The following is a 48138-nucleotide window of genomic DNA, read 5'->3' as shown; positions in this document are numbered from 1 at the left end:
CGCAGCTGCTGGCGGCGCACCCAGTGCCGGACTCCAGGGGTTTCCGGTGCTGCCTGCTCGGCCTGCCCCAGGGAAAGCACGACGGCGGTCAGGGCCGCCAGCTCTTCCGGCGTCGGATGGCCCTTGGCGACGGAGAACAGGACTGCGGGTGCGGTCTCCGGCGTGGTGGCCGCTTCGAGGGACGCGGCCTGAGCCTGCGAGGGCTGGGAGCCGGTGGGGACCTGCGAAGGTTGGGCGTCGGTGGGGATCACAGCGGGATGTTCCCGTGCTTCTTGGCGGGCAGCGCGGCGCGCTTGTCGCGGAGCGCGCGCAGGCCCTTGATGATCTGCACCCGGGTCTCGGACGGTGCCACCACGGCGTCCACGTAGCCCAGCTGGGCGGCCTGGTAGGGGTTGAGCAGCTCTTCCTCGTACTGGCGGATCACTTCGGCGCGCTTGGCCTCGACGTCGCCGCCGTCCTCGGCCACYGCGGCGAGTTCGCGGCGGTACAGGATGTTCACGGCTCCCTGRGCGCCCATGACRCCGATCTGGGCGGTGGGCCAGGCGAGGTTSAGGTCCGCGCCGAGCTTCTTGGAGCCCATCACGATGTAGGCCCCGCCGTAGGCCTTGCGGGTGATCACGGTCAGCTTGGGCACGGTGGCCTCGGCGTAGGCGTAGAGCAGCTTCGCGCCGCGGCGGATGATGCCCTGGAACTCCTGGTCCTTGCCRGGGAGGAAGCCGGGCACGTCCACGAGGGTGATGATCGGGATGTTGAAGGCGTCGCAGTGCCGGACAAAGCGGGCGGCCTTCTCCGACGCGGCGATGTCCAGGGTGCCGGCGAACTGCATGGGCTGGTTGGCCACGATGCCCACTGTATGGCCCTCCACCCGGCCGTARCCSATGATCACGTTCGGGGCGTAGAGGGACTGCATCTCCAGGAAGTGCGCGTCGTCGACAATCTGCTCGATGACCTTGCGCATGTCGTARGGCTGATTGGCCGAGTCCGGGATCAGYGTGTCGAGSGTGAGGTCGTCGTCGTCGATCTCCAGCTCCTGCTGGTGCTCGAGCACCGGCGCCTCGGCRAGGTTGTTGGAGGGCAGGAAGTCSAGCAGTTCGCGGACGAACTCGACAGCGTCGGCCTCGTCGGAGGCCAGGTACGTCGAGGTGCCGGTGTTGGCGTTGTGCTGGCGGGCGCCGCCGAGGGTTTCCATGTCCACGTCTTCGCCGGTGACRGTCTTGATGACATCCGGGCCGGTGATGAACATGTGGGAGGTCTTGTCCACCATGACCACGTAGTCGGTCAGGGCRGGGGAGTAGGCCGCGCCGCCGGCGGAGGGGCCCATGATGAGGGAGATCTGCGGGACGACGCCGGACGCGTGGACGTTGTTGCGGAAGATGTCCGCGAACATGGCCAGCGAGGCAACGCCTTCCTGGATGCGGGCGCCGCCGCCGTCGAGGATGCCCACCACGGGGCAGCCGTTGCGCAGCGCGAACTCCTGGACCTTGACGATCTTCTCGCCGTTGACCTGGCTCARCGAGCCGCCGTAGACAGAGAAATCCTGGCTGTAGACGGCGACGGGGCGGCCGTCCACCGTGCCGTAGCCGGACACCAGCCCGTCGCCGAGCGGCTTCTTCTTCTCCATGCCGAAGGCGGTGGAGCGGTGCACGGCCAGCGCATCGAATTCGACGAAGGAATCGGCGTCCAGCAACAGGTCGATGCGCTCGCGGGCGGTGTTCTTGCCGCGCGCGTGCTGCTTCTCGATCGCTTCCGGGCCGGAAGGCTGCTCGGCACGGGCCTGGCGGTCGCGGAAATCTGCAATCTTTCCCGCAGTCGTGGTCAGATCGTGGCTCATCAAGTGTCTCCGGCTCTGTCGCTAGCTTATTCGGTGCCCGTCYTGCGGGGTCCTTTGGTTGGAATCCACAAAAGCAGGGCTCTGCTGGCAAGTCTAGTGACGGTATTGGCGGGTGCCGCTGTAGGGAACCTACAATTTTCCCGCGATGAAGCTCCCGCACCGCTTTGTTACCCGCCAGTAACATACGTCCGCTAGAGTGTGCTCATGACTTCAAGCAATGATGCTTCGGGCGCCGCCCCGCAATCCCAGCAGCCGGTGCCGTACCAGGCCGCCGGTTCCCTCCAGGGCCGCACTSTCCTCATCTCCGGGGGAAGCCGCGGCATCGGCCTCGCCATCGCGCTCCGCGCAGCCCGGGACGGCGCCAACATCGTCCTCATGGCCAAGACCGGCCAGCCCCACGCCCGGCTCGAAGGCACCGTGTACACCGCCGCCGAACAGATCGRGGCCGCCGGCGGCCAGGCGTTGCCGCTGGTTGGCGACGTCCGGAACGACGCCGACGTCGCCGGCGCAGTCGGCGCCGCCGTGGACCGCTTTGGCGGGATCGACGTCGTSATCAACAATGCGTCGGCGATCGACCTCTCCAGCACCGATGACGTGGACATGAARCGCTACGACCTCATGCAGGACATCAACGTCCGCGGCACCTTCCTGCTCTCGAAGATGGCACTGCCTGCGCTGCGGGCATCCGGGGCCGGCCACATCCTGACGCTCTCCCCGCCCCTGAACCTGGACCCCAAGTGGGCCGGGATGCACCTGGCCTACACCATGGCCAAATACGGCATGAGCCTGACCACGCTGGGGCTGGCCGAGGAACTCAAGGCCGACGGCGTCAGCGTGAACTCGCTCTGGCCCTGCACYTTGATCGACACYGCGGCGATCCGCAAYATGCCCGGCGGCGAGAAGATCGTCCAGGGTGCCCGCAGCCCCGAGATCATGGCCGACGCCGCCCACGCCGTGCTGACCGGTGCCAACGCGGTCCCGGCCGGCGGCAGCCGGAGCGGCAACTTCTATACCGATGAACWGGTCCTCGCCGGGGCCGGGGTGACGGACTTCAGCCCGTACAGCCTCGGTGCGCCGGAGGGCCAGCTGGTCCCGGACATCTTCCTCTGAACATGCTGAGTGTTTTCGGCGGCGTGCCCGGCGGAATTTCCCCATGTTTGAGGACCGGACGCCGAAAAATCCCGGCATGTCCGGCCGACACGCCGGGCATGGCAGCCAAACGTGGGGAGTTTCCGCGGAGTCATTGACCCGGCAGGTGCGCGAGCCGGGCCGGGCTTTCCTCGGTAGGATTCAAACATGGAAGCCGTGCAGGAAACCCCGGACCGTCCGCCCCTGGACCTCAGCGCCCTTAGCGATGAGGCGTTCCTGTCAGCCAACGGAATTCCGCACCTGACGGTGGTGGAATCCACCGGTTCCACGAATGCMGATCTCCTGCGCGGCGTGACCGAGGACCCGGGTGCGTGGCCGGACCTGTCGGTGCTGACCGCKGAATACCAGASCGCCGCGCGCGGCCGGCTCGACCGCCGGTGGGAAGCCCCGGCCCGCAGTTCCGTCTCCGTCTCGCTCGTGCTCCGCCCGGTCAACGCTGCCGGCCGACCGCTGCCGACCCACAGCTACTCCTGGCTCTCCCTCCTGGCCGCCCTCGCCCTGCGTGAGGCGCTCGCGGAGACGGCGGGGCTTCCGGCGGAACTCAAATGGCCCAACGATGTCCTGGTGCGGGGCCGGAAAATCGCCGGCATCCTGGCCCAGCTCGGCCCGCTCGGCGGCGCCGGCACGCCTCCGGTCATCCTGGGCACCGGCCTGAACGTCACGCTCACCGAACCCGAACTGCCGGTGCCCACCGCCACGTCCGTGCTGCTGGAGAACCCGGACACCGTGGACCGGACGGAACTSCTGAAGAGCTACCTGTCCCGCTTCGCCGCCCTCTACCGGAGTTTCTGCAACGCCGACGGCGACCCCGCCGCCGGCATGGCCGGCGGCCCCTCGCTGCACAAGCGGCTGGAACACTTGCTGACRACCCTCGGCAAGCAGGTCCGGGCCCAGCTCCCCGGCGACCACGAGATCATTGGCCACGCCACGCGCCTGGACGAATATGGTTCGCTCCTGGTGACTGATGCGGCGGGCCACGAACACGTSGTGACCGCAGGCGACGTCGTGCACCTCAGGCCGTGGAACCCGGCCGGGRCCGGCSGGCAGGGCGAAGGCCGCASYGGGGCAGAAAGCGGCTATGCGTAAAGTGCTYGTGCCGGGAGAGCAAGTRATTGTTGTGACCCGGCCCCAGCCCAGGATGCTCATTGTCCCGGCGCTGTTTTTTGTYGTTGTTCCGGCGCTGGCCGCGTAYGCCTGTGCCTGGGTGGTCAAGGGCGGCCCYGCGAGGCTGGTGCCCTTCATCCCCAAGGATTGGACGCCGTGGCTGGTRGCTATTTGCCTKGGCCTGGCGGCGTGGGTGCTGCTGGGCTATTGCCTCCCGCGGGTCGTTGCCTGGCACGCCACGCGCTACATCCTGACCAGCCAGCGATTAGTTACCCGCTACGGCATGTTACGGCGGCGCGATGAACAGGTTCCCCTCGCGAGCGTCCGCAATGTGGCCATTGAGCAATCGTTGTTGCAGCGCCTATTGCGCTCCGGGAATATATCCTTGGAGACCGGGTACCCCGATGGAATGGTSGTTCCGGATGTCCCGGAGGCCGCGACATTCCGAAATTTCATGCTCGASGCCATCRGCGASCTCCCCAAAGGCGGGATGTCCGGGGCCGATGGCATGAACTACAACCCGGACGAAGCCCCACCGTGGGAGACGAAAGAAGGTGGAAGAGATGAACGCTGAGAACGTCCACCAGGACATCGACCTCGCCGCCCCGGATTTACCCCGGGAGCCCGAGCACGCTGCCGACCCGGCTGCGGCCGACAGCGACGCCGCGACCACCTTCGACACTGGGACTTCCTTCGATAGTGGCACTTCCTTCGACGCYGAKGCCGGAGAGCCCATCGAACCCGCCCAACACRATCCTGCYCCTGCCGGACACGAACCGGCCGACGGCGGRCMCGACGTCGCCGCTGAGGACTTCGAACCTGGGCCCGACCCCGAACCTGTAGCCCCGCCCACCGGAACCATGTCCGCCGACCGGCTCGCCGCCAAGGCCCTGGAAGCCCGGCTGCTGGGCGGCGAACGCAAGCTCCGGCGCCGGGAAGTCGCCGCCGGTGCCGGCCTGTCCCTGCTTTCGGCCCGGAAACTTTGGCGCGCCCTGGGCTTTCCCAACCTCGGGGATGAGGATGTCGCTTTCACCGAGCGCGACCAGTCCGCCCTGTCCACCATCGTGGACCTGGTGCGTGACGGCAAGCTCACCGAGGAAGCCGCMATCTCGATCACCCGGGCCATCGGCCAGATGACCGACCGGATGGTCGTGTGGCAGATCGAGGCCCTGGTGGAGGACATGGTCCAGGAGCAGGGCGTGCCGGACGCCGTCGCGCGGAAGCGGCTCGTCAGCGAACTGCCCAACCTGATCGACGCCCTCGAGGAAATGCTCGTCTATTCCTGGCGCCGGCAGCTCAACGCCGGTGTGCAGCGCCTCGCCGTCCGGGCCGAGGCCGGGCTGCAGTCCAGCGAAGAGGGCCGCGAAGGCGACGAGGACGATTCCCCGCTGCCGCTGGCCCGGGCGGTCGGCTTCGCCGACCTCGTGTCCTACACCAGCCTGTCKCGCCGGATGAACGAGAAAACCCTCGCCCAGCTGGTGCAGCGCTTCGAAAACAARTGCGCCGAAATCATCTCTGTCGGCGGCGGCCGGCTGGTCAAGACCGTCGGCGACGAAGTCCTCTACATCGCCGAAACCCCCGCGGCCGGCGCCGAGATCTCCCTGGCCCTCTCCCGCGCCTTCACCGAGGACGAGATCCTGCCGCAGGCCCGCGTGGCCATGGTCTGGGGCCGCATCCTCTCCCGCCTGGGCGACATCTACGGACCCACMGTCAACCTCGCCGCACGCCTGACCGCCCTCGCGGACCCCGGCACCGTGCTGGTGGATTCGATGACAGCGGCCGCGCTGGAACAGGACGAACGCTTYATCCTGGTGCCCCGCACRGCCGAGGACGTCCGCGGGTTCGGCGAAATCCACCCGGTGCTGCTGCAGCCCGGCGAGGGCCGGGGCCTCATCCTGGACTGAGCCGGATCAGCCGGCTGCAGCGCGTGGCGGGCTTCTCAGTTGTACGGCCATATGCAATAGTCGGACCGGCAGTTGCGCTCGGCCCGGGTTTGTGACCGCCGTCGACCCACGCGCACACTTTCTTGAGGACCACGATGAACCCAACGCCAGACTCCACCTTCCCGCCGTCGGACGGGCGGGGACCGCGCCTGCGCTGCGGGTACGGCACCGACCGGGGGCTGCGCCGCGAGATGAACGAGGACTCCTTCATCGCCACCGATCCCGTCTTYGCRGTGGCGGACGGCATGGGCGGCCATGAGGCCGGCGAAGTCGCRAGCGGCATTTGCGTKCGCACCYTGGCGGAGYTGCCCCAGGTGAAGWCRGGGGTCCGGAACGCAACGGCCGCCATCCTCCAGGAGTACGTGCTCATGGCCGACGCCGGCATCCGTCACGCTACCGGGTCCCGCGCCGGAACCACCCTGACCGGCGTCGTGGTAGTCGAACAGCCGGACGGTCCRCACTGGCTCGTGCTTAACATCGGCGATTCACGCACCTACCGGTACAGCCACGGCAGGCTCACGCAGGTCAGTGTTGACCATTCCGAGGTGCAGGAACTTTTCGACGCCGGGCAGATCACCGARGCSGAGGCCGCCGTCTATCCGCGCAGGCACGTKGTGACACGCGCCCTGGGAACCGGCGACGACTCCGAAGCCGACTACTGGCTGCTTCCCCTTGAAGAAGGCGACAGGATGCTGGTCTGCTCCGATGGCCTCAACGGAGAGCTGAGCGATGAGCAGATTGGCGGCATCYTGAAGTCTGAGGCGGACCCCCAGGCGGCCGTCGACGAACTGATCCAGGCGGCGTTGCGCAGCGGCGGACGGGACAACATCACAGCGATCGTGGTTGACGCTACGTTTGCAGCCGGAGATGCGCAGTCCTGACAGGACGGGCACTGGACCGGACAAGTGCCGTGATCTAGGGCAGGATAGGTCTGTGAGCACAGGGAACACCGCAGCAGAAGAYACACAAACGCCCTCCGGGGACGTCCGCGAGGAGTACGAGGACCTCGTCGAACAGGTCCGCAAACACCGCTTTGCGTACTACCARGARGATGCGCCGATCATCTCCGACGCCGAGTTCGACGAGCTCTACCGGCGGCTGGAAACCCTCGAGGCCCTGCACCCGGAAYTGGTKGCCAACGATTCGCCCACSCAGGAAGTCGGCGGCGAGGTCTCGGCCGCSTTYACSGCCGTCCAGCACCTGCAGCGGATGTACAGCCTGGAGGATGTSTTCTCGCTCGARGAGCTKGAGGCYTGGATGGTGAAGGCCGAGGCAGGCRTTGCCAARATCGGCAACGGCGGCAATGGCAGCCCAAGGGCGTCGTGGCTCACCGAACTGAAGATCGACGGCCTGGCCGTCAACCTGCTCTACCGCGACGGCGCGCTGGTCCGGGCCGCCACCCGCGGSGACGGCACCACCGGCGAGGACATCACCCACAACGTCCTGACCATCAAGGAAATCCCGCAGCAGCTCAGCGGCACCGGCTTCCCGGYCGAGATGGAAGTCCGCGGCGAAGTCTTYATCCCGTCCCAGGCCTTCGCGGAATTCAAYGAAGCCCTGATCGCGGCCGGCAAGGCGCCGCTGGCCAACCCGCGCAATGCCGCCGCAGGATCACTGCGGCAGAAGGACCCCGCGGAAACCGCCAAGCGGCCGCTGCGGATGTACGTCCACGGCATCGGCGCCCGCGAGGGACTCGAAACCGCCAGCCAGTCCGAGACCTACCGCAAGCTCGCCGAGTGGGGACTGCCCACCAGCCCGTACTTCGAGGTCCTGCCCGGGCTGGCGGACGTGCTGGCCTTCATCAAACGTTACGGGGACAAGCGGCACAGCCTCACCCACGAGATCGACGGCATCGTGATCAAGGTGGACCACTTCGCCACACAGCGGGCCCTGGGCTACACCACCCGGGTGCCCCGCTGGGCCGTGGCCTACAAGTACCCGCCGGAAGAGGTCCACACCAAGCTGCTGGACATYGCCGTCAACGTCGGCCGCACCGGCCGGGTCACSCCGTACGGTGTGATGGAACCGGTCAAGGTCGCCGGCTCCACCGTGGAAATGGCCACCCTGCACAACCAGGAAGTGGTCATTGCCAAAGGCGTGAAGATCGGMGACATCGTGGTGCTGCGCAAAGCCGGCGACGTCATTCCGGAAATYGTCGGCCCGGTCCTGGCGCTCCGGGACGCCCAGGACCCGCCCGTGCGCGACTTCATCATGCCCACCGAGTGCCCCTCCTGCGGCACACCSCTGGCGCCCGGGAAGGAAGGGGACGTGGACATCCGCTGCCCCAACTCCCGGTCCTGCCCGGCGCAGCTGCGCGAACGCGTCTTCCACCTCGCCGGCCGCGGCGCCTTCGACATCGAGGCCCTCGGCTGGGAAGCCGCCATCGCCCTGACCCAGCCSGCCGARCCCTCGGACCCGCCGCTGACCACGGAGGCGACACTGTTCGACCTCACCCCGGAGCAGCTGGCCGACGTCCGCGTCCGCCGCGAGAAGCGCTCCAAGGGCGTGGCCACCGGCGAAGTGGAGCTGGTGCCCTACTTCTTCACCAAGGCCACCACCAAGACCCCGTCCAAGCCCACCGCCACCACGGACAAGCTCTTCCGCGAACTGGAGAAAGCCAAGGCCCAGCCGCTGTGGCGGATCCTGGTGGCCTTGTCCATCCGGCATGTCGGCCCGCGGGCCTCCCGCGCGCTCGCCACCGCGTTCGGCAGCATGGACGCCATCCGGAGKGCCTCCGAAGAGGAGCTCGCCCACGTSGACGGCGTCGGCCCRGTCATCGCCCARGCGCTGACGGAATGGTTCGCCGAGGACTGGCACCGCGAGATCGTGGACCGCTGGGCGGCCGCCGGCGTCCGGATGGCGGATGAACGMGACGAATCCACGCCACGGACCCTGGAAGGGCTGACCATCGTGGTGACCGGAAGCCTCGAGGGCTTCAGCCGCGACGAGGCCAAGGAAGCCATCCTGATCCGCGGCGGCAAGGCGGCCGGTTCGGTCTCGAAGAACACCAGCTACGTGGTGGCGGGCGAGAACGCCGGCACCAAACTGGACAARGCCGARCAGCTCGGCGTCCCCGTCCTGGATGAGGACGGTTTCCGGGCGCTGCTGGCGGACGGKCCGGCCGGCGCGGACAGCGCCGCGGATGCCGGYGCGGACAGTKTGSCTGACGTGGACGACGACGGCSGCGGGTCCCTCGGCGTCGAAGCTGCGGCAGCGGCCGAATGAGCTCACATCCCGCTGGCACCTCCGCTGCGGACCCCGGCACCGCGGAGTTGCTGGAGCTGGCCAAGGCGGCYGCGGCAGCSGGGGCCGCGGTCCTGGCCACCCGGGAGACCGCCGCCCTGGACGTCAGCAACAAGGGTGACTCCGGTGACTGGGTGACGGCTTTCGACCTTGCCGCCGAGGCCGCCGTCCGCGAGGTCATCACCGCAGCCCGGCCGCGGGACATCATCACGGGGGAGGAGGGCGGCACCGTCCTGCCTGCCGAGCCCAGCGGATATCGCTGGTCCATCGACCCGCTCGACGGCACCACCAATTTCATCCGCAACATCGTTTACTACGCCACCTCCGTGGCGGTGGCGGACGCCGACGGCGTCTGGCTGGCCGGTGTCGTCAGCGCACCGGCGCTGGGACGCACCTACTACGCGTCCCGCGGCGAGGGGGCCTGGCTCCAGGAGCAGGGCCGGCTGACCGCCCTGTTGGGCCCGGTCCCCGGCCGGACCGGCCAGATCCTGGCCACGGGCTTCAGCTACGACGCCGACGTGCGGGCGGAACAGGCCACCGCCCTGGGCAGCCTGATGGACGGCTTCGCCGACATGCGCCGGCTCGGGTCGGCGGCGCTGGACCTGTGCCTCGTCGCGGACGGCACCCACGACGCCTATGGCGAGCGCGGGCTCAACGAACACGAYTTCGCCGCCGGGGCCCTGGTCGCCGAGGARGCAGGCTGCTGGGTSCGGCGGCCCCGGCTCACCAGCCCCCTGGCCGGCGGACCGTCCGACGACGAGCGCCTGGCCGCCTGGACGTGCGCCGGCTCGCTGGAACTCTCCGGCAAGTTCCCGCTCTAAGCGGCGCAGTGCCCGAGGGCGGTGCCTGAGCGAGGTAGTCCCTGAGCGCTGTAGTGATAGTTCAGTCACGGAAACGGCGGTTCCGGGGGTGACCGGCGCCGGACGCCCGTACCATTGACAGGTGCCTTCGCAGATCCTCATTCGCCCCGCCGTTCCGGCCGACTTCGACGCCATWGCGCGCATCACCCGGGACGCCTACCTGGCGGCGGGCTACTTCGAGAGCGCGGACCACCCGTACATGCGCCAGATCCAGAACGTCGGGCAGCGCGCMGCTGACGCGACGGTGTGGGTCGCGGAGCGCGACGGCCGGATCCTCGGCTCGGTCACGCTGGCGGTCGCGGGCGAGCCGTACGCGGACATTGCCCTCAGCGACGAACTGGAGTTCCGCATGCTCGTGGTGGACCCGGCGGTCCAGCGCAGYGGCGCCGGCAAGACCATGGTCGAGGCCATCATCGAGCAYGCCAGGTCGCTGCCGGGCATCGGCGCCGTGGCCCTCACMACGGGCCAGAGCTGGGAAAGCGCCCACGGCCTCTACCGGAAAACCGGCTTCCKCCGGGCACCGGACCGCGACTGGCTGGTCCCCGGCACAGACATCAAACTGCTCGTCTACCGCCAGGAGCTSTARGCCCCGGCAGCGGCGCCCATCTGCCAGCCTGCCCGCCCCGCCGCCCCGCCCCGTGCCGCCGCACCGCACGACACAAAGCCGCCGGGTTTGGCGGCCCGAGTGCCTTGCGACCTACAGTTGTGCCGATCCCTGCGGCAACTGCGAAAGGCACACCATGCGCAAAACCTTCGGCACCGGCTCCACCTGGGAACAGACACTCGGCTATTCCCGGGCTGTCCAGGTGGACAACACCCTSTACATTTCCGCGACGGCCGCCAGCGGCGACGACGGAATTGTCGGCGACGACTTCTACACCCAAACCAGCTACATCCTGCARAAGCTCGGCGCMGTCCTGGCCGASGCCGGCTTCGGCTTCGAAGACGTSGTKCAGTCCAAGCTGTACCTGACGGACATCAGCAAGTGGGAAGAGGCCGGCCGCGCCCACGGTGAGGTTTTCGGGGACATCCGCCCGACYCTCTCCCTGGTTCACGTGCTGCCGTTCCTGGACCCCAAGATGCTCGTCGAGATCGAACTCGTSGCCCAGAAGAGCGCCAGCTAGAAACCGGTTGCTTGTGCCGGGCGCCGGCGCCGGACTCTGGTGGAACCTCSGGACTTGGAGTAAGACTGGCCCATGAAGAGGGCGCAGGGAAGAGGTCCGGCCGGGGTCCCGATCATTGGCCAGTTCCGCTCGTATGACCGCACGTGGCTGCGCGGCGACCTGATCGCCGGAGTCACGGTGGCGGCCCTGATCGTTCCGAAGAACCTGGGRTAYGCCGGAATCGCCGGCGTACCGCTGCAGAACGGCCTGTATGCCGCGGCCGCCGGCGCCATCGTRTATGCGATCTTCGGCACGTGCCGGCAGATCTCCATGGGGCCGAGCTCCGGCCTGGCGGCGGTGGCCGCGAGTGCCGTGCTCGCGGCWGGCATCACCARCGAGCAGGATGTTGCCTCGTTCGTTGCGGGAATCACCCTTGCCTCCGGGATCCTGTTCCTGCTTCTGGCCGTCCTGAAGATGGGSTGGATTGCGCAGTTCCTCTCCAGGGCCGTGGTCACCGGGTTCCTCTTCGGCGCGGCGATCGACGTCGTGATCGGTGAGCTTCCCAAGCTCACCGGGACCGAGGTCACCGGCTCGAACCCGATCCAGGAACTSTGGTCATGGCTGGGGACCCTGGGCGAGGCCCAGCAAACCACAGTGGTGGTTGGCGTGATCGCGCTGGTAGTSGTCTTCGGACTGAAGGCGATCGCGCCCAAGGTCCCCGGCGCCCTGGTCCTGGTGGTGGGYGGGCTGCTGGCCGCGGCACTGTTCGATCTCGGGGCCAAGGGCGTGGCCCTCGTAGGCGACGTCCCCAGCGGGCTGCCCTCGCTGCAGGTCCCGAACGGCCAGCTGATGTGGGACCACGTGGGAACAGTGGCTGTCGCGGCGGTGGCGCTGGTCCTGATCGGCTTCTCCCAGACCGCCGGGGATGCCCGGGCGTTCGCCGCCAAACACCGCTACCAGATCGACATCAACCAGGAATCCATTGCCCAGTCGCTGGCCAACATCACCGCGGGACTCTTCAAAGGGATGCCCGTCTCCACCAGCCTGTCCGCGAGCTCGCTGAATGACCACTCCGGRGCGAAGACCGGGCTTGCCTCCCTCACCTCGGGGGTCACCGTGCTGCTCACGCTGCTCTTCCTGGCGCCSCTGTTCTCGATCCTGCCCAAACCGGTACTSGCGGCGCTGATCATCGAGGCCGTGGTCATGGGCATGATGAACCTGCCGGAAATGCGCCGGCTTGCCCGGGTGCAGAAGTTCGACTTCTGGATTGCGGTCGCGGCGATCATCGGCACCCTCATCTTCGGCGTGCTCGCCGGCGTCGTCATCGGGATCGGACTYTCGCTCATCTGGCTCGTCCGGGTGGCCACCCAYCCCGAGATGCCCTCCCTCGGCCGCGAGCCYGGCACCCAGGTCTTCCGCGAAGCCGCTGATCAYCCCGGCGACGAGACCGTTCCCGGCATAGCCGTCATCCGGTTCGACGGCGGCCTGTTCTTYGCCACCGCCGACGCCCTGGAGGACCGCYTGCGCGAGGTCATCCAGTCCACGCCCGGACTCACSGGGATTGTGCTCGACTGYGGCGGAATCAACTTCGTCGACTCCCARGGGGCAGCGAAGATGGCGGACATCGTGAACCTGGCCCGGGAGTCGGACGTCAACCTGCGCCTGACCCGGCTGAAGCCGKCCGTCCGGGCGGTGCTGGARCGCGACGGCGTGATMGWGCGCCTCGGSGYGGAGATGATCCACGGCAACATCTTCAGGGCCGTCCAGGCMGAGCAGGCGGACGCGCAGAAGGAACCTGACGCCAGYTAGTTGCTGGTGCTGTGCGGGCTAGTGGCCGGTTGCGGCGGGGATCCCGTAGCGGTGCTCGGGCCGGCCCGTGGTGCCGTACCGCARCTGGATGTCGACGGCGCCGTCGTCCGCCAGCGCGGACAGATACCGTTGGGCGGTGGCCCGGGACACRCCGACCCGGGCGGCGACGTCGGCGGCGGAATACTGCTCRCCGGGAACCAGGGACTCGAGCACCGCKGCCTCGGTGGCCGAACGGGGCCGSGCCGAGGCGACCACATCGCCCGGGATCAGGGCGCGCTTGGCCCGTTCCACCGTCTCCTGGCTGACGGAGCCCGGCTGGCCCAGGATCCGCCGGTAGCGGGCGTAGGAGCGSAGCTGCTGCGAGAGGGATTCGGACGTGAAGGGCTTGAGCAGGTAGCCYAGTGCCCCGCGGCGGAATGCGAGCCGCAGCGAGGCCGTGTCCGAGGCCGCGCTGAGGATCACGGTGTCCACGTCCAGTTGGTGCAGCAGGTCCAGGCCCGAAGCGTCCGGGAGGTAGACGTCCAGCAGCACCAGGTCCGGGCGCAGGCTGTGAATGGCCTGCAGGGCCTGSGAGGCCGAKCCGGCCGGCGGCAGCGCCAGGAAGCCGGCCACCGAATCCACRTAGGCGGCGTGCAGYTTGGCGACGTGGAAGTCATCGTCGACAATGAGCACCCTGAAATCCTCAGACATCGTTGTCCTCTCCGTTTGGCTGWATGGCTCCCGGCAGTGTCGTTCCGGGCAGTGTGGTTCCCGGCAGTGTGGTTCCCGGCAGTGTGGTTCCCGGSAGCGTGGCGACGAACACGGCGCCCGGGCCGCCGGGGGAGCCSGGRTCCAGGATCCGCACGTCCCCGCCGCGGCGGCGTGCGAGCTGCCGGGACAACGCCAGCCCCAGGCCYTGCCCGGCCCCGGCCCGCGCCGGGTGTTCCGAGGTCGTGAAGCCCTCCGAGAAGACCGCATCTGCCCCCTCCGCCCCGTCACCAGTGATTGCCGAGCCCAGGCCGTCGCCGGAATCCGCGACGACGATGTGCAGGGTGCCGGGGCCGCCSYCGKTTCCCGGTTCGTCGAGCACTTCGACTTCCACCCAGCGTTCGGCCGCCGAGCCGGCGACGGCSGCGTTCACSGCGTTGTCGATCAGGTTCCCCAGGACGGTGGTGACRTCCTGGGGYTCGGTGACGTGGCCGCGGACCACGGATTCGGGGCCGAGGCGCAGGCTCACGCCGCGCTCGTCCGCCTCGACGCCCTTGGCGCCAAGGAAGGCCTGCAGATAGGGGTCCTGGAGCAGCTCGGCCTGGTCCACCGGGAACGCCAGCGGCCCGGTGCCSGCCAGTTTGGCRAGGTAGTCCTGGGCCTGCTGRGGCTGGCCGATGCTCATRAAGCCGGCAATCGTGTGCAGCTGRTTGGCGAACTCGTGGCGCTGCGCCCGCAGGGCARCGGACATGGTGCCGACGGCGTCGAGCTGGCGGGTCAGCTGCTGCAGCTCGGTCCGGTCCCGCAGCATCACCACCCAGCCCAGGTCCTCGCGGCCATGCAGGGCTTTGCGGGCGCTCGCCACCAGGACCCGGCCGCCGGCGACGAGYTCCACGGCGTCGCCCTCGGCCGCRTCGGCCCGGGTCAGGGCCTTGAGCTGCGCCGGGACCGGAGCCGCGGCCCAGGCGGTGCCCGCGAGGTCRGGAACGCCGAGCAGCCGCTGGGCGGCGGCGTTGAAGACACTGACCCGGCCGTCGGCCGCGACGCCGATCACGCCGTCGTCGACCCCTTGCAACACGGCCACCTGGTCGTGGACGAGCGTGCTGATCTCCTCGGGCTCCAGCCCGAGGGTGAGCCGCTGGAGCCGCCGCCGCAACAGGAAGGAGGCCAGCACGCCGGCCAGGAGCGCCCCGGCGGCGGTGACGGCGATGGGGAGGATGTCCCGGGCCAGGCTCTGGCTGATCGTTTCGGTGGAGTAGCCCACGCTCACCTCGCCCACCACCGCCGTGGAGTCCGGGGCGAACACCGGGACCTTGGCCCCGGCGGACGGACCCAGCGTGCCCGTGTTGCGCGTGGTGACCCCCTTGCCGGCGAGGGCCTCGGAGGGGTCGGTGCTGACCTTTTCGCCCAGCCGTTCCGCGTCCGGGTGCGCCAGCCGGATGCCGGTCTCGTCCGTGATGACCACGAACAGGGCCCCGGTGCGGGTGCGGGCGCCCTCGGCGGCAGCCATCAACGGGCCGGCCAGCAGCTCTGCCGCCGGGGGAGCGGCGGGCAGGGCGCTGATGGACTGGACGTCTGCCCGWACCGAGGGGTCCGAGGCCACCGTCCGGGCCAGGGTCAGCGCCTGGTTCTCCGCTTCGCGGCCCAGCCGGTCGTAGGTCAGCCAGGCGTGGACGGCGCTGCTCAGCAGGACCACGAGCGCCACGACGCCGAGCTGCAGCAGCAGCGTCTGAGTGGAAAAGCGCAGGGYCGGCAGAGGTGTGCGGCGCTTCATCGGGCTCCTGCCTGGTGGTCGATAGGGACGTGAGCAAAATGCGCAAAATGCGTCCAATAAGCAGTATGCCAATCAATTGAGCCAAAGGCCCAGCCGTGACGGGCGCCACTCTAACGTCTGTAGTGCGCATCACACCGGAGTGGTGTCATTCAAAGAAGAAGGAGCCGGCCGTGCTGGTATTACTAGGATTCGCCATGATCGCGGTATTCATGGTGCTGATCATGAMGAAGAAGTTGACGCCCGTATTGGCGCTCATCATCGTCCCCACAATCTTCGGGCTTTTCGCCGGCGCGGGCCTCGGCATCGGACCCATGGTCATGGATTCCATGAAGTCCATGACCTCCACGGCAGCGCTGCTGATGTTCGCGATCATCTACTTCGGCCTGATGATCGACGTCGGACTCTTTGACCCCCTGGTCCGGTTCATCCTGCGCAAGCTCGGCAACGACCCCGCCAAGGTGGTCCTCGGCACGGCCATCCTCGCCGCAGCAGTGTCCCTCGACGGCGACGGCTCCACTACCTTCATCCTCACCACCGCGGCGATGCTGCCGGTCTACCTKCGGCTCAAGATGAGCCCCGTGGTCCTGACCTGYGTKGCCGGCCTGGCCAACGGCACCATGAACATCCTGCCGTGGGGCGGTCCCACCGCCCGCGCCGCCACCGCRCTGAAGCTCGATGTCAACGATGTCTTCGTTCCCATGATCCCGTCCCTGATCGCCGGCCTTGTTGTGGTGCTGGTCTTCTCCTGGCTGCTCGGCCTGCAGGAGCGCAACCGGCTCCGCGCCGTTGCGCCGGAAATCTGGGGCGTGCCGGACTCGGCTGAAGGGTTCGACGGCGGCACCGGCGGCCGCTCGACCGGCGSTTCCGGAACCGGCCGCGGCCGCAAGGGCTCCGGCCCCGCAGGAAACTCGCCGGCSGGGCTCTCCCCGGAGGGATCCTCCGTTGCAGTCCTGGAACGCACCGACGTCCTCGTTGACGACCGCGACTCCGCCWTGGCCGACACCGCCCTGGACCCCAACCGCAAGACCCTSCGYCCCAAGCTGTTCTGGTTCAACCTCGGCCTGACGGTCGCGGTCATGGTGACGCTGGTYGCCAACATCATTCCGCTGCCGTTCGTCTTCATGGTCGGCGCCGCCATCGCCCTGCTGGTCAACTTCCCCAACGTCAAGGACCAGGGCGCCCAGCTGATCGCCCACGCACCCTCGATTGTCGCCGTCGTCAGCATGGTCATGGCCGCCGCGGTCCTCACCGGCGTYCTCAACGGCACGGGCATGGTCAAGGCAATGTCGGAATGGCTGGTCCAGATCATCCCGTCCGACATGGGCCCGCTGATGGCCGTCATCACCGGCGTCCTGAGCATCCCGATGACGTTCTTCATGAGCAACGACGCCTTCTACTTCGGCGTCCTGCCGGTYCTGAGCGAGACGGCGGCCCACTACGGCGTCAGCGCCGCCGACATGGCCCGGGCCTCCATCACCGGCCAGCCCTTCCACCTGCAGAGCCCCCTGGTCCCGGCCATCCTGCTCCTGGTCTCCCTGGCCAAGGTGGACCTGGGCGACCACCACAAGAAGGTCCTCTGGCGCACGGCCGTCATCTCCCTGGTCATGCTGGGAGTAGGAGTCCTCACCGGAGCCATCGGCATCGGCTAAGCCCCCCACGAGATGACAGTTCGCGGCAGTGTTTGCACAAAACATTGCCGCGAACTGTCATCTCGGCGTCCGACGGTAACCGCAGTTCAATCCACGTAGACTGGGACGGAAAATAATCCGAACTTGCAGGGGAGATCCATGGCTGCGATCAACCGCGACGACGTCGCGCATCTCGCGCAACTCGCGCACATCGAGATGAGTGCCGAAGAGCTCGACAGGATGGCCGGCGAACTCGCCGTCATCGTCGAATCAGTGAAGTCCGTCAGTGAAGCTGCCGGTGACGACGTCCCGGCCACGTCKCACCCGATTCCGCTGACCAAYGTGTTCCGCGAGGACGTCGTGGGCCACACATTTACGGCCGAGCAATCCCTCTCCGGTGCCCCCGACGCGTACGAAGGCCGTTTCAAGGTCCCGGCAATCCTGGATGAGGACTAAGACCATGACTGAGAACAACGAACTGATCCGCCTCTCCGCCGCCGCGCTCGCCGAGAAGCTGGCCGCCCGCGAGATCACCGCCGTCGAGGTCACCCAGGCGTACCTGGACCGCATCGCCGCCGTCGACGGCAAGGTCCACGCCTTCCTGCACGTCAACACGGAGGAGGCGCTCGCCGTCGCCGCCGAAGTGGACGCGATCCGCGCCGCGGGCGGYGCCGCCGCCGACGAGCTCCACGTCCTCGCGGGCGTGCCGATCGCCGTCAAGGACCTCATTGTCACCATCGGCCAGCCCACCACGGCCGGCTCGAAGATCCTCGAAGGCTGGAACAGCCCCTACGACGCCACYGTSGTCGAGCGCCTGCGCGCCGCSAAGATGCCGATCCTGGGCAAGACCAACCTGGACGAGTTCGCGATGGGCTCCTCCACCGAGCACTCCGCCTWYGGCCCCACCCACAACCCGTGGGACCTGGAGCGCATCCCCGGCGGTTCCGGCGGYGGCTCCGCTGCCGCCGTCGCGGCCTTCGAAGCCCCGCTGGCCCTGGGCACGGACACGGGCGGCTCCATCCGCCAGCCCGGCGCCGTCACCGGCACGGTCGGCGTCAAGCCCACCTACGGCGGGGTCTCCCGCTACGGCGCGATCGCCATGGCCTCCTCRCTGGACCAGATCGGCCCGGTCTCCCGCACCGTGCTGGACTCGGCCCTGCTGCACCAGGTGATCGGCGGGCACGATCCGCGCGACTCCACCTCGCTCCCGGACCCGCTGGAGGACCTCGTCGCCGCGGCCCGGACCGGCAAYGTCGAGGGCATGAAGATCGGCATCATCAARGAGCTCCACGGCGAGGGCTACCAGGCCGGCGTCGAGAACCGCTTCAACGAATCCCTCGAGCTGCTCAAGGGCGCGGGCGCCGAGATCGTCGAGGTCTCCTGCSCCAACTTCAAGTACGCCCTGGGCGCCTACTACCTGATCATGCCCTCGGAGGCCTCCTCCAACCTGGCCAAGTTCGACGGCGTCCGGTACGGCCTGCGGGTCCTGCCCGAAGAGGGRCCGCTGACGATCGAACGYGTCATGGGYGCCACCCGTGCCGCCGGCTTCGGTGATGAGGTCAAGCGCCGCATCATCCTGGGCACGTACGCCCTGAGCGCCGGCTACTACGACGCCTACTACGGCTCGGCCCAGAAGGTGCGCACCCTGATCCAACGCGACTTCGAGGCCGCGTTCGCCCAGGCCGACGTGCTGATCTCCCCGACGGCCCCCACCACGGCCTTCAAGCTCGGCGAGAAGCTCAACGACCCGCTGGCGATGTATCTCAACGACGTCGCCACCATCCCCGCCAACATGGCAGGCGTGCCSGGRCTCTCGCTGCCCGGCGGCCTGGCCGATGAGGACGGACTGCCGGTCGGCATCCARCTGCTGGCCCCGGCCCGCCAGGACGCCCGGCTGTACCGCGTCGGCGCGGTCCTGGAATCGCTGCTCGAGGCGCAGTGGGGCGGCCCGCTGCTGGACAAGGCACCATCACTGACAGCAACTTCCCTTAATGATGCCGTCGCGAGCCACGGAGGTTCACACTAATGACTGACGCAACCCTCAGCTTCGAAGAGGCGATGGAGAAGTACGATCCCGTCCTGGGTTTCGAGGTTCACGTGGAGCTCAACACCAAGACCAAGATGTTCTCCTCCGCGCCGAACGTCTTCGGCGACGAGCCGAACACCAACGTCAACGAGGTGGACCTCGGCATGCCCGGCGTTCTCCCTGTGGTGAACAAGACCGCGATCGAGTCCTCGATCAAGATCGGCCTGGCGCTGAACTGCAAGATCGCCGAGAAGTGCCGCTTCGCCCGGAAGAACTACTTCTACCCGGACACCCCGAAGAACTTCCAGACCTCCCAGTACGACGAGCCCATCGCGTACGACGGGTACCTTGACGTCGAGCTCTCCGACGGCACCGTGTTCCGCGTCGAGATCGAACGCGCGCACATGGAGGAGGACGCCGGCAAGCTGACCCACATGGGCGGCGCCACCGGCCGCATCCAGGGTGCGGACTACTCCCTGGTGGACTACAACCGCTCCGGCGTGCCGCTGGTCGAGATCGTCACCAAGCCGATCGAGGGCGCCGGCAGCCGTTCCCCCGAGCTGGCCAAGGCCTACGTCGCCGCCGTGCGCGAGATCGTGAAGAACCTCGGCGTCTCGGACGCGAAGATGGAACGCGGCAACGTCCGCTGCGACGCCAACGTCTCGCTGCGCCCGCACGGCCGCGAACGCTTCGGCATCCGCTCGGAGACCAAGAACGTCAACTCGCTGCGCGCCGTCGAACACGCCGTCCGCTACGAGATCCAGCGGCACGCCGCCGTCCTGGACTCCGGCGAGCCGGTCACCCAGGAAACCCGGCACTGGCACGAGGACACGCGGACCACGACGTCGGGCCGGGCCAAGTCCGACGCCGACGACTACCGCTACTTCCCGGAACCGGACCTGGTCCCGATCACCGCTTCCCGCGAATGGGTCGAGGAACTCCGCGCCACGCTGCCCGAGCCGCCGGCCGCCCGCCGCAAGCGCCTGCAGGCCGACTGGGGCTACTCCGACCTGGAATTCCGCGACGTCGTCAACGCCGGCGTCATGGACGAGATCGAGGAAACCATCGCCGCCGGCGCCACCGCCACCGTGGCCCGCAAATGGTGGATGGGCGAGATCGTCGGACGCGCCAAGAACGCCGACGTCGACCCCGGCCAGCTCGGCGTCGCACCGGCCACGATCGTGGAACTGAACAAGATGGTCGAAGAGGGCAAGATCAACAACAAGATGGCCTCCGAGGTCCTGGACGGCGTGCTCGCCGGCGAGGGCACCCCGGCGGAAATCGTCGAGCAGCGCGGCCTCGCCGTGGTCTCCGACGACGGCCCCCTCCTGGAAGCCATCGACGCGGCCCTCGCCGCGCAGCCCGACGTCGCGGACAAGATCCGCGGCGGCAAGCTCCAGGCGATCGGCGCGATCGTCGGCGGCGTCATGAAGGCCACCCGCGGGCAGGCCGACGCCGGCCGCGTCCGTGAACTGATCCTGCAGCGCCTCGGCGTCGAAGGCTAGGTCCTAGCCACCCACTAAATCGGTCATGATGGTCTGAAGCGCTTCGCAGACCATCATGACCGATGTGCGTTTAAGGTTCTCGGGCCTGGCCAGGAGGTCAATCCGGCGCCGGGTGCTGATGCCCTCCAGCGGCCGCAGCACGATGTCCGGATTCAGCACGGGCCGCGCGGTGTGCCGCGGCAGCAGGCCGATCACGCCGCCGGCCGCCACGAGCGCCGCCACGGTCGAATAGTCGTTGATCCGGTGCACAATGTTCAGCTCGCGGCTGGAAACGGCCGCGACGGCGGAGAGCACGTCCGCGGGGGAGTAGCCTGCCCGGCTGGTCACCCACGGTTCGCCCACGACGTCGTCGGCCGTCACTGCACGCTGACCGGCCAGCCGGTGCCCGGCGGGCAGGGCCACATCCAGGGGCTCGTGCGCCAGCGGGATCACCGCGACGCGTTCCTCGGGCCAGCGCGGGCTGTGGTCCATCCGGTGCGCCAGCACCAGGTCATAGCGTGCCGTCAGGGCCGGGAAATCCTGCTGGGCCACGTCCTCGTCCGAGAGCAGGATCCGCGGCTGGCCGGGGCCGTCCAGGAACCGCGCCAGCGGCGCGAAGAGCGCCTGCCCGGCGCTGTGGAAGCCGCTGAGCGTCACCGGAGCGACCGGAGAGCCGTGGTACGCGCCGATCGCCATCTTCGCATCCGCCATGGCGCTCACGACGGCGGCCCCGGCGTCCGCCAGGACCTGTCCCGCCTCCGTCAGCACCAGGTTCCGGCCCTCCTTGCGGGTCAGCGGCACCTCCACGGTCTTCTGCAGCGCGGCCAGTTGCTGGGACACGGCCGACGGGGTCACGAGGAGGGTTTCGGCGACGGCCTTGACGCTTCCCAGGGCTCCGAGTTCGCGCAGCATTTCCAGCTGGTGGATTTCCATGCCAGCCATTCTATGCAACAGCAATTGCTAATTCGTCGATTGAGAAAAATTCGGTTGTGCTAATGCTTTTGGATGGGTCTAATGGGGTGAGTTGTCCCACACGACCGCATCCTTTCCGGTGCGTTCCACACAGTTAGGCAGACCCATGAAGGCTCTCTACAAGGCCGGCGCCCACGCAGGCTTCGAACTCGTCGACCGTCCCGAGCCGGAGACCGGCCCCGGCGGCGTCAAGATCCGCGTCATGACCACCGGCATCTGCGGCACAGACCTGCACATCCAGGCCTGGGACGCCTGGGCGCAGGGCATCATCAACGCCCCCCTGATCGCCGGCCACGAGTTCTACGGCGAGGTCGTGGAAATCGGCGAGGACGTCCTGGACGTCAAGGTGGGCGACCGCGTCTCCGGCGAAGGCCACATCGTCTGCGGGATCTGCCGCAACTGCCGCGCCGGCCGCAGGCAGATGTGCATCAACACCGTCAGCGTCGGCGTCCAGCGCGACGGCGCCTTCGCCGAGTACGTTGTCATCCCCGAGACCAACGTCTGGGTCCACCAGGACCCGTCCGTCACCCCGGAACTGGGCGCCATCTTCGACCCGTTCGGCAACGCCGTCCACACCGCCCTGAGCTTCCCGCTGGTCGGCGAGGACGTCCTGATCACCGGCGCCGGCCCCATCGGCCTGATGGCGATCGCCGTCGCCCGCCACGCCGGCGCCCGCAAGATCGCCATCACCGATGTCTCCGCCCCCCGCCTCGAACTGGCCCGGCAGCTCGGCGTCGACCTCGCGATCGACGTCTCGAAGATGCGGGTCAAGGACGCCCAGCGTGAACTGGGCATGCGCGAAGGCTTCGACATCGGCATGGAAATGTCGGGACACCCCACCGCGCTGCCTGAGATGATCGACAACATGAACCACGGCGGCCGGATCGCGATGCTGGGACTGCCCAGCCAGTCCATCGACATCAACTGGGGCAAGGTGGTCACGCACATGCTGACCATGAAGGGCATCTACGGCCGCGAAATGTTCGAGACCTGGTACGCGATGAGCGCCATGCTCGCCTCCAACCCGGTCCTGCACGCGAACATCTCGGCCGTCGTCACAGACACACTGCCGGCCACCGACTGGGAAAAGGGCTTCGAAGTGGCCCGCGCCGGCGTCGGCGGCAAGGTGGTCCTCGACTGGACCGTCTTCTAGGCCAGCCCCTTTTCAGAACCCCTTCCCGACCCGCCCGCATTTTGCCCCCGCATCCAACCAGCTGAGGAGCCAACCCATGTATTCAGCCATCAAGGACCAGCTGCAGCACGAACTCGACGAGATCCGCAGCGCCGGCCTGTTCAAGACCGAGCGGCACATCGACTCGCCGCAGGCCAACCGCATCAAGGCCGGGCAGATCGGCGAGTCCGGCGCGGACGTGCTGAACTTCTGCGCCAACAACTACCTGGGCCTCGCGGACCACCCCGACATCATCGCCGCCGCGAAGACCGCAATGGACGAGCGCGGCTTCGGCATGGCCAGCGTCCGCTTCATCTGCGGCACCCAGGACCTGCATCTGGCACTCGAGCAGCGCGTCTCGAAGTTCCTCGGCACCGAGGACACCATTTTGTTCTCCAGCTGCTTCGACGCCAACGGAGGTGTCTTCGAGTCGCTTTTCGGCCCGGAAGACGCCGTCATCTCCGACGCCCTGAACCACGCCTCCATCATTGACGGGATCCGGCTCTGCAAGGCCCAGCGCTTCCGCTACGCCAACCAGGACATGGCAGACCTCGAGGCGAAGCTGATTGCGGCCAGCACCCAGGAGAACCCGGCCCGCCGCAAGATCATCGTCACGGACGGCGTCTTCTCGATGGACGGTTTCCTGGCCCCGCTCGAAGCAATCTGCGACCTCGCCGAGAAGTACGACGCCCTGGTCATGGTGGACGATTCCCACGCCGTGGGCTTCATGGGCGCCACCGGTGCCGGCACGCCGGAGCACGCCGGAGTCTCGGACCGCGTGGACATCTACACCGGCACCTTCGGCAAGGCCCTCGGCGGCGCCTCCGGCGGCTACGTCTCCGGCCGCAGCGAAGTCATCGCCATGCTTCGCCAGAAGGCCCGCCCCTACCTGTTCTCCAACTCGCTGGCCCCGGCGATCGTCGCGGCCACGCTCAAGGCCCTGGACCTCGTGGAGAACTCCGGCGAACTGCGCGGCAAACTCTTCGCCAACGCGGAGCTCTTCCGGAACCGCATGAGCGAGGAAGGCTTCGACCTGCTTCCCGGCGAGCACGCAATTGTCCCGGTCATGTTCGGCGACGCCGTCATGGCGGCCAAGGTGGCCGACGCCATGCTCCACCACGGCGTCTTCGTCACGGCATTCAGCTACCCGGTGGTCCCCAAGGGCGCAGCCCGGATCCGCGTCCAGCTTTCCGCCGCGCACAGCTCCGACGACGTCGAGGCCTGCGTCCAGGCGTTCGTGCGCAGCCGCGCGGCGGTGGCAGCAGCCTAGGCGGACCCCAGCGGCCGGACCCCAGCTCAGTCACAGGGGTCCGGCCCGGCCCGGCATTGCCCGTTCATCCCGGCTTCCTCCGCTGCTTGCCCGCGGGACATGCCCAGCCCCGGCGGCCAGGAGTGGACATAATGCCACTATGTCCACTGGCCGCGACCAACGGGGGGCATGTCCCGGGCCGGCAGGCGGCAGCGAGGGACATGTCCAGTCGTGCGCGCCAGGGGAGGGCATGTCCAATGGTGCGGGCGTTCGTGCGCGGCCGCGCGACGATCGCCGCAGACGGAGTGGCCTGATCCCAGCGGCCGGACCCAGTTACACGGGCCCGGCCTAACCTCTCGGGACTTCTCCAAGTGCGCGGCGGCCTTCCCTGCTCAGCCGTGACTATGGTCAGGGCGGGAGTAGCTGTAGGGTTTTCGGCACCCGCGAACTCCAATTGGGAACGCGGGCCGAGAATCGAAATTGGGGGAATGAAAGTTGCTGTTGCTGGCTGGTGCCGAGAGCGTGAATCCGATCGTCCCTTCTGCGTGGGAGGTCATGGTCATTGTTGCCGGCATGATCTGTGCCGCAACTTTCATTGGTGCGCTGATCAGCATCGCGCGGAGCACTAATCACACGCCGTCCGGCCGGGCGCTCTGGCTATTGATTGTGTTCGCGCTGCCAGTTTTCGGCCCAATGCTCTGGTTCCTCGTGGGACGAACGAATTCGCAGGCGGGACGGTCGGGATCCTCCTGAGCCTGCGGGTGGCGGGTGGCCTAAGGGAACGTCTTCTCCGGCAGCCTAACGCGGGCGCAGCAACTACTGTTTCACCATGATGTTTCAGACGGACAGACTCATTGCCCGCCAGTTTGAAAAGACAGATCTGGATGACTTCGCAGCACTTTGCGCGGACGTCGCGGTCATGCGATTTGTCGGCGATGGTTCAACGCTGGAGCGGGCTGAAGTCGCGCGCTGGATAGATGTCAGTCAGGAAAAATACGCGCAACGCGGATATGGCACGTCAGCCATTTTCGAACGATCCACGGGAGCCTTTGTCGGCTACTGCGGCGTGGTGAGGGCGCCGGATCGGGACTTCGATGAACTCACCTACGTCCTTCACCGGAAGTTCTGGGGTCAAGGCTACGCAACCGAAATCGGGCGGGAAATGCTCGCCCACGTCTTCAAAATCTCCCCGCTCCGGTCAATCTCCGCAACTATTGACCCAGGCAACGGGCCGTCCAAGAAGGTCGCGGCCAAACTCGGAATGGTGGAGATGCCATCTGCCGACAACACCGTGAGCCACTGGACTCTTCGGCGCCCTGGAACCTGACAACAGCGACGGTGGTGACGGCGGAACCTGCTGCATGCCTGATGGACCCGGGGGGCCCACCCACGCTCGTATCCGGCAAACAGCCGCCGCGGGAAATTTCTTTTCGAGATCAGGTCCACAAAAGGGCTCAATTTTCCCATGTGACTTGAAATTGCCCGGGATTTTTTCGGGGGTCACACCGGCCCCTGAGGCCGTACCAGACCGGGATCGGAGTCGGGCAAAAAGGACTCTGTTACGGGCACTCTTACGGCTCTGACCTCGTGTTTCTTCTCACGGCAGGCATCCTTGCGGGCCCGGCGGCGGCGTCAATAGCGTGGATCAGGACCCGCCCAACGAGCCAAGGACTGAAATGCCCGCACCCGCCGTCACGGATCCACGTCCAGCCGCTGCCACTGGCAGCCGGATTCCCCTCCGAACAGCCCTGACTTCCGGGCTCCGCTGGGATTTACCGGCGTCCCTTGTGGTGTTCCTCGTGGCGGTTCCGCTGTCACTGGGCATCGCAGCGGCGTCCGGCGCACCGGTCATGGCCGGGCTGATCGCGGCGGCCGTCGGCGGGATCGTTGCCGGCACCCTCGGCGGCTCGCCCCTGCAGGTCAGCGGCCCCGCCGCAGGCCTGACCGTCATCGTGGCGGGCCTGATCGACCAGTTCGGCTGGCCCGCCACCTGCGCCATCACGGCGGCTGCAGGCGTTCTGCAGGTGCTTCTCGGCTTCGCCAAGTTCGGCCGGGTTGCCCTGGCCATCGCCCCGGTGGCCGTGCACGCCATGCTGGCCGGAATCGGCATCATCATCGTGCTGCAGCAGACCCACGTGCTGCTCGGCGCCGAGGCCGGCGAATCAGCCTGGCAGAACGTCAAAGCCCTCCCGGCGAGCGTCGCCTCGCTGGACCCCCAGGCCGCGGTCCTGGGCGCCGCCGTGATCCTGCTGCTGCTGGGCTGGAAGTACATGCCGGCGTCCCTCCGGCGCGTCCCCGCGCCCCTGGTGGCGGTCGTCGCCGCCACGGCGCTGTCGCTGCCTTTGGCGTCCGACGTCGACCGCATCACTTTCGATGGGTCCTTGCTGGACGCGCTGTCCTTGCCTCAGCTGCCGGGCGGACACTGGAGCGCCGTCGTCGTCGGCGTCGTGACGATCGCCCTGGTGGCGAGCGTCGAATCGCTGCTCTCCGCGGTGGCCGTGGACAGGATGCACCACGGCGAACGCACAAATTTCAACCGTGAACTCGTCGGCCAGGGCGCGGCAAACGTCACGTCCGGCATGCTGGGCGGCCTGCCCGTCACCGGGGTTATCGTGCGCAGCGCCACCAACCTCGAAGCCGGGGCGCGGACCCGCAAGTCCGCCATCCTTCACGGTGTCTGGGTCCTGGTCTTCTCTCTTCTGCTGGCAACTGTCATCGAGCTGGTTCCGGTGGCTGTCCTGGCGGGCCTGCTGATCATCATCGGCGTGCGGCTGGTGAAGGTGGCCGACTTCACCACGGCCCGCGTCACCGGAGACATGGCCATCTACGCCGTCACGCTGCTGACCGTGGTGTTCGTGAACCTCCTGGCAGGCGTGGTCACCGGGCTCGCCCTGGCCATGGCGTCCGTCCTGTGGCGGGTTGTCCGCGCCGGGATCCACGCCGAACCGCTCGGCGCGCGGGACGAACAGCGCTGGAGGGTAGTCATCGACGGCTCCTGCAGCTTCCTGTCCCTGCCCCGCCTCAGCCACGTGCTCGCGTCCGTGCCGTCGGGATCGCACGTGACCGTCGAGCTGGAGGTGGACTTCCTCGACCACCCGGTCCATGACGCCCTGGACGCCTGGCGCCGGCGCCACGTCAGCAACGGCGGCACCGTGGAGATCGAGGAAAGCGGCACGGCCACCCTTCGCGAGGCCCAGGACCGCCCGCCGGCACGCGGCAGTTCACGCTCGGCCCTCCGCGGCGGATTCGCCCCCTGGCGCAGCTGGCAGCGGCACGGGCGGAGTGGCCATGCGGGCCAAGCGCCGGAGACGCCCGACGTGCCCGTCCCGCTGAGCCCTGTGCTGGCCGGAGTGGACAGCTACCACCGCCGGCACGCGCACCTGCTCCGGCCCCACGTGCAGGAACTCTCCGCCGGGCAGGACCCGGACACGCTGTTCCTTACCTGCGCCGACTCCCGGCTCGTGCCGAACCTGATCACCAGCAGCGGGCCCGGAGACCTCTTTACCGTCCGCAACGTGGGCAACGCCGTGGGTAACGCCGCCGGCAGTGCCCACCTCGATCCCTCAGTGGAGGCCGCCCTCGAATTCGCGCTCAAGGAGCTCTCCGTGCAGTCCGTGGTCATCTGCGGACACTCCGGTTGCGGGGCGATGGCCGCCCTGATGTCTGAAGCAGAGCACCCAACTGAGGCCGGGCACTCGCGTGAGGCTGCGGCTGGGGCCGGCCGCACCCCGGTCGACGTCTGGCTGGACCATGCCCGGCCGAGCATGGCCGCGTTCCGTGCGGGCCACCCGGTGCAGGCCGACGCGGCCAACGCCGGGTACGGGGAGGCGGACCAGCTGGCCATGGTCAACGTCGCCATCCAGTTGGAGCAGCTGGGGCGGCACCACAGCCTGCAGCAGGCCTTGCGGTCAGGCGAGCTGCACCTGACAGGCCTGTTCTATGACATCGCCACGGCACAGGTGCTGCAGGTGACCCCTGCCGGCATCAGCCACCTGGACCCGCTGCCGCGGACCCCTGACGGCGCGGGCCGCACCAGCGCCGGAACCGGCGTGGCCYGACGGGGAGCATCTGCCCTGACATGGGACCATCTGCAAGGATGGGACCATGTCAGCTCATTACGATGTCGTAATTGTCGGCGGCGGTATCGCCGGACTGTCCCTTGCCTCCGCCCTCGCAGGGGAATGCAGCGTGGCCCTGATCGAAGCCGAGCAGACCTTGGCCTACCACACCTCGGCCCGCTCGGCCCGGCAACTGATTCCCAGCTACGGCCCGCCCGTGGTCCAGGAACTCACCGTCCGGACGCTGGACCTCATCACCGCCCAGGACGCCGAACGCCCGGAACCGGTGCTCACGCCGCGCAGCTTCATGCTGATCGGGGACGACGCCACCGTCCAGGCGGAGGCCAGCGGCCACATGCGCCGGATCACCCATGCCGAGGCGCTGGAGCTGTGCCCGGCCCTCGTTCCGGAGTCGTTCAGCGCCGCGGGCCTGGACACTGGATCCTTCGCATGCAACGCCCCCGTGCTGCTCGAGGACCACCGGCGCCGTGCGGAGGCCGGCGGCGTGGACATCATCACCGGTGCCAGGGTCCATTCGGCCCAGCGCCTGGGCACCGGCTGGGAACTGGGCGCCGGGCAGGAAGGCTTCCAGTCCGCCGTCGTGGTCAATGCCGCCGGGGCCTGGGCGGATGAGCTTGCCGTCCTCAGCGGCGTCGAAAAAGTCCAGCTCCAGCCGTACCGGCGCACCGCGGCGATCGTCGACGTCGAGAATCCGCTCCCGGAAGCCGCCCCGTTCGTGGCCGCTGCCGACGACAGCTTCTACTTCCGGCCCGAACACGGCCAGATCCTGATCTCGCCCGCGGAGCACGTGCCCAGCGGCCCCGAGGATGCCCGGCCATACCCCGGCGACATCGAACGGCTCGTCGCCCGGCTCAACGCCATCACCACGCTCGGGATCAGGGGCGTCCGCCAGGCCTGGACGGGGCTGCGGACGGAGGCGGCCGACGGCGTCCCCGTGGTGGGGTTCGACGCCGAAGCCACCGGATTCTTTTGGCTCGCCGGCCAGGGCGGATACGGTTTCCAGACCTCCTCCGGCATCGCCGAACTGGCCGCCGGGCTGATCCTCTCCGGAAAAGGCGCCGGCCAGGGACCCGCCGCCACGGTCCCGCCCACCGAGGCCAGTCCGGCATCCCGGACAGCGGAAGCGCTGGCCGCGACCCGCTGGTCCATCCGGCGCTGAAGAATGGACCCATGAGCACCCTCATCACCAATATCGCCGAACTGATGACCCAGGACGCGGAACACCGCGTCCTCCGCGACGCGGCGGTGGTGATCGAGGGCGAGCGGATTTCCTGGCTCGGCCCCGCATCCGAGGCGCCGGCGGCCGACGAGGCCGTGGACGCCGCCGGCCGGGCGCTCCTGCCCGGCTGGGTTGACTCTCACACCCACCTGATCTTCGCGGGGGACCGCACGGCCGAGTTCGAAGCAAGGATGGCGGGGGAGAGCTACAGCGCGGGCGGGATCGCAGTCACCACCGGCGCCACCCGGAGCACGAGCGACTACGACCTCACCCGCCTTGCCATGGGCCGCGTCGCGGAGGCCGTCGCCCAGGGCACCACCTACCTGGAGACCAAAACCGGCTACGGCCTGGACCTCGAAAACGAGGCCCGCAGTGCCCGCATCGCCTCGACCGTCGCGGACGAAGTGACCTACCTTGGGGCGCATCTGGTGCCCGCCGGGGCGGACGCGGAGGAATACACCGAGCTGGTCTGCGGGCCGATGCTCGCCGCGGTCCGGCCCTACGTCCGCTGGGCCGACGTCTTTTGCGAACAGGGCGCCTTCAACGAGGAGCAGTCACGCCGGGTCCTCCTGGCCTGCAAGGCCGCCGGGCTGGGGTTGCGGGTCCATGGCAACCAGCTCGGCGAGGGCCCCGGCGTCCGGCTGGCGGTGGAAGTCGGCGCCGCGAGCGTGGACCACGTGAATTACCTGTCGGCCGCAGACATCGATGCCCTCGCCGCCAGCTGGTCCGGGTGGGACGCCGACGGCGGCTCCGGCTCCGGCAAGGGCACCGGCGGCTCCGGCACCCGCGGCACGGTGGCCACGTGCCTGCCGGCCTGCGACCTGTCCACCCGGCAGCCCCTGGCCCCCGGCCGGGAACTGCTCGACGCCGGCGTGCAGATCGCTTTGGCGTCCAACTGCAATCCCGGCACGTCCTACACGAGCTCCATGGCGTTCTGCGTAACTACCGCCGTGCTGCAGATGCGGCTCAGCGTCCATGAGGCCGTGCGCGCCGCGACGTACGGCGGCGCCCTGGCCCTGGGCCGGGAATCCGGGAACGACGTCGACGGCGAACGTGCGGTGGGCTCGATCGCCGTCGGGCACCGCGCGGACCTGCACCTGCTCAACGCGCCGTCGGCGACGCACCTTGCCTACCGGCCCGGTATCCCGCTGACCCACGCGGTGTGGCGGGCCGGCGTTCCGCAGAAGCTCCGGTAGCGCCGGCGGTCCGCCAGGGCCGGCTAGAACATCATGGGCGGAGCGTCGAGGACTGTTTCGTCCACGCGCCGCAACTCCCACTGCGTGAAGGGCTTGTCGAGCTCGTACTTCCCGCGGGCAGTGCGCAGCAGGGTGCGGACCTCGGCGTTCTCCGGGTTGTTCAAGGACTCGAAATATTCCACGGACCAGTGGAACCAGCGCATGCAGAACAGCCGCATGGTCAGCCCGTGGGTCACAAACAGGGCGTTCGGGGCGTAGTTGGGCTTGGACCAGTGCCGGTGCAGGGTTTCCATGAAAGAGGAAATCCTGTCGTACACATCGGAACCGGACTCGCCCTCGCGGAAACGGTAGAAGAAGTGCCCGTAGGCGTTACGGAGTTCCTTCTGGTCCTCAATGTCGCCGGCGATCTGAAAGTTGGCCCAGTCCTGTTCCCGCAGCCGCGGTTCCTCGATCACCCGCTCCACGAGCGGGCCAAGATTGAGCGCCTCGAGGGTCTGGTAGGCGCGCAGATACGGCGAGACGTAGACGCACACCGGCCGCCCGTCCAGCTGGCGCTTGACCTCCTCGCCGGCCGCGGTCGCCTGCTCCAGGCCAAGCGGCGTCAACGGAATCCGGTAATCCGGAACACGGTTGTAGATCGAGGTATCGGCATTGGCGGCAGACTGGCCGTGCCGGATCATGATGATTTTCCGGGGCGCACTCATAATCCCCAAGCATAGGGCTCCCAAAATGCCGGCGGTGCCCGCGCGGCCTGCACCACGCGGGCACCAGCAAACTATCGGCAACTGCAGGCAAGATAGAAACATGTTGGTTCCCTCCCGCCGTCGGCTGCGGTTCGAAGTGTTGATTGTCCTGGGGTTGTCGCTGGGGCAGTCCGCGGTCTACTCCCTGGTGCAGCTGCTGGACAAGATGACCACGGCGCCGCTGGCCCAGGGGACGTCCACGCTGAACCGTTCGCAGAGCACGCGCGAATACTTCGACCTCACCTACCAGGTGCTGGACATCTTCTTCGCCCTGGTTCCGGTGGCCCTGGTGATCTACTTCCTCACCGAACACTGGCCGGCCGGAGTGCGCGGAACCTCGGCGTTCCGAAGGATCGGCTTCGACTTCGCCCGGCCCGGCAAGGACCTCCTGCAGGGCCTGGGGCTCGCCGCGCTCATCGGCATTCCGTCCCTCGGGCTCTACGCCGCCGGCCGGGCGCTGGGGATCACGACGTCGATCATCCCCAGCGCCCTGGACGCGTACTGGTGGACCGTGCCGGTGCTGGTCCTGTCCGCGATCCGGCACGCGGTGGTCGAGGAAGTCATTGTGGTGGCGTATCTGCTGGACCGGCTCGGGAAACTGGGCTGGAGCGTGCCGGCGGCAATCATCGCCAGCGCACTGCTCCGCGGCAGCTACCACCTGTACCAGGGGTTCGGGCCGTTCATCGGCAACGCGGTGATGGGCGTCATCTTTGCGCTGTTCTACATCCGGACCAAGCGGGTGATGCCGCTCGTGATCGCCCACGCCATCCTGGACACCGTTGCGTTCGTGGGGTTCAGCCTGTTCGGCAAGGCCGTGGGCCTGGGCTGAGGGGCTGTTCTGGACGACGGGCGTTAAATAATCTCGGCCGCCATCTCCTGGGTGACATCGTTGGCACCTAGGGGATGGCGGCCGAAGCGTGGGGCGGGTGGAGCGTTAGATCGTGACCGCTCCGGAGGCGGTCTCGAAGGTGACCGAGAGGATGCCGGGCGTGCCGTGCGGTGCGATCCAGTTCACTGCGACGTCTTCCAGCGGCTTTTCAACCGGCTCGCCCAGCCATTCCGTCACGCGCGCTGCCGAACCGGCAATGGTCAGCGCGGACATTTTGACCTCGCTCGCGTAGGCGTTGGACGGGTGCAGTCCCGGGTCGCCCTCCCACTTGAGCATGTAGGGCACCTGAGGGTCGGCGATGAGCCCCAGGATGCCGATCTGCTTCCAGACCAGTTCACGGCCGTCCGGAAACTTCCGGTTGCCGTTCACGGCCGCGCGGCCGAGCCGCTCTTCGAACGGGGCGAGATCGTCAACCTCGACGCACCACCCCATCCAGCCGCCGCCCGCTTCGGAGCGTGCCCGGACAGCCTGGCCGAACGGGGCCTTGTCCGAGGCCGGGTGGTTCAGGACCTCCACGACTTCCAGGTACTTGTGTCCCGCGAGCGGGATAATCATGTTGCGTGTCCCGAAACGGGGGTGCACTCCACCCTTCACGGCTTCGACGCCGAGGGCAGACGCAATACGTTCAGTGGTGGCTGCCAAGCCATCGTGTTCACAGGCGTAAGAGACGTGATCCATGCGCATGCCCTCATCTTGGCACTTTGTGATGGACCTCTCAGCTTAGGCTTGCCTTACCATCGTGGGATGTCCAGTGTTACCTGCCGTTACATCCCGAGAGGCATTCCTGGACCGGCGCCTTCATCTTCGTCACAAAGCTATCCAGCGCTCCGCCGCCATTCCTACACTGAAGCAAGGTCATGAGTGCCAGCGCAAAGCCCCGGTTTGCTGGCCGGCAACCCTCGTCTCGCGGTGGGGTGCCCCGGGTGAGGACCCGGCCGTCCGGCGCCCGCCGGAAGGCAAGCGCGGCGCCTGCGCCGGTACGGGCCGAAGGGCCCTGGCCGGTGCTGTGCCCAGTACCCTCAGGAGCGTCAATGTCCACTGCCTGGTCCTTTGAAACCCGCCAGATCCACGCCGGCCAGGAGGCCGACTCCGCCACCGGCGCGCGGTCCCTGCCGATCTACCAGACGACGTCGTTCGTGTTCCCTAGCGCCGAAAGCGCCGCGAACCGCTTTGCACTCGCCGAACTCGCGCCCATCTACACCCGGATCGGCAACCCCACCCAGGACGCCGTCGAACAGCGCGTGGCCAGCCTTGAGGGCGGCCTCGCAGCCCTGCTGCTCAGCTCCGGGCAGGCCGCCGAGACCTTCGCGATCCTCAACATCGCCGAGGCCGGGGACCATGTGGTGGCCAGCCCCAGCCTCTACGGCGGCACCTACAACCTGCTCGCCCACACGCTGAAGAAGTTCGGCATCTCCGTGACCTTCGTGGAGGACCCGGACAACCTGGACCACTGGCGGGACGCCGTCCAGCCCAACACCAAGCTGTTCTTTGGCGAAGTGGTCTCCAACCCGCGCCAGGACGTGCTGGACATCGAAGGCGTGTCCGGGGTGGCCCACGAGGCCGGCGTGCCCCTGATCGTCGACAACACACTCTCCACCCCGTACCTCATCCGTCCGATCGAGTGGGGCGCGGACATCGTGGTCCACTCCGCCACCAAGTACCTGGGCGGCCACGGCGCCGCGATCGCCGGGGTGATCGTGGATTCCGGCAAGTTCGACTTCGGCAAGGACCCCGCCCGGTTCCCGGGCTTCAACACCCCCGACCCCACCTACAACGGCCTGGTCTACGCCCGGGACCTCGGTGCGGACGGCGCACTGGGCGCCAACCTCTCCTACATCCTCAAGGCCCGCGTGCAGCTCCTGCGCGACCTCGGCTCTGCCGTGTCCCCTTTCAACGCCTTCCTCATCGCCCAGGGCATCGAAACGCTGAGCCTGCGCGTCGAACGCCACGTTGCCAACGCCACCAAGGTGGCGCAGTGGCTGGAGGCCAGGGACGACGTCGAATCGGTCGCCTACGCGGGGCTGCCGTCCAGCCCCTGGTACGAGCGTGGCCGCAAATACGGGCCCAAGGGGACCGGCGCCGTCGTCGCCTTCAACCTCGCCGGGGGAGCGGAGGCCGGCAAGCGGTTCGTCGATGCCCTCGAACTGCACTCGCATGTCGCGAACATCGGCGATGTCCGCTCCCTGGTGATCCACCCGGCGTCCACCACGCACAGCCAGCTCTCGCCCGAGCAGCAGGAGATCGCCGGGGTCAATCCCGGGCTGGTGCGGCTCTCGGTGGGCCTGGAACACATCGATGACATCCTCGCGGACCTCGACGCCGGATTCCGCGCTGCCAAGGGCGCCTGACCCGGCGCTTTGGTAGCCGCCGGCCCCGAGTTCGCCGGAACCCGTCGCAGTCGCCGTAACCTTCCGGCGACTGGGCAGGCTTCCGGCGAACTCGCCGGACTGGATCGACGTGGGCCTGGATCGACATGGGGCTGGATCGACGTGGGAACCGCCGGGCTGTCACACGGGAGTCACAATCTTCGTCATTTCCGCACGCCGTTTCGTACACTCGTACCAGGTCATGAGTGCCAGTGACAGCCCCGGCTTGCTGGCCGGCAACCCTCCATWYGCGGCGGGGTGCCCCGGGTGAAGACCTGGCCTGCCGGTCAGCTGACGGCAGGCAAGCGCGAAGATAGGTCCTCATTATGACGATTGCCGTCACCCGCAGTGGTGAAACCGTAACGAAGCCATCCCCGAACCCTGTTGCCGCCGCAGCGGCCCGGGAAAGCACCCGGGAAAGCAGGCCGGAAAGCACCCCGGAAAGCACTCCGGTCCACGCTGCTTCCCCTGTGCCGGATGGCACGGTTCAGGACGGTACTGTCCAGTACGTCAGGATCGGTGACCTGCAGCTTGAATCCGGGATCCTGCTGCCGGATGTGGTCCTCGGCTTCGAGACGTGGGGGACCCTGAACGCGGACGCCTCCAACGCCGTCCTCATTGAACATGCCCTGACCGGGGACACCCACGTGACCCGCGGCGCCAGCGAGGAGCCCGGCTGGTGGGAGCAGCTCGCCGGACCCGGGGCTCCCGTGGACACGGAGAAGTACTTCGTCGTTTCGATCAACATCCTGGGCGGCTGTTACGGTTCCACCGGCCCCTCCACCCCGGCGCCGGACGGCCGCCCGTGGGGATCGCGGTTTCCGCTGGTCACGCTGCGGGACACCACCGCCGCCGAGGCCCGGCTGGCCGACGCCCTGGGCATCGGGAGCTGGTACGCCGTGGTGGGCGGCTCGCTTGGCGGCGCCCGCGCCCTTGAATGGGCCGTCACCTACCCGGACCGGGTCCGCCGCTGCGCCGTGATTTCCGTCGGCCCCAGCAGCACCGCCGAACAGATTGCCTTTGCGCAGGCCCAGACCCTGGCCATCCGGCAGGACCCCCATTTCAACGGGGGGAACTACTACGGTGGCCCGGAACCCGAAGCTGGGCTGGCCCTCGCCCGCCGCATCGCCCACATCACCTACCGCTCCGCGGCCGAACTGGACGGCAGGTTTGGCCGGAACCCGCAGGCGTCCGAGGCGCCGCTGGAAGCCGGATCGCTGGCCGGACGCGGGCGCTACCAGGTTGAAAGCTACCTGGACCACCAGGGCAGCAAGCTGGTCCGGCGCTTTGACGCCAACAGCTACATCGCCATTACCGAGGCGCTCATGAGCCACGATGTGTGCCGGGGGCGCGGAAGCCTGCCGGAGGCGCTTGCCCCCGCCACCGCCGAGTTCCTGGTGGCGGCCGTCGACTCGGACCGGTTGTACTTCCCGGCCCAGACCCGCGAGCTGGCAGATGCCTTGCCGGGCGGTGCGGAACTGCACATGATTCAGGCTCCGATCGGCCACGACGGCTTCCTGACCGAGATCGGGCAGCTTGGCGGCCAGCTGCGGGAGACCTTCTTCGGCCACTAGGCGTGGCGTTCCTGTGCATTTTTGCAGATGCTCTCTGCACTAATGGTCGTTGTGGCTCAGTGCCTGCGGACCCATACTCGTTGAGAATAACGCTGTGTGTGCTAACTCACACAAATTTTCAGCCCAATGGTCCACGGGGTGTCGAAGGCGACACCGAAGGAGTTCTCATGAGCACGGAAAACGCCGCCGCAACGCGCGCAGACGAGCCAGACGTCAAGACGTCCGGCCTGAAGAAGGTGGTGGCGGCCTCGATGGCCGGCACCGTGGTGGAATGGTACGAATTCTTCCTGTACGCATCCGCGGCCACGCTGGTCTTCGGCAAAACGTTCTTCCCCAATTCAGGCACGGAACTGGACGGCATCCTCGCGGCGTTCCTGACCTATGCCGTCGGCTTCGTCGCCCGCCCGATCGGCGGGATCGTGTTCGGCCACTTTGGCGACAAGTTCGGCCGCAAGCAGCTGCTCCAGCTCAGCATCATCCTGGTGGGCGTGTCCACCTTCCTGATGGGCTGCCTCCCCACCTTCGCGCAGATCGGCTACTGGGCCCCGGCGCTGCTGGTGTTCCTGCGCTTCGCCCAGGGCTTCGCCGTCGGCGGTGAATGGGGCGGTGCCGTTCTGCTCGTCGCAGAGCACAGCCCGAGCAAGTCCCGTGGCTTCTGGGCCAGCTGGCCGCAGTCGGCCGTTCCGCTCGGCAACCTCTTCGCCACCGCCGTGCTGTTCATCCTGTCCTCCGTGCTGTCCTCCGCGGACTTCCTCGGCTGGGGCTGGCGGGTTGCCTTCTGGCTCTCGGCCGTGATTGTCCTGATCGGTTACTACATCCGCACCAAGGTCAGCGACGCCCCGATCTTCCTCGAAGCACGCAAGGAGGTTGAGGCCGGCCACAAGGGTTACGGTGTTGCCGAGGTCTTCCGCCGCTACCCCCGCGGCGTGTTCACCGCCATGGGCCTGCGCTTCGCGGAAAACATCCTGTACTACCTCGTGGTCACTTTCTCCATCACCTACCTCAAGACGGTGGTCCATGCCGACACCTCCCGGATCCTGCTGCTCCTGCTGGTGGCGCATGTGGTCCACTTCTCCGTGGTGCCCATAGTCGGCAGGCTCTCGGACAGCCTGGGCCGCAAGCCGGTCTACATGGCCGGCGCCGTTCTTGGTGCGACCTGGGGCTTCTTCGCCTTCCCGATGATGGACACCGGAAACGATTTCATCATCCTCGCCGCGGTCGTCATCGGCCTGCTCTTCCACGCCCTGATGTACGCCGGCCAGCCGGCCATCATGGCCGAGATGTTCCCGACCCGCATGCGGTATTCCGGTGTTTCCCTTGGCTACCAGGTGACTTCGATCGTGGCCGGCTCGCTGGCGCCGATCATCGCCGTCGCCCTGCTGGGCCAGTTCAAGTCCTCCGTCCCGGTAGCCATCTACCTCATGATCGCCTGCGCGATTACCGCCGTCGCCGTGTTCTTCCTCAAGGAGACCCGCGGCATTTCGCTCCACGACGTCGACGCCGCCGACGCCCGGGGCACCGCAGACCTCCTCGCCGCCGGCAAGCGGTAGTTCCGCCCGAGGAGACCCCGCCAGGAATAACCGCAGTGGGGGAGGCTGCCCGGGTCCGCGCACCGCGCGGACCCGGGCAGCTGCGTTTACGCGGACTCAGGCGGACAGCACGTCCTGCCGCTCCCGGATTTCGCCGCGTATCGCCTCGAGCACGGCGCGGACCGGGGCCGAGCGCAGGGACTCGGGCCGGGCGACCGCCCAGATGGGCAGCTGTCGCTGGAAATCGTCCGGCAGGACGGGCAGGAAACCGGACCTGCCCGCCACGAGGAAATTGGGCAGCAGTCCTATCCCGGCTCCCCGCCGGACGGCCTCGAGCTGGGCGAAGACGCTGGTGGCCTGGAAACTGGACCGCGGCACGGGCAGCTGCSTGGAGCGGTGGCCCAGCTCCGCGACCTGAAGCGCCGATTCCACATACGAGACAAACCCGTGCTGCCGGACGTCGTCGAGCGTTGCCGGAAGCCCGTGCTCCTGCGCGTAGCCGGGGCTGGCATACAGCCGGAGGAAATAGTTGCTCAGGAAGATGGCCCGGGCATTCGTGGTCTCCATGTTGCCCACCACCACTTCCAGGTCCACGCCGGAGCGGTTCTGGCTGACCTTGCGCGTGGCGCTGAGCAACTCCACGTTGAGCATGGGGTTCGCCCGCTGTAGCCGGACGAGGGCCGGGGCCAGGAATTCGGCGCCGAAGCCGTCCGGGGTGCTGATCCGGACCAGGCCGGACACCACATCGCCGGACCGGGCGATGCTGCTGGACAGGGCGCCCAGGGTGCCCTCGATGGCCTCGGCCGCGGCGACGGCCTGACTGCCGAGCTCGGTCAGTTCCCAGCCATGCGGGCTGCGTTCCAGCGTCCGGCCGCCGAGCTGCTTGTCCAGGGCAAGGACGCGGCGGGAAATGGTGGTGTGAGTGGTCCCGAGCGTCTCGGCCACCGCGTTGAACCGGCCCAGCCGGGCCACCGTCAGCAGGATCAGCAGGTCATCGGGGCTCGGAAGCCGACGCATGTCCACGTGTGGTCCCTCCTCAGCGGGTCTGTCGTCAACGGATACGGAGGCCCACGCCGCCTGTGTGCATTTATGCACATGCCCTCTGTGATTTTTTGCCTTGATTGCACTCTAGCAGGATGTGATGGTGGACACAGAGGGTCTCGGCTTTCACGCCGCAGTGCATCGCAACCACCAAGCAAAGGAGCTTAAGCCATGGCAGTTATCGCCTGGATCGGACTGGGAAACATGGGCGGGTCCATGTCGGTCAACCTCGCGCAGGCCGGACATGAGGTCCGCGGCTTCGACCTCAACGCCGCAGCCGTTGCCGCCGCCGAGGCCGGGGGAGTCAGGGCCGCCGGCAGCATCGCCGAGGCCGTCGCCGGTGCCGACGTCGTCTTCACCATGCTGCCCAAAGGCGAGCACGCCCGCGCTGTGTACCTCGGCGAGGACGGCGTCCTGTCCCACGCGGACACCCGGACCCTGCTGGTGGATTCCTCCACCATCGATATTGCCTCCGCCCAGGCCCTGCACGACGCCGCCGCTGCCGCCGGCTTCCGCTTTGTCGATGCGCCCGTCTCCGGCGGGATGAGCGGCGCGAAGGCCGCCACCTTGACGTTCATGGTCGGCGGCGAGGCCGGCGCCGTCGCCGATGCCACCGAATACATCCGCCCCATGGCGGCGAATATCATCCCCACCGGCGGCGCCACCACCGGCCAGGCCGCGAAGATCTGCAACAACCTCATGCTCTTCATCAACCTTGCCTCCACCGCCGAGGGAGCGGTCCTTGCCGACCGGCTCGGCCTGGACAAGCAGGTCTTCTGGGACATCGCATCGGTCTCCTCCGGCGACAGCTGGGCGCTGCGCACCTGGTATCCCGTGGCCGGCGTGGTGCCCACCGCGGCATCGAACAACGACTTCGCCCCGACGTTCACCACCGAGCTGGCCAACAAGGACATCGGCCTGGCCATCAGCGCCGCGCGGGACACCGGCACCCCGCTGGAACTCGGCGAGCACGTCCAGCAGCTCTTCCAGCGGCTCATCGACGCCGGCCAGTCCGGCACGGACTGCTCCGCCATCGTCAAGCTCGTCGACGGCTCCTTCGAGTCCGCCAACTAGCCCCCACCCCTTTTAGAAAGAGAACCACCCCATGGAACGCATTCCGCACTTCATCAACGGCGCCCTGATTTCCGACGCCGAGCGCTTCGGCCCCGTCTTCAACCCCGCCACAGGGGAACAGGAGAAAGAGGTTGCCCTGGCCTCCGCCGCCCGCGTCGAGGAAGCCATCGCCGCCGCCCGCGCCGCCCTGCCCGGCTGGCGCGCCACGAGCCTGGCCAAGCGCACCGGCATCTTCTTCAAGGTCCGCGAACTGCTCATGCAGCGCCGCCCCGAACTCGCAGCCCTGCTCACCAGCGAGCACGGCAAGGTCCTCTCCGACGCGGAAGGTGAAATCACCCGCGGCCTGGAGAACATCGAGTTCGCCACCGGGCTGTCCCACATGCTCAAAGGCGAACGCTCCGAGCAGGTCGCCGGCGGCGTCGACGTCCACTCGGTCCGCCAGCCGGTCGGCGTCGTCGCCTGCATCACGCCGTTCAACTTCCCGGCGATGGTGCCGCTGTGGATGATCGGCAGCGCCCTGGCCTGCGGCAACACCGTGCTGCTCAAGCCGAGCGAAAAGGACCCGTCCTCCGCCATCTTCATCGCCGAGGTCTTCGCCGAGGCCGGACTGCCGGCAGGCGTGCTCAACGTGGTCCACGGCGACAAGGAAGCCGTCGACGTCCTGCTGGAACACCCGGAGGTCAAGGCCATCAGCTTCGTCGGCTCGACGCCGATCGCGCAGTCCATCTACAAGCGCGCCGCCGATCACGGCAAGCGCGTCCAGGCCCTGGGCGGGGCGAAGAACCACATGGTGGTCCTGCCGGACGCGGACCTGAACATGGCCGCCGACGCCGCCGTCTCGGCCGCCTACGGCTCCGCCGGGGAGCGCTGCATGGCCGTCAGCGTCCTGGTCGCCGTCGGCAGCACCGCGGATGAACTCGTGGACGCGATCAGCACCCGCATGGCCACCCTCACGATCGGTCCCGGCACGGACCCGGCCTCCCAGATGGGCCCGCTCATCACCGCCGAGCACCGCGACAAGGTGGCCTCCTACGTCGCCGGCGCCGCCAACGAGGGCGCCACCGTGGTGGTGGATGGCCGCGAGCACGAGTTCGACTCCAACGGCTTCTTCATCGGCGTCAGCCTGATCGACCACGTCAAGCCCGGCATGAAGGTCTACGACGACGAGATCTTCGGCCCCGTCCTCTCCGTGGTGCGGGTCGAAACCTATGCGGACGCCGTGAAGCTGGTCAACGACAACGAGTTCGGCAACGGCGTGGCCATCTTCACCCGCGACGGCGGCGCCGCCCGGCAGTTCGAGTTCGACGTCGAGGCCGGCATGGTGGGCGTCAACGTGCCCATCCCGGTACCGGTGGGCACCTTCTCCTTCGGCGGCTGGAAGAACTCGCTCTTCGGCGACACCCACATGTACGGCCCGGAAAGCATCCGTTTCTACACCCGCGGCAAGGTGGTCACCACCCGGTGGCCGGACCCGGCCACCTCGGTGATCGACCTCGGCTTCCCCCAGGTCGACTGACCCCGCGTTGCCCTGGTCTCTCGCCGGTATAGGGCTCCGGGATTAGAGTAGGCAGCCAGGGACAGCCACGATCCGGGAGGCACCATGACCACGCTCATCAACCGCCCCAACACGGCATTGCTCGTTGTCGACATGCAGGTCGGTGTGGTCGCGGAGGCCTACCGCCGGGACGCCGTCGTTGCGACCATAGCCGCCCTCGTGGACAAGGCGCGCGGCGCCGGGGTGGAGGTCGTCTGGGTGCAGCACAACTCCGAGGAGCTGCCCCGGGGAAGCGACGGCTGGCAGTACGTGCCCGAGCTCATCCGGCGCGATTCGGAGCCGCTAGTGGCCAAGGAGTACAGCGACGCCTTTGAGGCGACCGACCTGGAATCCGTGCTTGCCGACCGCGGCATCGGCCGTTTCTTCCTGGCCGGCGCCCAGACCGACGAGTGCATCCGTTCGACCCTCCACGGCGCGATCACCCGCGGCTACGATGTCACGCTGGTGGCCGACGCCCACACCACTGAGGACCTGACCGACTTTGGCGCGCCGCCGCCGGAACTCGTGGTGTCCCACACCAACCTGTACTGGCAGTACCACAAGGCCCCGGGGCGGACCGCAGGAACAGTCAAAGCGGCCGACGTCGACTTCGCTGGCCGTTCCTGATCTGGCCCGTGATGGTCTAGCCCTTCGGGAACCTAGCCCTTCATGATTTCAGCGCGCTGGGCCATGTAATCCTCCATGGACAGCTTGCCGTCGCTGTACTGCTGGTCGAGTTCGGCGAGCTTGCGCGCCCGGTACCCCAGCGGGGCCGACGGCGCCTGCGGCTGTGCCGCTTCCGCTGCGGGGGGAGTCTGGGGTGTCTGCCGCTGCGGCTGCGGCGGGTTGTTCAGGTATTCGGGGCTGTCCTCGTAGGGAACCGGGGACTGGTAGCCCGCCGGACCGGAATATGGCGGGTTGGGGTACTGCTGGCCGGGGTACGGCTCGGTCGGGAACGGCTGGTTGGGGAACCGGGGATTCGGGAACTGCTGGTTCGGGTACTGCTCGTCCGGGTTCTGCTGGTTCGGGTACTGCCCGTTTGCCGGTCCCGGCTGCCTGGGAGCGCCCAGCTGGCCGAAGCCGCCGAAGTAGTCCTGCTGGGTGTAGCCATCCCGCGGCTGGTTGCTCTGGTTGTTGTTTCCCGGGGTGCCGGGGAACCCGCCGAACTGGCCAGGAGTGCCCTGGTTCCGGCMGCGGGCGGACCTGCGGTAGAAGCGCATGACGACGGGAATCAGGAACGACAACACGATGATCCAGAAGAACATACTGCTCACGGTATGGGGCCTTTCAGCTGCTGGGCCTTCTCGTCTGCGGGCTCAAACATCGGGCCGGAGAAGTGTTCCTCCAGCTTATGCCCCGCAGGCTCAGGACCGTACCGCGTCCTCGGCGCCGGGCGGTCCTTCGCCCGAGCCCAGCGGAACGCCGGGGCCGAAGACCGGCCCAGCCAGGGGCCGCTTGGCCGTCACGCCGTCTCCCGAGGAGCGGTGCCGCAGCCGCCGCACCACCCAGGGCACAAAATACTCCTTGGCCCACACCAGGTCCCCGCTGCGCGCCTCGCGCCAGCTGCGCTGCGGCAGCGGTTTGGGGGAGAGCGGCTGCAGGGTGTGCTGGACATTCAGGGAGTCCAGCACCATGGCCGCGATGGTGTGGTGGCCCAGCGGTGAGAAGTGCAGCCGGTCAACATTCCACATCTGCGGGTCATTGAGCTGTCGCAGCGACCACATGTCCGCGATCACGGCGTCGTGGCGCGCGGCGATGGTGCGCAGGTTCTCGTTGTAGATGGCCACCTTGCTGCGGATCCGGCCCAGCACGGTGGAGCCGGTGTCCGGGCCGTTAAACAGGACCACGGTGGCGCCGCCCAGGCTCAGGATCTGGACCACTGAGTCCAGCTTTTCGGCCAGTATGTCGGGATCGCCACCCGGGCGGATGAGGTCGTTGCCGCCGGCTGAGAGTGTGATGAGGTCCGGCTTGAGGGACAAGCAGTGCGCCATTTGCTGGTCCACGATCTGCTGCAGGAGCCGGCCTCGGACAGCCAGGTTGGCGTAGGCGAAGTCGTTGTGCCCGCGGCTGAGTTCTTCGGCCACCCGGTCTGCCCAGCCCCGGTGGCCGCCCGGGCTGGCCGGCTCCGGGTCGCCGATGCCTTCGGTAAAGGAGTCGCCCATGGCCACGTAGCGGGTCCACGGGTGGGTTACGACGGTATCCGCCGAAGTGTCCGCTGAGGTGTCTGGTGAATTTTCCATGGCTTCGGTTTCGCTCACCCTCTTATCCTGCACTGTTCACGTTAAGCTACGCCACCGTAGGTTGTTACCGTCGGGTAACTGTAAGAATGGTTCCATGACTCACGCTGATGCCCTTCCCGCGCCCGTCGTCCTGTGGTCCAAGCCGGAGCAGGAGCGGGCCGGCAAACCGCTGCTGGTCCTGCTGCACGGCTACGGGGCCAACGAACAGGATCTGCTCAGCCTGGCGGAGATGCTGCCGCAGGAATTCGCAGTGGCCTCGCTGCGTGCCCCGCTTCCCATGGGTCCGGGCTTCACCTGGTTCCCGCTGACGGCGTCCATTGACTATTCGCTCGACGCCGTCAAGGTCGCCGCGGCGTATGTGCAGGACTGGCTCGACGGCGTCAAGGCCAACCACCCGTCGGTGACGCTGCTGGGGTTCTCGATGGGCATGGCCATGGCGACGACGCTGCTGCGGCAGCGCCCGGCGGACTTCGCCGCCGTCGTCGGCCTCTCAGGGTTCGTCGTCGACGCCGGCGATGACCCCAGCTTCCACGACGGCGAACTCGACGGCACCGTGCCGCTGTTCTGGGGCCGCGACCAGCAGGACCCGGTAATCACCGAGGACAAGATCGACTTCACCGTCGGCTGGGTCCGCAAGCACGTGAAGCTCACCAAGGTCCTCTACATGGGCATGTGGCACGGGATCAACCAGCAGGAAATCGGCCACGTCTCCGAGTTCCTCACGCACGTAGTGCTCAACTCCAAGAAGTAAGCGCACCCGGCCAACAGCCGCGCCCCAACAGCCGCGCCCCAACAACCGGGCGCGCCGGCCGCTAGGAGGCTGCGGGCGCGCTGATCCGCACAGTCCGGTTGTTGACGGTGACGGTGTCGCCGTCGTGAAGCTGGCGGCCGCGGCGCTCGTCGATTTCGCCGTTGACCTTGACCAGCCCGTTCTTGATCAGCTCCGCGGCTTCCACACCGTCCTCGACCAGATTCGCCAGCTTCAGCAGCTGGCCCAGCCGGATCATGTCGTCGCGGATAGTAATGTCTTCGAATTCCGAATTGCTCATATAGGCAATGATGCCTGACCAAAGGTGACACCCATGACCCACACCCCCCGGCTCCCGCTCATCGCGGGGCTGCCCATCGCCGTCGCGGCGGGGCTGTTCATCCCGCTCCAGGGCCGGATCAACGGCGCCCTCGGGGTGGCGCTGGGGGACGGCATCGCCGCCGCCGTCGTCAGCTTCAGCACCGGACTGGTGGTGATGGCGGTCATTTCCCTGGCGCTGCCGAAGGGCCGGGCCGGGCTGGCGCGGATCGTGCCCGCGGTGCGGGAGCGGCAGTTCCCGCCCTACTACGTGCTGGCCGGCTGCATCGGGGCCCTCTTCGTCTTCGCCCAGTCCTTCACTGTGGCGCTGCTTGGCGTCGCCCTCTTCACCGTTGCCGCCGTGACCGGACAGACCCTCAGCGGCCTGCTGGTGGACCGGCTCGGAATCGGGCCCGCGGGGAAGCGGCCCATCACCGGCATCCGGGTGCTGGGCAGTGCGCTGACCGTCGCCGCCGTCGGATGGGCCGTGTCGCCCCGGTTCAGCGCCGGGGAGTCCGGGGTGCAGCTGCTGCTTCCCCTGCTGCTCCCGGTTCTGGCCGGCTTCCTCATGAGTTTCCAGCAGGCCATGAACGGCACGGCCACCGTCCACTACGGGTCCCCGATCGCTGCGACGCTGGTGAACTTCATCGCCGGAGCCACCCTGCTGTGGGTGGCCTGGCTGATCAAGCTCGCCGTTGCCGGCGCCGGCAACCCGCTCCCGGCGCAGTGGTGGCTGTACCTGGGCGGCCCGCTCGGCTGCGTCTTCATCGGCGTCGGCGCCCTCCTGGTCCGCAGCCTTGGCGTGCTGGTCACCGGGCTCGGGATGATCGCCGGCCAGCTGCTGGGCTCCCTCGGACTGGACCTGATCCTGCCCGTGCCCGGGACCGTGATCGCGCTTCCGACTGTCCTCGGCACCGTGCTGACACTTGGCGCCATCATCCTGGCCACCCTGCCCTGGCCGCGGGGCGCGCTGAAGCGGTAACCGGTAGGCTTGGAGATTGCATCGCCCAGACGCATCGCATTGTTCGTATCACCCCGCCCGGCAACCAGCCGGTGACCGGGGCTGACACCGCGGACCGCACCCAGCGGCCCTGTACAAAATTGGAGTTCCCATGGCAGCAAAATCCGTCCTCGACCAGATCATTTCCCTCGCCAAGCGACGGGGATTCGTTTTCCAGGCCGGTGAAATCTATGGTGGCTCCCGTTCTGCCTGGGACTACGGGCCCCTCGGCGCCGAGCTCAAGGAAAACATCAAGCGCCAGTGGTGGCAGTCCGTGGTCCGCGGCCGCGACGACGTCGTGGGCCTGGACTCCTCGGTCATCCTGCCCCGCCAGGTCTGGGAGGCCTCCGGCCACGTGGATGTCTTCTCCGACCCGCTGGTGGAGTGCCTGTCCTGCCACAAGCGCTACCGCGCGGACCACCTCGAGGAAGAATACGAGGAGAAGAAGGGCCGTCCCGCCGAGAACGGCCTGAAGGACATCGCCTGCGCCAACTGCGGCACCCGCGGCCAGTGGACCGAGCCCCACGAATTCTCCGGCCTGCTCAAGACCTACCTGGGCCCCGTCGCCAGCGAGGAAGGCCTGCACTACCTGCGGCCCGAAACGGCCCAGGGCATCTTCGTGAACTTCGGCAACGTCCTGACCACCTCGCGGAAGAAGCCCCCGTTCGGCATCGGCCAGATCGGCAAGTCCTTCCGCAACGAGATCACGCCGGGCAACTTCATCTTCCGCACCCGCGAATTCGAGCAGATGGAGATGGAATTCTTCGTCGAGCCCGGCACGGACGAGCAGTGGCACGAGTACTGGATGAAGGAACGCATGTCCTGGTACACGGGCCTGGGCATCCGCGAAGAGAACCTGCGCTTCTTCGAGCACCCGCTGGACAAGCTCAGCCACTACTCCAAGGGCACCACGGACATCGAATACCGCTTCGGCTTCCAGGGCTCGGAGTGGGGCGAGCTCGAGGGCATCGCCAACCGCACCGACTTCGACCTCTCCACCCACGCCAAGGCCTCCGGCGCGGACCTGAGCTACTTCAACCAGGCCACGAACGAGCGCTACACCCCGTACGTGATCGAGCCGGCCGCCGGCCTCACCCGCTCGTTCATGGCCTTCATGATCGACGCCTACACCGAGGACGAGGCCCCCAATGCCAAGGGCGGCGTGGACATCCGCACCGTGCTCAAGCTCGACCCGCGCCTGGCCCCGGTCAAGGCCGCTGTGCTGCCGCTGAGCCGCAACGAGGACCTGTCCCCGAAGGCCAAGGACCTCGCCGCGCAGCTGCGCAAGAGCTGGAACATCGAGTTCGACGACGCCGGCGCCATCGGCCGCCGCTACCGCCGCCAGGATGAGATCGGCACCCCGTTCTGCATCACCGTGGACTTCGAGACCCTGGACGACCAGGCCGTCACCATCCGCGAACGCGACACCATGAGCCAGGAACGCGTGTCCCTGGACAAGGTCGAGGGCTACCTGGCCGCGCGGCTGATCGGCGCCTGATCATGGCCATCGAATACCGGGAGTGGCGGGAGGGCGACGACCTCGCGCTGCTGGAAGTCTGGGGCGGTCCCGAGACGGTCCAGGCCGGACAGTTCCGCGGCACGCTGGCGCCCTCGGGCAACTCGCCGTGGCGCCGCTGCATTGTGGCCGAGGACGTCGTGGACGGTGTCGCCATTCCCGTGGCGGCGGCCGTGGTCCACGAGGCCTCACTGCATCCGGAACGGCTCTGGGCGTATGTCGAGGTCGCCCGGGACCACCGCCGCGTGGGTCTGGGGTCCACGTTGCTGAGCATGCTGCGGCACGAGGCCGCCCAGGCGCCGTCGGGAGTGTCCAAACTGCGCTGCAAGGTGGAGCCGGGCACCCCCGGGGCGGCGTTTGCCGAGGCCGCGGGCCTGGCCCCGATCCAGCGGTCCCGCCTGATCGTCGTGGACCCGGCGCCGCTGAAGCTGCCGGTGTTCGGCGACGGTTCGGAGTCCGCGGCCACCGATCAGGTCGAAGACCTGGCCACCGGCTCGGTGGAGCTCAGCGACGTCGTGGGCCGCTACTACACCGCCGTGCACGGCTGGGACAGTCCGGGGGAGCTGAGCGTTGCCACGGTGCAGCGTTTGTTCCTGGATGATCTCAGCGGCGCCCACGGCGCGATCGTTCTGCGGGCGCCCAAGGCCAGTGCCTTCGGACACGGCGTCGCGGCCAGCCGCAAGGGCCGGCTGGAGGGCTTTGCCATCAGCTACGCGCAGGGCATTCCCGGCGCCGACGCCGACGGCTCCGGTGCAGCCTCGGGCGAGCCCACTGAGGTTTTCCTCGGCCACGAGCCCGCATTGGGCGCGGAGGAAGCCTTGACCGCCGTCCGGGATCTTTTGGCCCTGATCGCCTACCAGCACCCGGTGATGCTGGAACTGGACGACGCGATGACCGCCCTGCGCGCCGTCGTCGAACCGCTGCTCGAGAGCGGCAAGGCCCATGTCCAGGGCTCGGAAACACTGGTTGTCTCCGACCCGGTGTAGGCAACCGAACTGACCATATAACCCGATTGACCCGCAGCTGGCGGCCGTTATGA

Annotated in this window: 42 protein-coding genes, 1 pseudogene and 2 riboswitches; of the genes and pseudogenes, 32 read left to right on the top strand and 11 right to left on the bottom strand. The window is 68.0% G+C overall.

Features of this window, described 5'->3' with window-relative positions:
• Together AC1DEY_RS18710 and AC1DEY_RS18705 are read right to left on the bottom strand one after the other, a co-directional pair.
• Positions 1–251 (bottom strand): acyl-CoA carboxylase subunit epsilon (locus AC1DEY_RS18710; protein ID WP_476869275.1); only part of this gene is annotated, 251 nt, incomplete at its 3' end.
• Positions 248–1831, bottom strand: a complete 1584-nt coding sequence (locus tag AC1DEY_RS18705; protein ID WP_476869274.1) for an acyl-CoA carboxylase subunit beta — start codon at positions 1829–1831, stop codon at positions 248–250. The genes AC1DEY_RS18710 and AC1DEY_RS18705, both read right to left, overlap by 4 nt.
• A gap of 204 nt (positions 1832–2035) precedes the next feature.
• Between AC1DEY_RS18705 and AC1DEY_RS18700 the strand changes: the two genes are divergently transcribed.
• From AC1DEY_RS18700 to AC1DEY_RS18655, 10 genes are all read left to right on the top strand, one after another.
• Entirely contained in the window at positions 2036–2941 is a 906-nt protein-coding gene (locus AC1DEY_RS18700; protein WP_476869273.1) for an SDR family oxidoreductase, read from the top strand.
• Between the two features lie 186 nt (positions 2942–3127).
• Entirely contained in the window at positions 3128–4066 is a 939-nt protein-coding gene (locus AC1DEY_RS18695) for a biotin--[acetyl-CoA-carboxylase] ligase (RefSeq protein WP_476869272.1), read from the top strand.
• Positions 4059–4658, top strand: a complete 600-nt coding sequence (locus tag AC1DEY_RS18690; protein ID WP_476869271.1) for a PH domain-containing protein — start codon at positions 4059–4061, stop codon at positions 4656–4658. Before AC1DEY_RS18695 ends, AC1DEY_RS18690 begins: the two co-directional genes overlap by 8 nt.
• Positions 4648–5988, top strand: a complete 1341-nt coding sequence (locus AC1DEY_RS18685) for an adenylate/guanylate cyclase domain-containing protein (protein WP_476869270.1) — start codon at positions 4648–4650, stop codon at positions 5986–5988. The genes AC1DEY_RS18690 and AC1DEY_RS18685 overlap by 11 nt, the downstream gene beginning before the upstream one ends.
• A gap of 134 nt (positions 5989–6122) precedes the next feature.
• Positions 6123–6908, top strand: coding sequence for a PP2C family protein-serine/threonine phosphatase (locus AC1DEY_RS18680; RefSeq protein ID WP_476869269.1), 786 nt, complete (start codon positions 6123–6125; stop codon positions 6906–6908).
• On the top strand, positions 6895–9252 hold the full coding sequence (ligA, locus tag AC1DEY_RS18675) for an NAD-dependent DNA ligase LigA (RefSeq protein ID WP_476869268.1): 2358 nt from the start codon (positions 6895–6897) through the stop codon (positions 9250–9252). Before AC1DEY_RS18680 ends, ligA begins: the two co-directional genes overlap by 14 nt.
• Positions 9249–10091 (top strand): inositol monophosphatase family protein, encoded by an 843-nt coding sequence (locus AC1DEY_RS18670; protein ID WP_476869267.1) that lies wholly within the window; start codon positions 9249–9251, stop codon positions 10089–10091. Before ligA ends, AC1DEY_RS18670 begins: the two co-directional genes overlap by 4 nt.
• A 121-nt stretch (positions 10092–10212) precedes the next feature.
• Positions 10213–10716 (top strand): GNAT family N-acetyltransferase, encoded by a 504-nt coding sequence (locus AC1DEY_RS18665; RefSeq protein ID WP_476869278.1) that lies wholly within the window; start codon positions 10213–10215, stop codon positions 10714–10716.
• 154 nt (positions 10717–10870) lie between these two features.
• Positions 10871–11254: a RidA family protein gene (locus AC1DEY_RS18660; protein WP_476869266.1), complete on the top strand. Its 384-nt coding sequence runs from the start codon at positions 10871–10873 to the stop codon at positions 11252–11254.
• 72 nt (positions 11255–11326) lie between these two features.
• Positions 11327–13042, top strand: a complete 1716-nt coding sequence (locus AC1DEY_RS18655; RefSeq protein WP_476869265.1) for a SulP family inorganic anion transporter — start codon at positions 11327–11329, stop codon at positions 13040–13042.
• Between the two features lie 18 nt (positions 13043–13060).
• Here the strand turns inward: AC1DEY_RS18655 and AC1DEY_RS18650 are convergent, their stop codons facing one another.
• Together AC1DEY_RS18650 and AC1DEY_RS18645 are read right to left on the bottom strand one after the other, a co-directional pair.
• Positions 13061–13732: a response regulator gene (locus AC1DEY_RS18650; protein ID WP_476869264.1), complete on the bottom strand. Its 672-nt coding sequence runs from the start codon at positions 13730–13732 to the stop codon at positions 13061–13063.
• Positions 13725–15503, bottom strand: a complete 1779-nt coding sequence (locus tag AC1DEY_RS18645) for a sensor histidine kinase (protein ID WP_476869263.1) — start codon at positions 15501–15503, stop codon at positions 13725–13727. Before AC1DEY_RS18645 ends, AC1DEY_RS18650 begins: the two co-directional genes overlap by 8 nt.
• A 170-nt stretch (positions 15504–15673) precedes the next feature.
• Between AC1DEY_RS18645 and AC1DEY_RS18640 the strand changes: the two genes are divergently transcribed.
• The 4 genes from AC1DEY_RS18640 to gatB all read left to right on the top strand — a co-directional run bounded on the left by AC1DEY_RS18640 (position 15674) and on the right by gatB (position 20662).
• Positions 15674–17152 (top strand): CitMHS family transporter, encoded by a 1479-nt coding sequence (locus AC1DEY_RS18640; RefSeq protein WP_476869262.1) that lies wholly within the window; start codon positions 15674–15676, stop codon positions 17150–17152.
• Positions 17153–17290: 138 nt separating this feature from the next.
• Positions 17291–17587, top strand: a complete 297-nt coding sequence (gatC, locus tag AC1DEY_RS18635; protein ID WP_091249523.1) for an Asp-tRNA(Asn)/Glu-tRNA(Gln) amidotransferase subunit GatC — start codon at positions 17291–17293, stop codon at positions 17585–17587.
• A gap of 4 nt (positions 17588–17591) precedes the next feature.
• Positions 17592–19157 (top strand): Asp-tRNA(Asn)/Glu-tRNA(Gln) amidotransferase subunit GatA, encoded by a 1566-nt coding sequence (gatA, locus tag AC1DEY_RS18630; protein WP_476869261.1) that lies wholly within the window; start codon positions 17592–17594, stop codon positions 19155–19157.
• Entirely contained in the window at positions 19157–20662 is a 1506-nt protein-coding gene (gene gatB / locus AC1DEY_RS18625; protein WP_476869260.1) for an Asp-tRNA(Asn)/Glu-tRNA(Gln) amidotransferase subunit GatB, read from the top strand. Before gatA ends, gatB begins: the two co-directional genes overlap by 1 nt.
• A gap of 3 nt (positions 20663–20665) precedes the next feature.
• Here gatB and AC1DEY_RS18620 read toward each other — a convergent pair whose 3' ends face one another.
• The gene (locus AC1DEY_RS18620; protein WP_026537693.1) at positions 20666–21574 is read right to left on the bottom strand and encodes a LysR family transcriptional regulator; all 909 of its coding nucleotides are present in this window, start codon (positions 21572–21574) and stop codon (positions 20666–20668) included.
• Positions 21575–21719: 145 nt separating this feature from the next.
• On the opposite strand from AC1DEY_RS18620, the gene tdh reads away from it, so the two are divergent.
• From tdh to AC1DEY_RS18585, 7 genes and pseudogenes are all read left to right on the top strand, one after another.
• The gene (gene tdh / locus AC1DEY_RS18615; RefSeq protein WP_476869259.1) at positions 21720–22766 is read left to right on the top strand and encodes an L-threonine 3-dehydrogenase; all 1047 of its coding nucleotides are present in this window, start codon (positions 21720–21722) and stop codon (positions 22764–22766) included.
• Positions 22767–22842: 76 nt separating this feature from the next.
• The gene (locus tag AC1DEY_RS18610; protein ID WP_476869258.1) at positions 22843–24054 is read left to right on the top strand and encodes a glycine C-acetyltransferase; all 1212 of its coding nucleotides are present in this window, start codon (positions 22843–22845) and stop codon (positions 24052–24054) included.
• Positions 24055–24528: 474 nt separating this feature from the next.
• Positions 24529–24786 (top strand): PLD nuclease N-terminal domain-containing protein, encoded by a 258-nt coding sequence (locus tag AC1DEY_RS18605; protein ID WP_476869257.1) that lies wholly within the window; start codon positions 24529–24531, stop codon positions 24784–24786.
• Between the two features lie 79 nt (positions 24787–24865).
• Positions 24866–25360 carry a GNAT family N-acetyltransferase gene (locus AC1DEY_RS18600; RefSeq protein ID WP_476869256.1) on the top strand — a complete coding sequence of 165 codons (495 nt, stop codon included), beginning with the start codon at positions 24866–24868 and terminating at the stop codon, positions 25358–25360.
• A gap of 349 nt (positions 25361–25709) precedes the next feature.
• Positions 25710–28034: pseudogene (locus AC1DEY_RS18595) on the top strand (SulP family inorganic anion transporter); the annotation flags it as partial.
• Positions 28035–28137: 103 nt separating this feature from the next.
• Complete coding sequence (locus AC1DEY_RS18590) at positions 28138–29271, top strand: NAD(P)/FAD-dependent oxidoreductase (RefSeq protein ID WP_476869255.1); 1134 nt, start codon at positions 28138–28140, stop codon at positions 29269–29271.
• A gap of 11 nt (positions 29272–29282) precedes the next feature.
• Positions 29283–30527 carry an amidohydrolase family protein gene (locus AC1DEY_RS18585; RefSeq protein ID WP_476869254.1) on the top strand — a complete coding sequence of 415 codons (1245 nt, stop codon included), beginning with the start codon at positions 29283–29285 and terminating at the stop codon, positions 30525–30527.
• Positions 30528–30550: 23 nt separating this feature from the next.
• Here AC1DEY_RS18585 and AC1DEY_RS18580 read toward each other — a convergent pair whose 3' ends face one another.
• Positions 30551–31231: a histidine phosphatase family protein gene (locus AC1DEY_RS18580; protein ID WP_441409329.1), complete on the bottom strand. Its 681-nt coding sequence runs from the start codon at positions 31229–31231 to the stop codon at positions 30551–30553.
• A gap of 100 nt (positions 31232–31331) precedes the next feature.
• On the opposite strand from AC1DEY_RS18580, the gene AC1DEY_RS18575 reads away from it, so the two are divergent.
• Positions 31332–32099 (top strand): CPBP family intramembrane glutamic endopeptidase, encoded by a 768-nt coding sequence (locus AC1DEY_RS18575; protein WP_476869253.1) that lies wholly within the window; start codon positions 31332–31334, stop codon positions 32097–32099.
• A gap of 105 nt (positions 32100–32204) precedes the next feature.
• On the opposite strand, the gene AC1DEY_RS18570 is transcribed toward AC1DEY_RS18575, so the two are convergent.
• Positions 32205–32843 (bottom strand): VOC family protein, encoded by a 639-nt coding sequence (locus AC1DEY_RS18570; protein WP_390204337.1) that lies wholly within the window; start codon positions 32841–32843, stop codon positions 32205–32207.
• Positions 32844–33012: 169 nt separating this feature from the next.
• Positions 33013–33128, top strand: a riboswitch (SAM riboswitch).
• A gap of 62 nt (positions 33129–33190) precedes the next feature.
• On the opposite strand from AC1DEY_RS18570, the gene AC1DEY_RS18565 reads away from it, so the two are divergent.
• The 3 genes from AC1DEY_RS18565 to AC1DEY_RS18555 all read left to right on the top strand — a co-directional run bounded on the left by AC1DEY_RS18565 (position 33191) and on the right by AC1DEY_RS18555 (position 37649).
• The gene (locus AC1DEY_RS18565; protein WP_476869252.1) at positions 33191–34507 is read left to right on the top strand and encodes a bifunctional o-acetylhomoserine/o-acetylserine sulfhydrylase; all 1317 of its coding nucleotides are present in this window, start codon (positions 33191–33193) and stop codon (positions 34505–34507) included.
• A 216-nt stretch (positions 34508–34723) separates the two neighbouring features.
• Positions 34724–34839: riboswitch (SAM riboswitch) on the top strand.
• A gap of 12 nt (positions 34840–34851) precedes the next feature.
• Positions 34852–36099 carry a homoserine O-acetyltransferase MetX gene (gene metX / locus AC1DEY_RS18560; RefSeq protein WP_476869251.1) on the top strand — a complete coding sequence of 416 codons (1248 nt, stop codon included), beginning with the start codon at positions 34852–34854 and terminating at the stop codon, positions 36097–36099.
• Positions 36100–36266: 167 nt separating this feature from the next.
• The gene (locus AC1DEY_RS18555; RefSeq protein WP_476869250.1) at positions 36267–37649 is read left to right on the top strand and encodes an MFS transporter; all 1383 of its coding nucleotides are present in this window, start codon (positions 36267–36269) and stop codon (positions 37647–37649) included.
• 96 nt (positions 37650–37745) lie between these two features.
• Here AC1DEY_RS18555 and AC1DEY_RS18550 read toward each other — a convergent pair whose 3' ends face one another.
• Entirely contained in the window at positions 37746–38645 is a 900-nt protein-coding gene (locus AC1DEY_RS18550) for a LysR family transcriptional regulator (protein WP_476869277.1), read from the bottom strand.
• A gap of 195 nt (positions 38646–38840) precedes the next feature.
• Between AC1DEY_RS18550 and mmsB the strand changes: the two genes are divergently transcribed.
• From mmsB to AC1DEY_RS18535, 3 genes are all read left to right on the top strand, one after another.
• Positions 38841–39743 (top strand): 3-hydroxyisobutyrate dehydrogenase, encoded by a 903-nt coding sequence (mmsB, locus tag AC1DEY_RS18545; protein WP_476869249.1) that lies wholly within the window; start codon positions 38841–38843, stop codon positions 39741–39743.
• A 31-nt stretch (positions 39744–39774) separates the two neighbouring features.
• Positions 39775–41259, top strand: a complete 1485-nt coding sequence (locus AC1DEY_RS18540; RefSeq protein WP_476869248.1) for a CoA-acylating methylmalonate-semialdehyde dehydrogenase — start codon at positions 39775–39777, stop codon at positions 41257–41259.
• A gap of 84 nt (positions 41260–41343) precedes the next feature.
• Positions 41344–41904 (top strand): isochorismatase family protein, encoded by a 561-nt coding sequence (locus AC1DEY_RS18535; RefSeq protein WP_476869247.1) that lies wholly within the window; start codon positions 41344–41346, stop codon positions 41902–41904.
• 32 nt (positions 41905–41936) lie between these two features.
• Here the strand turns inward: AC1DEY_RS18535 and AC1DEY_RS18530 are convergent, their stop codons facing one another.
• Positions 41937–42542 (bottom strand): hypothetical protein, encoded by a 606-nt coding sequence (locus AC1DEY_RS18530; protein WP_476869276.1) that lies wholly within the window; start codon positions 42540–42542, stop codon positions 41937–41939.
• A 99-nt stretch (positions 42543–42641) separates the two neighbouring features.
• A complete protein-coding gene (locus AC1DEY_RS18525) occupies positions 42642–43517 on the bottom strand; it encodes an SGNH/GDSL hydrolase family protein (protein ID WP_441409503.1) in 876 nt (291 codons plus the stop codon).
• Between the two features lie 94 nt (positions 43518–43611).
• Between AC1DEY_RS18525 and AC1DEY_RS18520 the strand changes: the two genes are divergently transcribed.
• Positions 43612–44268: an alpha/beta hydrolase gene (locus AC1DEY_RS18520; protein ID WP_476869246.1), complete on the top strand. Its 657-nt coding sequence runs from the start codon at positions 43612–43614 to the stop codon at positions 44266–44268.
• Positions 44269–44329: 61 nt separating this feature from the next.
• Here the strand turns inward: AC1DEY_RS18520 and AC1DEY_RS18515 are convergent, their stop codons facing one another.
• A complete protein-coding gene (locus AC1DEY_RS18515) occupies positions 44330–44566 on the bottom strand; it encodes an RNA-binding S4 domain-containing protein (RefSeq protein ID WP_441409338.1) in 237 nt (78 codons plus the stop codon).
• A 33-nt stretch (positions 44567–44599) separates the two neighbouring features.
• On the opposite strand from AC1DEY_RS18515, the gene AC1DEY_RS18510 reads away from it, so the two are divergent.
• The 3 genes from AC1DEY_RS18510 to AC1DEY_RS18500 all read left to right on the top strand — a co-directional run bounded on the left by AC1DEY_RS18510 (position 44600) and on the right by AC1DEY_RS18500 (position 48085).
• The gene (locus AC1DEY_RS18510) at positions 44600–45565 is read left to right on the top strand and encodes a DMT family transporter (protein WP_476869245.1); all 966 of its coding nucleotides are present in this window, start codon (positions 44600–44602) and stop codon (positions 45563–45565) included.
• Between the two features lie 130 nt (positions 45566–45695).
• Positions 45696–47081: a glycine--tRNA ligase gene (locus AC1DEY_RS18505; protein ID WP_441409340.1), complete on the top strand. Its 1386-nt coding sequence runs from the start codon at positions 45696–45698 to the stop codon at positions 47079–47081.
• Positions 47082–47083: 2 nt separating this feature from the next.
• On the top strand, positions 47084–48085 hold the full coding sequence (locus AC1DEY_RS18500) for a GNAT family N-acetyltransferase (protein ID WP_476869244.1): 1002 nt from the start codon (positions 47084–47086) through the stop codon (positions 48083–48085).
• Positions 48086–48138: the final 53 nt, after the last annotated feature.

The sequence above is a fragment of the Arthrobacter sp. 05T47 genome, from assembly GCF_056395825.1.
The sequence above is the reverse complement of the archived record's forward strand: the minus strand, read 5'-3'. Positions and strand labels throughout refer to the sequence as shown.

Excerpts from the sequence above, each read along its gene's own strand:
- gatB (WP_476869260.1), top strand. The coding sequence starts at position 19,157 with ATGACTGACGCAACCCTCAGCTTCGAAGAGGCGATGGAGAAGTACGAT.
- AC1DEY_RS18620 (WP_026537693.1), bottom strand. The coding sequence starts at position 21,574 with ATGGAAATCCACCAGCTGGAAATGCTGCGCGAACTCGGAGCCCTGGGA.
- tdh (WP_476869259.1), top strand. The coding sequence starts at position 21,720 with ATGAAGGCTCTCTACAAGGCCGGCGCCCACGCAGGCTTCGAACTCGTC.
- AC1DEY_RS18610 (WP_476869258.1), top strand. The coding sequence starts at position 22,843 with ATGTATTCAGCCATCAAGGACCAGCTGCAGCACGAACTCGACGAGATC.
- AC1DEY_RS18600 (WP_476869256.1), top strand. The coding sequence starts at position 24,866 with ATGTTTCAGACGGACAGACTCATTGCCCGCCAGTTTGAAAAGACAGAT.
- AC1DEY_RS18590 (WP_476869255.1), top strand. The coding sequence starts at position 28,138 with ATGTCAGCTCATTACGATGTCGTAATTGTCGGCGGCGGTATCGCCGGA.
- AC1DEY_RS18585 (WP_476869254.1), top strand. The coding sequence starts at position 29,283 with ATGAGCACCCTCATCACCAATATCGCCGAACTGATGACCCAGGACGCG.
- AC1DEY_RS18580 (WP_441409329.1), bottom strand. The coding sequence starts at position 31,231 with ATGAGTGCGCCCCGGAAAATCATCATGATCCGGCACGGCCAGTCTGCC.
- AC1DEY_RS18575 (WP_476869253.1), top strand. The coding sequence starts at position 31,332 with ATGTTGGTTCCCTCCCGCCGTCGGCTGCGGTTCGAAGTGTTGATTGTC.
- AC1DEY_RS18570 (WP_390204337.1), bottom strand. The coding sequence starts at position 32,843 with ATGCGCATGGATCACGTCTCTTACGCCTGTGAACACGATGGCTTGGCA.
- AC1DEY_RS18565 (WP_476869252.1), top strand. The coding sequence starts at position 33,191 with ATGTCCACTGCCTGGTCCTTTGAAACCCGCCAGATCCACGCCGGCCAG.
- metX (WP_476869251.1), top strand. The coding sequence starts at position 34,852 with ATGACGATTGCCGTCACCCGCAGTGGTGAAACCGTAACGAAGCCATCC.
- AC1DEY_RS18555 (WP_476869250.1), top strand. The coding sequence starts at position 36,267 with ATGAGCACGGAAAACGCCGCCGCAACGCGCGCAGACGAGCCAGACGTC.
- mmsB (WP_476869249.1), top strand. The coding sequence starts at position 38,841 with ATGGCAGTTATCGCCTGGATCGGACTGGGAAACATGGGCGGGTCCATG.
- AC1DEY_RS18540 (WP_476869248.1), top strand. The coding sequence starts at position 39,775 with ATGGAACGCATTCCGCACTTCATCAACGGCGCCCTGATTTCCGACGCC.
- AC1DEY_RS18535 (WP_476869247.1), top strand. The coding sequence starts at position 41,344 with ATGACCACGCTCATCAACCGCCCCAACACGGCATTGCTCGTTGTCGAC.
- AC1DEY_RS18525 (WP_441409503.1), bottom strand. The coding sequence starts at position 43,517 with ATGGAAAATTCACCAGACACCTCAGCGGACACTTCGGCGGATACCGTC.
- AC1DEY_RS18520 (WP_476869246.1), top strand. The coding sequence starts at position 43,612 with ATGACTCACGCTGATGCCCTTCCCGCGCCCGTCGTCCTGTGGTCCAAG.
- AC1DEY_RS18515 (WP_441409338.1), bottom strand. The coding sequence starts at position 44,566 with ATGAGCAATTCGGAATTCGAAGACATTACTATCCGCGACGACATGATC.
- AC1DEY_RS18510 (WP_476869245.1), top strand. The coding sequence starts at position 44,600 with ATGACCCACACCCCCCGGCTCCCGCTCATCGCGGGGCTGCCCATCGCC.
- AC1DEY_RS18505 (WP_441409340.1), top strand. The coding sequence starts at position 45,696 with ATGGCAGCAAAATCCGTCCTCGACCAGATCATTTCCCTCGCCAAGCGA.
- AC1DEY_RS18500 (WP_476869244.1), top strand. The coding sequence starts at position 47,084 with ATGGCCATCGAATACCGGGAGTGGCGGGAGGGCGACGACCTCGCGCTG.